Genomic DNA, 57,671 nt, shown 5'->3' on the forward strand with positions numbered 1-57,671 from the left:
CGTAAAAGGACGTTACATGGCCTTTTTGCTTTTACACAATTATATGGACTTTATCATCTTGTTATGCTTATTCATGTTTACACCTACTGTCCTATTGTTACCTTAAGTTAAAGGTGTCTGTCGTTCTACCAAAGTTATATGTACCCAGTTGTAACGCACCCCGCCTATAGTTACTGGACCCGTTAAAGTAGCACTAACATCGTAAGACCCATAATAGTCAATACCGCGGTTGCCAGGAGTGTAGGAGAATCCAGTAGAGTAGTTACTAACAGTAGGATCAAAAGCCTGACCAAAACTAGTTTCAACTCTAATAGAATGTACCATAATTATTTTATGTGGCTCACTAAGCATGCTAACGGCCGTAGGAAAAATATAAACATAGATAAGATTTCTAAAGTTCGGATTAGAAGAAAGACAAGTCCTTCAAGATTTACTGTCATATAATGGAAAAAACAGAAAATTGATAAACACTTAATAACTTCAGTTGAAATATGACTCGTTAAATGTCAAAGATTTATTTTCTGTGTCCAACGTTGTTTCTATTCCATATGGCAACAGACACCTCGGGTAAGCATGGCCAAATGGCAGATTATATAAAATTGGAAGTGTTTTGTCTTCCACAATTTCTACAAGGATAGATTTATATTCTTCATAATGCACTTCATTTTGAGGTTTACCTACCAAAATACCATTGATAACTTCAAACAGTCCGTAATTTTTCAGAACAGTTAACATCTCTCTAAATTTATCTGGTGTCGGTCGTTCTTCACTCGTTTCGATGAAAAGGAGTGTGTCTGTCCATTCGTCAAGTGATGGAAAGATAGTATAAGTCTGAATCATTTCAGCTTGTTCTTTGTAGCGCTCACCGGTCAGACATTCGACTAAACTTTCCAGACAGCCTCCAAGGAGTTTTCCAGTAACGCTACTTTTTCCCTGTAGAACTTCAGCCCCTCTTTCCTCTACATACTGAACACGCTCCGTCCCTAATGCTTCTTTTGAGAAATCAGTTCGTTCTTCGTACCACGTGTCACTTGCCGGCACTCCCTTGAGTTCATGGCCTGCAAAAAAACCTTTTATAATCGTTTTCGTATACGGGAGCAACTCACTGCCTAATTCTGCAAAGTCATTTAAGAAATTTGGCCCATAAAAAGAAGTCATGCCTAATCGATAAAACATCAGGTGGTTCACAGTGGTATCTGAGAAGCCGGTAAACAGTTTGGGAGAGGTTTGAACATTTTCAATAAATTCGTCGTCTTCCATCAGATAAGGAAGAAGACGGTACGTATCGTCTCCGCCGATTGCACAGATAATCCCTTTTATTGATGAATCTCTAAAAGCCTCCTTCAAGTCTTCTGCTCTCCATTCAGGATGTTTGTCCAATGCATCCATTCCCTTAAGTGCATGCGGCATGAATACTGGAATAAGACCCAACTCTGTCAGACGATCAGAGCCTAATTTCAACTGGTGCTCAGCAAAAGCTTCTCCCAGAATCCCACTGGACAAACTTACAACCGCGACTTTATCTCCCTTTTCTAATCCCTTAGGCTTTTTCATCTTGCCAAAACTCCTTTACACTTTAATTAAAGAAAAACCCTGCATAGACTAGCCATGCAGAGATTCTTTTATAATTTAAACTGCTGATTATACAGGCTGTAGTACGGTCCTGCATTCTCGATCAGCGATTCATGTGTCCCTTCTTCAACAATCCGTCCATTTTCCAAAACGATGATGCGCTGTGCGTTCTTAATCGTAGACAATCTGTGCGCAATGACCAATGTGGTCCGTCCTTTTGCTAGCGTCTCCATTGATTCCTTGACGATATACTCACTTTCGTTATCAAGAGAACTCGTGGCTTCATCCAGAATAAGAATCGGCGGATTTTTAAGAAAGACTCGGGCGATGCTAATTCGCTGCTTCTGACCCCCGGAGAGTCTGACCCCGCGTTGGCCGACTTCTGAATCGTACCCGCTTGGCAAAGCTAGAATAAAGTTGTGTGCATTAGCTTTTCTGGCTGCTTCAATCACTTCTTCTTCCGTTGCCTCAGGTTTTCCGTAGCGGATGTTGTCTTTGATTGAGCCTGAAAATAAATAGACATCTTGCTGGACGATACCAATCTGTTCTCTTACAAATGGCAGAGACAGATGTCTAACGTCATGCTCATCCAGTGTTACACTGCCTTGAGTCACATCGTAAAAGCGAGGAATCAGCTTGCTGATGGTGGACTTGCCAGCACCCGAAGCGCCAACTAAAGCAACATATTCTCCAGGTCGTATGTCCAAAGTCAATTCTTTAAATACAGACTGATCGGAGTGCGGATAAGTAAAGCCTACTTGTTTGAAGGATATGCTTCCTTCCAAAGCTTTCAACTCTACATGCTTATTCGGACTCTTAATATCAGACTGCGTATGCATGAGTTCGCTGAAGCGCTGAAATCCTGTGAACGCATCCTGCATCATCGCACTGAATACAAGCATTCGTCTAATTGGCGCAACTAGAAAATCGATGTAAAGCATGAAAGCCAGTAGATCAGCCAAGTTCAGCGTTTCACCGATGATTAATGTCGCACCGTACAGCACGACAGCGATTGTAATAAAGCGGATAAAACCTTCCACACCATTATAGAGAGCCGTTTCGACTTTATATGTCTCTTTTCGGCTGTTTAAAAAGTGTTCGTTCTGCCTGCGAAATTTATTAACTTCAAGTGCTTCATTATTAAATGACTGAACTTCTCGTACACCGGACAAGCTGTCTTCTACTTGGGTATGAATCTCTGCCATTTTTTTCTTGTTATCCATGAATGTCTTGTTCATCTGCTTGTTGCAAAAATAAGTGAAGACAGCCATGAATGGCAGAAAAGCGACAATAACGAGTGTCAGTCTGGCATTGATGACCAGCAGAACAGTCACTGCCCCAATGAATCTGAGCCCGAACAGAATTAGGTCCTCAATTCCGTGATGGTACACTTCGGAAATGGAATAAAGGTCATTACCGATGCGACTCATCAGCTCTCCTGTTTTGACTTTATCAAAGTAGCTGAAAGACAGGCGCTGAACGTGTTCGAAAAGATCGTTTCTCAAGTCTCGTTCCATTCGCGCTCCCAGCATGTGGCCTTTGTAATCGAGCAGAAACGAAAAAATCTGCTGAAGAACAGCTAGACCAATCATCAAGAGACCGACCTGCAGGACCTGATCTTGAGCGTCCGTAAGATCTCCAGAAAGTACATCTCCAGTCACGTGTCGCACAAGCAATGGAAAAATAAGTGCCAGTGCTGTGGACATAAAGGCATACATCAGCACAAAGCTGAGCTGTTTGAGGTACGGTCTGTAATAAGAAACAAAATGTTTGATTGGAAAATGCATAAATGTGTCAATCCCTTTCAGTATGTGGTTTATTGTTCACATACGAAGGGCGATGAGCCGTCTAGTTAAAACGTAGAAAGGTCCTCCCCTTCGTATCCTGCGGCGTTCACCTGAGTGTTTTGCATTGTAATCAATCCTTTCTTATGTATTGTTCTAATCATATCCTAATAATTAATGTTGTGCAATAAAGAATAGGTAGTTGAATCATCTTTTAAAAAAGCTCGATTCCAGTGTCTTTAGTCCCCCATTTTTTACCTCGTTCTATTTTGCCCCTTTTCATCCTTACTCATTTTTGCACAGATTATTCTGTTCTCCTTTTCGGATGCTTAAATATGAGTCTATCCTCTTAGTCTTACGATACAGTTTAACCGCCTCACCTAGTTACTTTTACATTTCTGATAGTGAACCTTCTTTCACCCTAAAAGGACACTACATGGCTTGTTTACTTTTAAACCAGTATATGGACTTATCCCAATATTAGTCCTATAATAGCATATAAGAAAGGAGGGCAAACTAATGAATGACATTAGCAGCAACGGTTTGAAAGATAATGATCAAAAAAAGCTTCAACAGGGTAAAGCATCTTCTTGGTTCGGTGTATTTATCGTATTGACGACGGTCACTTTGCTTATGGCTTTAATCTTTGCCGGTTTCCTACTGCTGAATTTCATCAACACTCCCTAAATTATTTTTTAGACATATAGTCATCACTTACAGCTTCACCTCATATGGATTTTTTCCATTGCCTTTATTTTAGTCTACGGTATGACATGAAGCTGGCTATGCTGCATCAACAAACAAAGGAAATACTGTTTGAACTATGTTCTACCCCTGTCCTTTTCTATCATGCGTGCGTAGAGGACCAAGCTTGTATTATGTCCACCTAAAAAGACATATAAACAGATCTGATACCCAAGTAAACCTTAAAGGAGTTAATTATGAAAAGGTCACAAATATTCCTGGCTCTTGTCGTAGGCCTGCTGGCAGTCGGAACAATTACAGGTATGCTCATGAACAATGCTCTACATCATCAGCCAACACACGCTACGGAAGCCCAGCTGATTTTTGCTGATAATTACATCAGTTACGTTATAGAGGATGAAACGATGGCTTTCAACCTATTTGCTATCCAACCAGCTGACTCCCCTCACAAGGTCACTACCGACAATATAACTTCCTTAGATATAGAAAATGAAAATATAGATATTGTAGACTTCAGTGTAGACAGCGGAATCACCCACAAAGGGTATACGCTTATTAACTTTATTATCGCTGTTTCTGTCAGGGGAAACGAAATAGAAACGGCAGACGAACTAGCTTTATCATGGGATGAGCAAAGTATCGTGCACCTGAAAATAGGAGAAATGACTCTAAAAAATAAAGAAAAGACACACAGTGGTGGATTCTCGCCCGTAGGAGCTTATACGGTTGCCTAGTCCTCTCCATCCTTAGACATACATATACAAAATGATGCTTCCGAGACTGTTTTACTAGAGCGGGTGCGGGATCTTAATCATAATCTGGCCTATTCTTTTGATTCATCTATTGAGTTTTTGCCCGCTGAGAGTAAGGAGGTAACTGTTCCCACCTTTCATATCGAAGACGCATACGATTTTTATACCTTCTCTCCTATCGCTGATTATACTCTAGACGGCGTTTCAGACTATACTCACCTCCCAGGCGTAATTTTCAGAATAACAGATCCGGATGAGGAAAAAATAGAGAGAATGATCAGAAACGTGAGCTGATTTAAAAGTATATTGGAAAACACGTATACAAGCCCGAAATATAGCGCCCTCTGTTTTCCTGGATAAATAAAATGCTTAAGCCCATGCATATAAAAAGAGAGGATACCCCTGTAAACAGGGCGTATCCTCTCTTTTACCATACACTACACTTCACCGTTCATCTTTGCTAAACTAAAGCTGAGGCAGACCCTCTTGCCCGTCAACTTCAGGCTCAGTAGATAAAAAATCAGCTGAATTTTCCGGAGCGCTTCATCAGATCAGCCAGCCTGAGAAAAGCCAGCTTATAGCAGAGGAAACGCATGGTGACGTCTCCTTTTGAAGCAAAGTAGGCCTGGTAGACACGGCAGCTGACCTCCTGCATTCGGTCGCTCATATCTTTTAAAATCGATTCTTTGGTCCGGACATCATTGGTGAAACCCTGGACCCATTCCAAATAAGATACTGTCACGCCTCCCGCATTTGCCAGAACATCCGGAATGATGACTTTACCTTTTTTTGTGAGGTACTCGTCGGCTTCCCGCGTCACTGGTCCATTGGCCCCCTCGACCAGGATAGCGGCCTTGATATCTTCCTGGTTATCTTTGGTGACTTGATCTTCGATGGCACCTAAAATCAGCACATCACAGTCTAGTGTCAGCACCGCATGGGCATCCAGGACCTTCCCTTTCACACCCAGTTCTTCCAGTTCGTCGGCGTTCGGCAGGCGATTGTTTTTCTCTTTAAAAGGAACCAGACTTTTAACGTCCAGACCATCCGCATTAAACACAGTAGCTCGGCTGTCCGACACAGCAATCACGGTATGCTTCTTTTCACACTCGACTGCTTCAATCGCGGCAGCCCGGCTCAGATTACCAAAACCCTGGATAGCCACTTTGACCTCATTCTTTTCACCAATCTGCTGAATGGCATCTTTCATACCGGACAGTGCATCACTGACCGGCAGCTTACCCTTCATGACTAAATCGACCAAATAGTAGTAGCTTAAAAAGGTCCCGATTCCTGTCGACTCGGCACGTCCTCTAGCTCCCCCATTGGCAATACTTTTGCCCGTAAAGGTATTGATAAAAGGACGGTTCGGATGCAGCAGCTTGTACTCCTCTGTCATCCAGTCCATGGTTTCCTCGCCCGTGCCCACATCCGGAGCCGGAATGTCTTTGTAAGGTCCAATCTGATCCTGTAGCATACGGACAAAGGCTTTGCTGACTTCCTTCAGTTCTCTTTTAGAATGCCGGCGTACATTGATATGCACACCACCTTTGCCGCCCCCATACGGCAGATCGTGCAGGGCATTCTTCAGCGTCATCAACATCGCCAGTGTCATGACTTCGGACTGGCAGACGCCCGTACTGAAGCGAATCCCGCCCTTGTAGTAGCCGCAGGCACTGTTGTGCTGTACCCGAAAAGCCGGATATGTCCCCACTGTTCCGTCATCTTTGATGATCCGCAAGTCGCTGGAAATCACTTTGTCGGCTCCCTTTAACAGATCCCCGCTCATCTGCACCCACTGGTCGCGCTGGTCTCCCCACTCCTGGAGCACCTCTTCATCTTCATTGATCACATAATCCACGACTTCCTGAATTAGTTGTGTTGTTGCATTGTTTGTCATCCTTATCCCCCCGTCTAATATTATGTACCGTTTTCAGTATAGCATATCCACTCTTTTTCTGGCTAACGTCAGTAATCACCGCTTACTCCTCTCTTGCTTCCTGGCCACTTTAGCCTAAAAAGACCGTGCCCCTAACCTTTCCCTATCATGCTGCTGTCCACCTGCTCCCTCTTGATGTCTCCCTCTGTCAGCCTCTTTTTTCAGCTGGACAAAAAAGCTCCGCCTGCCTTGAAGACAGAGCGGAGCTTTTGATCAGGCACCACTAGAAGCTGTTCAGCCTCAGATCAGTGTGCCCTGGATTTTCAGTGTTTTTTTCAGATACCACTTGGCTGCAAATGCCAGTACCCCGATTACCAGTGTATACGATCCCGATATCAGCGGATTCAGTGATTGCGGCAGCATGGCTGTACCAAAGGCCATCAGCAGAATCCACAGCAGCATCGTTAAAGTGGTCGCCACGATATACTTGATAAAGCCGCCTTTGACACCCGGCTGAGGCGCATACTTGGTGATGACCATAACGGCCACCCCGCCCAGCAGGAAGTTCAAAATCATCGTGATCAGTCCTAGGCCCGCTTCCTGATCGCCAATAAAGTAGGAGATTCCGGTAATGACTGCGAACATCCCTCCCAGAAGCAAGGCGCCGTCCAGGTAAATCTTCCACCATTCAGAACGTTCAGCCGGCTCGGTTATGTCTCCCTGAGCCGTTTCCGTCAGGTAACGGGCCTGATCGGTGACCGTCCCGTACAGTTTACGGGCAGTAATGTGATTCGGCTGCTGAGACACGATATTCTTCAGCATTTCGTTGAACACCATGATCTTGTTGTCTTCAGCAAAGCCGGCTTCGTCCAGCTTGCGGTTCAGCTTCACCATGTATTCCTTGTTCTTGTTGGTCAACTGTTCAGACAGTGCATCATTTTCTCTTTTCTTGTCTTCCACGGTCACTTGCGGTTCCTGTTCGACCGTTTCTTTTTTCTTCGCCATCCTGCTTGCGTCCTCCCTTGCTTACACGTTAAAGCGGAAAAGGATGACATCGCCGTCCTGGACGACATATTCTTTTCCTTCAGCTCTTAATTTACCGGCTTCACGGGCTGCCTTTTCGCTCCCCAGCTGGTCGTAGTCTTCATAAGCGATTGTTTCCGCACGTATAAATCCGCGCTCAAAGTCTGTATGGATCACGCCGGCAGTCTGCGGAGCCTTCATGCCCTGCTTGAAAGTCCAGGCTCTGACTTCTTTTGGTCCAGCCGTAAAGAAAGTCGCTAGGCCAAGCAGGTCATAGGACGTGCGGATCAGCTTGTTCAGACCCGGTTCAGTGACTCCTAAGTCATCCAGAAACATGGCTTTTTCTTCATCGTCCAGTTCAGCGATTTCTTCTTCGATCGCTGCCGAAATCGCTACAACTTCCGCTCCCTCTTCCTGTGCAATCTCGCGCACCGTCTGCAAGTACTGGTTGCTTTCTGGATCGGCAATTTCCTCTTCTGCCACGTTAGCGACATATAAAACAGGCTTGCTGGTCAGAAGGAAAAGTGACTTCAGAATCGGCAGCTCTTCTGGTGTAAAGTCCAGCACACGGACAGGCTTGCCTTCTTCCAGTACCGGCTTGATTTTTTCAAGCACAGCCAGTAGGGCTACGGCTTCAGCATCCTTGGACTTGGCCTGTTTTCTGACGCGTTCGATACGTTTGTCCACCGCATCCAGATCAGCCAAAGCCAGCTCTAAGTTGATGGTTTCAATATCTTCAGCCGGATTGACAGTCCCGGACACATGAGTGATATTGTCGTCTTCGAAGCAGCGGACCACGTGACAGATGGCATCCACTTCACGGATATTGGCCAGGAACTTATTGCCCAGACCTTCTCCCTTGCTGGCACCTTTGACGATGCCGGCAATATCTGTAAACTCAAACGTAGTCGGGACCACTTTTTCCGGCGAAACCAGTTCAGCCAGACGGTCCAGACGGTCATCCGGTACTTCTACGATTCCGACATTGGGGTCGATTGTTGCAAAAGGATAGTTGGCAGCTTCTGCTCCTGCTTTAGTAATGGCGTTAAATAATGTGGACTTCCCGACGTTCGGCAAGCCGACGATTCCTGCTGTTAAAGGCATGTATGTGTTCACCTTTCTCTTCCTGTATAATCTATTGGTTTTAGTCTTTCAGTACTTTTTTCATCTTCCGATCAAATTCACGACGAGGCATCATCACCAAATGGCCACATCCCGTGCATCTGATGCGGATGTCCGCGCCCAACCGGATGATTTCCCAGCGGTTCACACCACAAGGGTGGGGTTTTTTCATCTCGACCACATCTTTAAGTTCATAGGTCTTATCCACTTGCTTTCCTCCTTTGTCAAAACGCTGACCGGCATTACTGCTTTAGAATTCAGTATAAACAGCCTGCCTGCTGCAGGCTTTCGGGCGCAACAGACCGGTCTGTGGTCTGGATCGGCTGCGCTGCTTTCAGTTCAGGTCGATATCCAGCTCTTCCAGAATACGATTCAGATCATCCGACGATACGTATTCGATTTCGATTTTCCCTTTTTTTCCTTTTTCGCGGATGACCACACTGGTCCCGAATTTGTCTGTCAGCAGTTCTTCCGACTTTCTGATATAAACAGACTTGCTGGCTGCCGCCTCTTTGTCGGCCGCTTTTTTAGGGTGCTGATTGGCTTCTGCCACCAGGTGTTCCAGCTGTCTGACCGTCAACTTTTCCTTGACCGCCCGGCGGGCCAGTTTTTTGATTTTGGCCTTGTCCTTTAGGCCCAAAAGCGTGCGGGCCTGACCGTTTGATAGCTTGCCTTCCTGGACCAGTTTCTTGACTTCTTCAGGTAAAGACAGCAGTCTGAGGTGGTTGGCGATATAAGATCGGCTTTTCCCCAGGCGTTCCGCAACCATTTCCTGGGTCATTGACAGCTTGTCCATCATCATATTGTACGCTTCCGCCTCTTCCAAAGACGTCAAGTCTTCTCTCTGGAGATTTTCCAGAATGGCAACCTGCATCATCACTTCTTCGTTCAGCTCCCGGATAATGGCGGGTACGCTGTCCTTGCCGGCCAGCTTGGACGCCCGGTAGCGGCGTTCGCCGGCAATGATTTCATAGCCTTTGACCGATGATTTTCTCAAAATAATCGGCTGCAGGACACCAGACACTTTGATTGAGGACGCCAGCTCATTCAGCGCCTCTTCATCAAAATGCCGTCTGGGCTGGTAAGGATTCGGACGAATCTCCGTCAGCTCGATTAGTTCCACTCGTTCATCATTGTTGCGGACTTCCTTTTCAAAGTCAGGGACATCAAACAGGGCATCAATTCCTCGGCCCAGTCCTTTTTTCTTGCTAGCCATTTCCCAACACTTCCTTTGCTAGTTCCTGGTAGACTTCTGCACCCTTGGATTTCAGATCATAATCAATGATTGACAAGCCATAACTCGGTGCTTCCGACAGACGGATGTTTCTTGGAATGATGGTTTGATAAACTTTTTCACGGAAATACTTCTTCACTTCATTGACGACTTCAAAGCCCAGATTGGTCCGGGCGTCCAGCATCGTCAGGAGTACGCCTTCCACTTTCAAGTCCTTGTTGAAATGCTTCTGCACCAGACGGACCGTATTGAGCAGCTGACTCAGCCCTTCCAGGGCATAATATTCGCACTGTACCGGAATCAGTACCGAATCGCTGGCTGTAAAGGCATTGATTGTCAGGTGTCCCAAAGACGGCGGGCAGTCGATCAGGACGTAATCGTACTGATCGGCAAGCGTTTCGACCGCACTTTTCAGGCGTGTCTCTCTGGCCATCAGACTGGTCAGTTCCACTTCAGCCCCGGCCAGCTGGATTGTAGCAGGCACAACGCTGAGGTTGTCCCGGCTGGTTGCCATGACGACATCTTCCAAGGGCTCTTCGTTGATCAGAACATCATAAATGTCCTTATCGACTTCACCTTTACGCACACCCAGTCCGCTAGTGGCATTGCCCTGAGCATCCATATCGATCAGCAGAACTTTTTTACCGACATAAGCCAGGGACGCGCCCAGGTTTACGGTAGTGGTTGTTTTTCCTACGCCACCTTTTTGATTTGCGACGGCTATTATCTGTGCCATACTACTCCTCCATACTTTCTATTCTCTTTCCTTTATGTTAGCGGACTCTTGTTCGGAGTCCCCGGCTTTCTCGGATACTTGTTGGGCGTTTCCTTTTTCTTGTCGATCAGAATGATATGGCGTTCTCCTGCCTCTTCCGGCAGTTCAAAGGCAATATCTTCTCTGACTTTACCGCCAAGGACCCCAATCGCCTTGCGTCCTTCATCCAGCTCTTCAGGCGCATGGGCCGCCTTCATGGCAATAAAGAGGCCGTCTTTTTTGACAAGCGGCAGGCACAGCTCCGACAGCACACTCATACGTGCCACGGCTCTGGCTGTGACAAAATCAAAGGAGGCTCTGAACTGCTTATTCTGGCCGAATGTTTCTGCCCGGTCATGATACAAAGAAACACCTTCCAGCCCCAGCTCGCTGACGATGGTTTCCAGGAAGCCGATCCTTTTTTTGAGGGAATCGACAATGGTAATTTTCAGATTCGGGTAGATAATCTTCAGGGGGATACTAGGAAACCCAGCACCTGAGCCTACGTCGCATAGACTGTGGACCCCTTTGCTAAAATCTACATAAAGTCCGGCAGTAAGTGAATCGTAAAAATGTTTCAAGTATACTTCTTCTCTTTTCGTAATGGCAGTTAAATTGATTTTTTCATTCCATTCCTGAAGCAGTTCCAAATAGCGCTCAAACTGGCGCATTTTTTCTGCTGTCACGGGAATGTCTCTTTTAGTTAATTCAGACTGAAATTCTTCTGGAGTCATTCTCGAAAATCCTTTCTATGTTCACTCGTGAAACAGTTGTTTGTTTCACAAAATCCCTTTCTCCACTTTATACCAAATGGCTTATAAATACAATGGTAGAGGGCACTTTTTATCCTAAAAAAACACCCGTTTTCAGGCCCTTGAATACTCTTGCAACCTTTTGTTTATCTCGCTTTTCTCATGCTGCTTTCAACTTCTTCTGCCTGGACTGCAGGCCGCATATCGCCCTTTTTTCTGTCAGTCTTTTCACTGAAACACCCTGCTTGTTGTTAATTGCGATTTTTAAATTAAAAAAATTAACAAATAATTAAAATAAGATTAACCCTTTTGTCAAACGGCCGATAGTAAATAATATGACTTTAGTCTATATAACGTTCAAGTTGTCTGAAGAAAAATAAGAAGGAGTGTGTTTTAATGGACCGTTTAGTAAAAGGAAAGAAGCGTGTACTACTGGTTGAGCAGATGCACAGTCTTACAGTCAGAATCATTCTTGTCGTCTCTTTTGCCTTCATTGCCAGTGCTCCCATCGCGCAGAGAGTCAATGCTCTGATCAACCAGTATAGCCTAGTCGATATTAATATTGCCGCTTATATCAATACACTCATCAACGTCATCGTCATCAATCTCATCCTATTTTTCTTTATGCACCATATGGTTATTCGCCCCTTGAAGCTGCATACCAAAAGGCTGGAAGAAATAAGCGAAGGCAATATCAGTCACCTTGCAGCGGTCAGTGGAAAAGGAGAATTTGCGCAGCTTTCTTCAGCCACCAATGCTACTGTCACTAAACTCAGCCAGCTGATTACAGAAGTCAAAGACCATTCAAATCGCACCACGCATATTGCCTCTGGCTTAACGGATGATCTGGACCGGATCCGGCTCAGCTTTCAGGAGATTACCCAAACGATTGAAGAGATTGCGGGAGGGGCGTCTGACCAGGCAAGCAGTACAGAGTCTGGAGCAGACAAAGTGAGTGATTTTGGAGAGTTGATAGAGAAGGATCAGCAGCATATGCGCGAACTAAACCAGGCATTTGAAAAGGTCATCACTCTGGTTGAATCAGGCTTAGCCGAAATGGATAAACTGAATGCGGCCAATACATCGACCAATTCTGCCATCACAGACGTCAAACAGGTCATTTTGGAAACCAACGAGAGTGTCAAACACATCGAAAGTGCCGGGGATGTGATTGCCGATATTGCTGAGCAGACGAACCTGCTTGCTCTGAATGCGGCAATAGAAGCAGCTCGGGCGGGCGAGGCAGGCAAAGGCTTTGCCGTCGTCTCTGATGAAATCCGAAAACTGGCCGAAAAATCCGGTCAGTCAACCAAACAGATCCACGAAAGAGTTCATAATCTGCAGCAGAACACGCTGACGATGGTCAAAAAAATGGATGCCGTGATGGTGACATCTGAAGAACAGTCTGCAGGGGTCACTACGAGTCGCTCACAGTTTGCTGACATCATGCATTCCATAGACAGATCAGAAAAAGTGGTGGCTCAGCTGAATGATTCCGGTGAGAACATGCACAGAATGAAAGACGATATCATAGAAACCATTCAGAATCTGTCCGCTATTGCAGAGGAAAATTCGGCGGCCACTGAAGAAACCATCGCCCAAGTGGAGGAGCAAAATGCAGCGATTGAAAAACTGCGACAAGTCGGACACGATGTCCGGGATTCCGCTTCCAACATCAATCAGTCTGTATCGGTTTTCCATACCTGAACAGCCACAGTCTCATCTGCTGTGCAGACCAAGAAGAAAACACGCAGCAGCCAAAACACCATCCTGCTCGAAAAGCCAGCAAACAGCTACTTTTCTGAATAGGATGGTGTTTTTTACTTATCCTCAAGCCACCGTGTCTTCAGACTCTCCGGTGCTGCTTTAAGACCATAATATTAAGCAAAACGAATCCCAGCGAGAAACCGAGCAGGACAGTTAGCTGCATGTAAATCTGATCAAAGCCCTGACCCCTGACCATGACGTTTCTCAGAGCGTCTGCCGCATAGTAGAGCGGTGTCAGCGGACCAATCCAGCTGACAGCGTCCGATATGGTATCCAGATTGAATAGGCCGGAGAAAAACAACTGAGGAATAATTACAATTGGAATAAACTGAATCATCTGCAGTTCATTGTGCGCAAAAGAAGACAGCAGGATCCCCAGCGTCAGCGCCGAAATGGACAGACACAAGGTGATGAGCAGGACATAGAAAAAGTTCCCTTCCATCCGCATCCCTAAAACATAGATGGAATGGGCAGAAATCACTGTCGCCTGAACCAGTGTAAACAGACCAAATCCCAGTACATAGCCCAGAACGATCTCACCCTTACGCAAGGGACTGGAAAGCAGGCGCTCCAGTGTCCCCCGGGTCCGCTCCCTCAAAAAAGATACCCCTGAAATCAGGGACACAAAGAAAAAGATGAAAAATCCGAGCATGACCGGACCAAAATAGTCAAAATGCCGCATCTCTTCTCCACCGTGAATAAAGGTGGCCGAAAACCTTTCCTCGGGCTGCTGGGTGAGCGGCTGAAAAGCATCGCCTGCCCAGCTGACTACGGCAGAGTTCACCAGCGGGTCACTGCCTTCCAGGACAAGTGCCGGCTGACTGTCACTTACGGTGATATAGGCGTCCAGTGTGCGGCTTTTTAGGACCACCTGCGCCTCTTCTTCGCTGTCATAATAATAGATTTCCGCATCTGTCAGATCCAGCTCTTCCAGGACCGGATCCAAAGAATTGACCAGGCCGATACGCGGCTCATACGTTGTATCTCCGAATACCAGGTAAAGCAACGACAGCACCATGATTGGCGCCAGAACAAGCAAAGCCATCGTCCGCTTATCCCGCTTGAACTGCTGTAGAATACGAATCACTAACGCTTTAACCCGCATGCTCCTCACCTCCATAGACCAGAAAGGCCGCTTCCAGATCATCTGTCTGCGCTTCTTTTTTGAGCTCAAACGGTGAGCCCACAGCCGTCAGCCGGCCACCTCTGATCATGCCCAGACGGTCGCACTTTCCCGCTTCATCCATCACATGCGTGGTCACCAGAATCGTGACTCCGGACTGCTTCAGCTTCTCAAAGTTCTGCCAGATACTTTTTCTGAGGATCGGATCCATGCCGACGGTCGGTTCATCCAGAATCAGCACTTGCGGCTCATGAAGCATGGCAATGGCCAGACTCAGCCGGCGCTTCATCCCGCCTGAAAACTGTGATACGATCTTGTCCATGGCTTCCGTCAGATCCACCGTCTCCATCACAGCCTGGATTCGTTCCCGGCGCTCTTTCCTGGAAAGGCTATACAAAGCAGCAAAAAATTCCAGGTTTTCCCTGGCGGACAGTTCCGTATACAAAGCATCCGACTGGGCCATGTAGCCAATCTGCTCAATCACCTCAAGAGACGGCTGCTTCTGATTCAGCACCCGCACTTCCCCTTCACTGACTGCCTCCAGGCCGACCAGCTGCTTGACCAGTGTCGTTTTCCCGGCCCCCGACGGTCCGAGCAAGCCGAATATTTCGCCTTTTTTTATATTCAGGCTGATTCCCTTGAGTACCGTCTGCTTCCCGTAAACTTTAACCCCCTCTTTGATAATGATAACGTCATCTTCAGGCATGTCTAGCCCTCCCCTATTTACCGACACTGAAGACTTTCCCTCCACCATCTTCACTAAAAAAAGGATGAAGCTGGAGGCTTATTAGCAGTGCCATTTTAATCATACAAACGCGTATTTCTTCAGTAGCTGACCTGTTCTTATCCTTACAGTCAGTATATCAAATCCAGAGCATCTTCCTCCTGCTTGAACACTTCAGACTCCAGCAGGACCCGTCGGTTAGGATTGCCCGCTTTCTTTGATGCCTTGCGTTAAATGCATGGATGGACATGGCGTATTCCCCTTCTTTGGATACTGCTATTTTCGGTTGTCCACGGCAGGACTGTTCCTGAAGTCTACTGAATACCTTAAGGATGAGTGGACAGACCCCCCCCCCAACCTTCACTGAGTGGGGCAAACCTGTAGCAGCTCTATGACTGCATATAAAAACGGTGCCCGATTCGCCCCTGCAAGCGTCCGTCACCGTTTTATCTATCATGTTATCTGTTTTATTTGTTCGTACTGCTCACCTTTCCTGCCTGGCCGGTTTCACCGACTGCATCTAGTGATTTACCGAGCAGGAGCGGGCCGATGATTTCAAAAACCACCACACCGGTCAAGACCACTCCCGTAATGGCACCGGACACTTGCGGCAGACTTCCTTCAGCGATACTGGCCAGGCCGATTGCAACCCCAGCATGCGGCAGCAGCCCCAGTCCCAGCCGGTAGCGGACAGCCTTAGTCGTTTGTGTAAAGGATGAAAACAGCAATATGCCAAAGTATTTACCGAGGAAGCGGGCCACGATATAGCCCACCCCTATCAGACCGACCTGTCCGAGAATGGCTACGTCCAGATGGGCCCCAGCCAAGGTCAGAAAGATAATGAAAATCGGCAGTTCAATCCGGTCGAGCAGTGTAGCAATCAGAATCTTCCGGGAAGTCAGATTCGAAATTGCCATTCCGGCAGCCAGATTAGTCAAAATCGGCGATAGGCCGAACATACTAGCAATGCCAGAATTGAAAAGCAGAGCAGCCAGCAGCAAAGCCAGCAGGCGCTCGTTGGCTGTATTTTTACGAATAAAATAGGCAATAAACAGACCGCTCAGGCTGCCTACCAAAACAGCTAAAGCAATATCCAGGATCACTAGGGCGACAAGGACCACGCCGGATGTTGCTTCATTGCCGAAAGACTGCACCAGAGACACCATCACCCCAAAGCTCAAAATGGTCATTAAATTATCAAAGGCCACCAGCCCCAGAAGGTTTTGCGTCATTTCTCCCATCGCCCGCTTTTCCTTTACAACCGATACCACGCCCGAAGGCGCAACGGACATGGAAAGCGGGCCCAGGATCAAGGCATACTCAATCGGCATACCAAAAAGCCAGGTCAGACCGGTCACCAGTAGCGCAGTCAGAATCGTATTACCTAGAGACAGAATAGCCAGGCTCTTACCGAAGGCTTTGAATACCCGGTAATGCAGCTCCGTCCCTACAGAAAGAGCAAGTATTCCCAGCGCCAGTTCATTGACGAATCTCAAGTCATTATAGACCTCATTGGATATCAAGTTGAATACGCTCGGACCCAAAATCAGTCCACAGATAATGTAGCCGGTGACGGTCGGGACTTTGAAGCGTTTGGCAATATAACCGGCACCCATGCCGGCTAAAAGTAAAATCGCTATATACAGTGAATGGGTCATCTGCGATCCCTTCTTCTCTTATTCTCCATCTTTTCTCAACCCTTTAGTAAAGTTCACCGGCACACTGAAGAAAATAGCCGTGTCCGGCTCTTCCAGTTTCCCGCACACACTCTCAACCACCGACAGCACTTCCTTGCGCTCGTCTTCGTCTTTGACAACCGTGAAAATCGTCTTGCTGTTGGCCTCCCGTTCCTCACCCAGCTCCGCAAACATGGAGAACATCGGGAACTGATTAGATATCAAATGCCCCATCCCGCTGCTGTCGATGACCGTTGCTCCCTGTATCTTGAACTTCATAAACTGGGAGAGCATCTCATCCAGCAGGTCGATTTTATTGAGTACAATCACTACTAATTCCATTAACGATTCCTTCTTTCAAATTGAATGATATATAACAGACTTATGTATAAATTATGCGCCTAATAGCCTATGATTACAAGGATTTTCAGAAAGAACAAAGTTTTTTTGAAATAAGATTGACCTTATAATTTAAAGATGTATACTAGGGGTGTGGATCCCGAATGACGCCGCCATGCCGGTGCTCAGCTTCGGGATATAATTGATTAGAAAAGGGGATTGACACAACTATATGTGGCAGTTTAAGCAGTTTGAAGAGTTGAGCGCAAAGGACTATCATCAGATCGTAAAAGAGCGGACTAAAGTGTTTGTTGTCGAACAAGGTTGTGCCTATCAAGAAATCGATGATACCGATTTGCATGCCGTGCATGTGATCAAGCGTCAGAAAGGCGTCATCAAAGCCTACGCCCGTATATACAAACAGAACAAAAAGATGTTCCTTGGACGTGTTCTGGTTCCTGAGGAATTCAGAAGCGAGGGTCACGGACGTGAATTACTCAAAGTCGCTTTGGAATACATTAAATGCAAGCACCCGAGAGCCGAAGTCGAAATTCAGGCTGAAGCTTACCTTAAGGACTTTTACGAATCCTTTGGCTTCCGTGCCATTTCAGACCTGTATTATGACGAAGAAATCGGACACTACGACATGGAACTGGTCCGGGAAGATTCTGTCGTGCATGCTTGATCACAGCTGGACCTGATCTACACAAAGAGAGCTGGCACTTACGGCTGCTGATACCTGACGGCTGGATATACCATCCACCGCTTTCAGGGTCAGCCTCGTTAAGTGCCGGCTCTTTTAATGTGCCCAGCTTTAAATGAGCCCAGACGGTACCTTAAACTCATTTCAACTTACAGAAAATTGGTAATCAGGTACACCAGATACAGCCCAATTAGCAGCAGGCCCTGACGGCGCCTGATAGCCTCGACCCGTTTAGACAAAATCGGAATACTGAGCAGCATAAAGACAGCAGCCAGGATTGGAAACTGGATCAGGTAGTAACTAGCCGGCACAAAGACGCCTCCCGGCAGCAAGCTTATGGTCAGGCCCATAACCAGCAGCAGGTTCATCATATTGGCTCCCAGTACATTGCCGATGGCTAGCTCTCCGTGTCCATATCTGACAGCAACCAGCGTCGTCGTTACTTCAGGTACACTGGTTCCAAAAGCAACAATAGTGGAAGAAATGACGCTGTCCGGAATACCGAGGCGGGCGGCACCCACTTCAGCCGTGGACACTAAAAGGGTCGCCCCGAGTGTGACGCCCAAAGAACTCAGCAGCATGATCAGAAGCGCCGGCAGCAGGGCTTCGCTTCCCTTCTCATCACCGGCAGCCTGAGTGTCAGCAACTAACTCCCCTTCCGCAGGGAGCGGCTTTTTTTTGACGGTATACCCTAAGTAAATCGGCAGCAGGATCAGCAAGACAATCCCACTCCAGCGAGGAAGCAGGCCCCCCTCGGCTCCAGTCCCCGCCAAGTAGCTTGTAGCCACAAAAGTCACAGACAAAGTACTGAGAAACACAAAAGTCTGCTGCATCCCCTTCCTGACTGGAATCACTCCACCCAAGGCTCCAATCCCCAGAACCAGCGAAGCATTGGTGATCATCGAGCCGACCGCGTTTCCCAGTCCGAACTCTCCGTTACCTCCAAGAGCCGCAGCCACCGACGATGCAACTTCCGGAAGCGTGGTCCCTATCGACAGAATTGTAGCGCCCACCACCACTTTGGATAGACCCATTTTTAAAGACAAGGCAACGGCTTTGTCAATCAGCTTGTCGGCAGATCGGGATAGAATAAATAGGGATAGAATAAAAATAAGACTGACGATGATCAGCGGAAACTGATCGATATAGTCCGTCACAACGTTTTCCTTCTTTCTATAGTTACGTTTTTAAGTCCAGGTATGTCCAGACTTTTTTTAACTTTCGTTTATTATAACAGAACCGGGAAAATACTATAGAAAAAATGGACAGAATGAAGAACATGGTCAGACACTTGCTTATACTGGCTTAAACTAAACAACAGCACGCTCTCTATTGGACAGGTTCATCACCTGAAAATAAGGAGCGTGCTGTTTGCTTAAGCGTTTTTAGTCAGATAAGTCGGCAGCAAGCTGTTTTAGCTGATACTGGTAATCAGCAGAAACACGAGACCTCCCAGAACAGAACCCACAAAGGGGCCGACCACAGGAATCCAGGCATAGGGCCAGTTGGAGTCTCCTTTGTTCGCTACAGGCAACAGCGCATGCGCCAGGCGCGGCCCCAAATCCCGGGCCGGGTTAATCGCGTAGCCGGTCGTGCCACCCAGAGACAGACCAATGGTTAAAATCAGCAGGCCGACGATCACAGGATTCAAGCCGTCGGTGAAATCTCCCTGTGTAAAAGCCAGCAGGGCATAAACAAGAAAGGCTGTTGCAAAGGCCTCACTGACCACATTCCACTTTTCTTTTTTGATAGCTGGTGCCGTTGAAAAAACACTAAGGATTGTATCGGCATCTTTTGTTTCTTCAAAGTGCGGATAGTAGTGGATCCAGACCAGGCTGGCGCCGATAAGCCCACCCAGAATCTGAACCAGAATGTAGGGCAGTACCAGCGCCCAGTCGAACTGACCCGCTACCGCCATGCCCAGCGTAACGGCCGGATTGAGGTGAGCCGGAGACAACCAGCCGATTGAATAGATGGCCATCGTTACAGCCAGTCCCCAGCCGAACGTGATGTGCAGCCAGCCGCTATTGAACGCTTTCGTTTTTTTAAGGACATTGCCGGCAACCACTCCGTTACCGATGTAAATAAGGATCAGTGTCCCAAAGAACTCCCCTGTGAGTTGCTGTATAACTGTCGTATCCATGATAACTCCCTTATAGCCGGTTTTTTATTTGATTGAGTCCATATAGTAATGATAATTAGTATTGCCGCCTGACAGGACGTATACCTCTTGGAAGCCCAGGTTCAGCAGCACATTTTGTGCTGTATTGCTAGTGACCCCTTTGTTGCAGTAAACGACAGTCGGCTGCTGACGATTCAAATTCGCCGCTTCCTGACGCAGGTTCGGCATCGGCATGCTGACTGCCTGGTCTACGTGGCCTTTTTCATACTGCTTAGGTGAACGTACATCAACAACTTGAATGCTTTCACCCACCTGCTGCTTTTTAGTCAAGTCCTCTGGCGTCATGACCGGAAGCTGCTTTCTTGCATTTTCCAGGACCATGCCTGTGTACATCACCGGATCTTTGGTGGTGCTGAAAGGTGGCGCATAAGCCAGATCCAGATGGAACAAATCTTCTGCATCTGCTTCAAAGGTGATGGCTGTCGCAAAGACATCGATGCGCTTGTCTACTCCCTGAGGACCTACGATCTGTGCACCGAGGAAACGTCCGGTTTCACGGTCTGCTACCCCTTTAATAATCAGGTTCTTGCCTCCCACATACTGGGCATGCGCCGGCTTGATATTATGAATCACAATTGGATCAAAGCCGGCTTTACGGGCTTCTTCCATAGACAATCCGGTATAGCCAACCGTCTGATTGAACAGTCTGAATATACCTGTTCCTAACGTTCCTTTAAAGGACAGCTTGCCTCCAGTGAGGTGATCCCCTGCAATGCGGCCCATTTTATTGGCTGTGGAGCCCAGCGGATGATAGCTTGGTTTGCCCGTTATACGGTTAAAGCTTTCGGCGACATCTCCCACGGCATAGACGTCTTTTTTGGACGTTTTCATATAGGTATCCACTTTTACCGCACCGGTTTCACCTAGTTCGATTCCCGCTTTTTCAGCCAGGACCGTATTGGGACGAACGCCGACGGCTAAAATGACCAGGTCGGTCTGGATTTCTGCCCCCTTGTCAGTATACAGCACATTGGCACGACCCAGACCTTCGATGTCAACGACTTTGTCGTTCAAGTGCAGCTCAATCCCATGTGCTTCCAGTTCTTTTTTCAAATGCACAGACATGTCCTTATCGATTTTAGGGAAGACCTGGTCAGCCAGCTCAACCAAAGAGACCTTGAACCCCTTGTGCTTCATCTGTTCCGTCATTTCCAGGCCTATAAAACCGGAACCGACTATAGTCACATGCTTGATGTCATGCTCGGCCATGTAACGGTCGATGGCTTTTGTATTATCCATAGATTTCACATGGAAAATGTTGTCATACGAATTTAAATGGAAGGGTGCCGGACTGATGGAATAAGAGCCGGTTGCTAGGACCAGCTTATCGAAAGTGTCCCTGAAGCCTTTGCCTTCTGCTGTATTGTATACTTCGATTTCCTTGATGTCCGGATGGATCTCTTTCACGTGATGGCCGGTATGGATGTCGATGTCAAATCGCTTCTTGAACCACTTGGCATCCCGCGGAATAAGCGAATCGATGCTGTCGACTTCTCCTCCCAGAAAATAAGGCATTCCGCAGACGGAATAAGAAATATCTTCTGCAGCCTCATAGACGACGATTTCCGCTGTCTCGTCATTTCGTCTGGCTTTAGCTGCCACACTGGTTCCGGCAGCAACTGAACCGATGATGACTATTTTCATTATTGATTCCTCCTTAAACTTCAGACTGTCCTTCAGCCTGCTCTACGTCCCTTTCAGTGTAGCAAGAAGAATTCGCTAAAACTATAAGCATTCCTTCAGTTTTGTGTAAAGTTTATGTAAAGCTCCTTTTTTAGGGAAGCCTTCAGAATACATTCAGCCCGTTTTCCCACATAATGTATAGCCCCAAAAGGATAAAGACCAGCGCAACAATCCAGCGTTCATAGCGTTCAATGAAGCGGTTGATTTGTTTTACTTCCGATATGCGGTAGGCAGCCACCAGCATCACAGCCGACAAGCTATAGTAGACCAGCAAGATCAGCACAAGCTGGCGCCCGCTTACCGAAGCAAAAAGAGGAATATAAACTCCCAGATTGTCTCCACCGAAAGCCAACATCAGAAAAAAGACCGTACCGAACTGACTGGGGTGCCGGGCATAAGTGGAGGTGATTTTTTCTTCTGCTTTGGTCTCGTCATCGACGGGCCTAAACAGTACCCGAACGCCCAGGAGAATGGGGATCAGTCCCAGCCATCCGAGCCAGTCCTGACGCACGAACTGCAGGCCAAAGCGAGCCAGGAGACTGATCAGAATGATCAGAGTGAAACCAGCAAAGACCCCGCCGACCACTTCCAGATCGTCCCTTTTTCTATGCTGCGTCTGACTAAACAGCAGGATTAACACAATGATATGATCAATGCTGGTCCCGATATAAGACAGCAGCGCTGTCAGCAGTGTCTCGCCCATGTTTACCCCCTCCCTTCTTACCTTTTCGTTAGTTCCATTATAGCAGTCTTTCAGTTAAGGGGGATAAATAGTGCTGGCAAAGAAACCTTTTTGAGAAAAAGAAAACCACCCTTTCTACCCTGTCATTAAAGGCAAATAGGATCCTTTGAAACATTCTGACGTTTCCTCTTTTATGTCCCCCAGCCATTCTCATCTACGCCTATACCTGAACGCGACTATGTAAAAAGTATGTAAAAAAGGCGCTGGACTGCTACTAAGACCACTGGCAGTATTGTATACTAAACAGGATAGTAAAGGAGGATACCCCTGTGCACCAACCAACTCAACCGGTTAAATGGCCGGTTTTCCTAAAAGACGTACTGACCTGTTCACTTGGAGCTTTCGGTGGTCCGGAAGCCCATTACAGTGTCTTTACAGAGCAGATGGTTACAAAAAAGAAGTATCTGACCGAGACCGATATCGTGGAACTGATGGCCCTCTGCGCTTTTCTCCCGGGACCGAGCAGCACGCAGACCATCGTCGCTATCGGGCACAAGGTTGGCGGCCCCCTGCTGGCTTTCTTGACCATGCTGGTCTGGTCTTTTCCTGCCTTGGTCATCATGACGACATTGTCTTTTCTGCCTCAATTTTTAAGCAGTCTGAATATGTCTGAAGAGGGCCTTCGCTACATCGGACCGATGGCGGTCGGCTTCATCATCTTAGCCTCCTATAAAATAGGCAAAAAAGTCGTTTTTGATCGTCTGACAGCCGCCTTATTCCTGTTTGGCTTTACAGCGACCTATTTCGTGCGGTCGGCCTGGATTTTCCCGCTAGTTCTCATACTGGGCGGCCTGGCTTCGCTGGCCCTTACCCGTGAAAAAAATCTCTGGCAGCGAGTCAGGCTGAACCCACCTTATGCCTACCTGGCCCTGTTTCTCTTTTTCACTCTAGGCAGCCTACTCGCTTCAGTTGCCTTTCAGAATCAGCTAATCGATATTTTTGAACGCTTTTACCGCTATGGCTATCTGGTCTTTGGTGGCGGTCAAGTGGTGATCCCGGTAATGTATACGGAACTGGTCGAAGTCCAGTCCTTTATGACTAGCCAGGAATTCCTGACAGGCTACGGCCTGGTCCAGGGCATGCCCGGACCCATGTTTAGCTTCAGTGCTTACGCAGGAGGCATGGCTGTCCAGAATCCTACTGTCCTGACTCAGATCCTGGGGGCTGCAGCGGCCGGGATTGGTATTTTTCTCCCCGGCGTCCTGCTTATTTACTTTGTCTATCCGATGTGGGAAAAACTTAAGCTGGTGAAAGGCTTCCGCGTTGCCCTCAAGGGAGTGTCCGCTGTAGCTGGTGGGCTGATTGCCGTGGCTGCCGTTATCTTAACCCAGCAGAGCGGGTACGCCTGGGACAATCTGATAATTACAGTCGTGACGGTTGCTTTACTGTATACGAAAAAAGTCCCGGTCCCCTTGCTGGTATTGGCTGTCCTGGCTCTGGGTTTTCTTGTCTGATTCAGTGCTGTAACCGATCTGATCCTGTATTGCTTGTAACCCTGAAGATAGAGGGCAGCCCGACTTAAGGCTGCCTATTCTGTTTATTTACACCTTTTAATATAAAGTGATCGTTTTTGCCAATATAATCCAAGTTTCCATCCCTGTACACCTGCTTATTATCAGTTTAACAATAGACCCTCTCATTTTTATCTGCATTCATTTCTGCTGCAACTGATCTCTCATAAAAAAGGTAGAAAGGCTTTAAAATTTGAACTCCCTATGTCATTTTCAAAGGACTTCTCAAGAGAAATGCCGTAAACCGGTGCATTATTTGAAAAAGTAAGTATAATGAAACGTAATGGGCACTACGTCCAAATGAATACTTTAAGAATCGAGGCCTATATTTATATGATTACAGTAACAGATGTAAGCTTGCGTTTTTCAGACAAAAAGCTGTTTGAAGACGTCAATATGAAATTTACCAATGACAACTGCTATGGCGTGATTGGCGCAAACGGCGCCGGCAAGTCCACTTTTTTAAAAATTCTCTCGGGAGAAGTCTCTCCATCGAGCGGAGACGTTTCCATGCCGAACGACCAGCGTATGGCCGTTCTGAAGCAGAACCACTTCGACTATGAAGAGCACACGGTCATCGATACCGTGATCATGGGTCACCAGCGTCTCTATGCCATTATCCAGGAAAAAAATGAAGTCTACATGAAGCCAGATTTCTCTGACGAAGACGGCATCCGCGTGGCTGAACTGGAAGGCGAGTTCGCTGAACTGAACGGCTGGGAAGCTGAACCGGAAGCGACGACCCTGCTTCAAGGTCTAGGCATTCCAGAAAACCTACACAGTCAGAAAATGAGCGAACTGACCGGTGGACAGAAGGTGAAAGTCCTCTTGGCCCAGGCTCTGTTCGGTCAGCCTGATGTTTTGCTTTTAGACGAGCCGACTAACGGACTGGACACTCAGTCCATCAAATGGCTGGAAGAATTCCTGATTAACTTCGAAAATACCGTTATCGTCGTCTCGCACGACCGTCACTTCCTGAACAAAGTCTGCACGCACATGGTCGATGTTGACTTCGGTAAAATCAAACTTTTTGTCGGAAACTATGATTTCTGGCTGGAGTCCAGTCAGCTCGCTTCCAAACTGGCGGCTGACCAGAACAGCAAAAAAGAAGAAAAAATCAAAGAGCTGGAAGCTTTTATCGCACGATTCAGTGCCAATGCTTCCAAATCCAAACAGGCAACTTCCCGTAAAAAAATGCTGGACAAAATCACACTGGACGATATTCAGCCGTCCAGCCGCCGCTATCCCTTCGTGGGCTTCAGTCCCGAACGTGAAATTGGAAATGATCTGCTGCGCGTCGAGAATCTCTCTAAAACTATTGATGGCAAAAAAATCCTGAGCAACATTTCCTTTAACCTCGGAAGAGATGACAAAGTTGCCTTTGTCAGCCAAAACGACGTCGCCATTACGACCCTGTTCAAGATTATTATGGGCGAAATAGAACCGGACACCGGCAGCTTCCAGTGGGGAGTGACCACTTCACAGGCTTACCTGCCAAAAGACACGTCCAGTGAATTTGAAGGCAGCTCCATGACGATCCTTGATTGGCTGCGTCAATACGCTTCAAAAGAAGAAAACGACAACACTTTCCTTAGAAGCTTCCTTGGACGCATGCTCTTCTCCGGTGAAGAAGTATTGAAAGAAGTCAACGTCTTGTCCGGTGGAGAAAAGGTCCGCTGCATGCTGTCCAAACTAATGCTCAGCAAGGCCAACGTACTGGTACTGGATGATCCGACCAACCACCTGGATCTGGAATCGATCACTTCTCTGAACAACGGACTGATTGACTTTAAAGGTTCCATCCTGTTTGGTTCACATGACCACCAGTTTATCCAGACTGTGGCCAACCGCATTATCGAGCTGACACCCAATGGTGTTGTCGACCGTGCAGAAACCACTTATGATGAATTTCTTGAAAATAAGGATGTTCAAAAACAGATTGCTGCTCTGTACGAAGGATAATGGCTCAAAAGCCACTCTCTTGCCATACAAGCCGACCGTCTGTGTCAAACTGATAGGTGCAAAACAGCAGGCCACTGGGTCTGCTGTTTTTTTGTACTCTCATGCACTTAGATTGAGTATACACAGGCAGCTACTGCCGCCGTAGTTTTTTCATTCTTTATATAGATGGTTGTCTATATTTATCCTTGACTTTATATAGACGTTCATCTATATTCAGAATGTGAGAAAAATCATAAAGGAGTGAATGGTAGTGGACTACCTTGCCGTCTCAAAAGTAATGAAAGCCATCAGCGATCCTAACCGGATGAAAATCATTGATATCCTGTCCTGCGGCAGTCAGTGCGCCTGTGATATTCTGGAGCACTTCGACATTACTCAGCCCTCGCTTTCTCATCACATGAAGGTCCTCGAGAAAGCCGAAATCATAGCCGTCACAAAAAAAGGACAGTGGCATCATTATGAACTGAAAGAGGCCTTCGTGGCTTCATTCATGGAGTCGATGCTGACACTTTTCTCGGCTAATGAAGCCGACTGCATCTGTACAACACAAAAATGCACCTGCAAAGGAGAAAACAATCATGACAAAACTGGAATTATTTGAACCGGCAATGTGCTGCTCGACCGGAGTCTGCGGTCCTTCAGTGGACGAGGAACTACTGATGATCACCTCAGCTTTTGAAGCTCTGACTCAAAGCGAAGCCATCGATGCCTCGCGTCATAACTTGACAAGTGATCCCGATGCGTTTGTTAAAAACGAAAAAGTCCTGACGATCATGAAAGAAAAAGGCAAAGACAGTCTCCCTGTCACTTTAGTTGATGGAGAAATCAAAAAAATGGGGGCTTACCCTTCACTGAAAGAAATCTCAAACTATACCGGAGTCATCTTTATGAACGCAGAGTCTGCTTCAGATTGCTGCGGCGGATCCGGATGCTGCTAGGAGGCTAAAAATGAAAATCTATGACCCAAGTCAAATGAAGCTGACACCTTATTTATTTTTTACAGGTAAAGGTGGCGTCGGTAAAACTACCACTGCCTGTGCAACGGCCACTCAACTGGCAGATGCCGGCTATTCTGTCCTACTGGTCAGTACCGATCCGGCTTCCAACTTGCAGGACGTTTTTGAAACCACACTGTCCAACAAACCTGTAGCTATAGACGCTGTCCAAAATCTAAAAGTGGCCAATTTTGACCCTGTCACAGCAGCTGAAGACTACCGCAAGAGCGTGATCGAACCCTATAGAGGCCTTTTACCCGATTCAGCTCTGGAAAATATGGAAGAGCAACTGTCCGGTTCCTGTACGGTGGAAATTGCTGCTTTCAATGAATTTGCCCATGTCCTGACTGATAAAACGATTGAAGAAACGTATGATTACATTCTGTTTGACACAGCACCGACGGGTCATACCTTGCGCATGCTGGAACTCCCGTCTGCCTGGAGCAGCTACTTGGATGAAAACACCACTGGCGTTTCTTGCTTAGGCCAGCTCTCCGGCTTAGGTGATAAAAAAGACATGTATGCTCATGCAGTCAACACCTTAAGCGATGCCAGCCGGACAACACTGATGCTCGTATCCAGACCTCAGGAAGCCTCATTTCTTGAAGCCGACAGAGCCAGTGCAGAATTAAGTCAGATTGGCATAAGCAATCAGAAACTCATCGTCAACGGCCTACTGGAAGAAGCGGACGACAGCCTGTCTACTGCTATTCAGGCTCAGCAAAAAGCAGACCTAAACAATGTGTCATCTCAGCTGAATCATTTTGAACAGTACCGTATTCCCCTGCGTCCCTATACGGTAACCGGAGTAGACAAGCTGCGTGCCTTTCTAACGGAAGATACCCTAAATGAAACGGCGGATACCCAGTCAGCTCAGCCGGCAGCCACTCTTGAAGAACTCACTGCCAATCTAATCGATAGTAACAAGAAAATCATCTTCACCATGGGCAAAGGCGGCGTCGGTAAGACAACTGTTGCTGTGCAGATCGCTCAGTTAATGGCCAAAACCGGTAAAAAGGTGCATCTGGATACAACTGATCCGGCCGACCATCTCAATCTTTATTTAAAGGCGTCAAGCCAGCTGACCGTGAGCCACATCGACGAAGACAAGGAACTGGCAGCTTATACGGAAGAAGTACTCGGAAAGGCCAGAAAAACCATGAATCAAGAAGATCTGGCTTATATAGAAGAAGACCTCCGTTCGCCCTGCACCCAGGAAATTGCTCTTTTCAGAGCCTTTGCAGAAATTGTAGACCGTGCAGACAATGAGATTGTCGTGATTGATACTGCCCCGACTGGACACACCCTCCTGCTTCTCGAATCCACTCAAAGCTATGCCAGAGAGCTAGAGAGAAGTGCAGGAGAAGTACCGGAATCGATTCAAAAATTATTGCCCCGACTACAGAATCCGGAAGAAACAGAAGTCGTCATGGTCACGCTCCCGGAAACCACTCCAGTATACGAGTCCATGCGCCTGGATGAAGATCTTCAGCGTGCTCAAATCGCTCACAGCTGGTGGCTGGTTAATCAGAGTATGTATGCAGCGGAACCGACAAACCGTATACTCAAAGCTAGAGCTCAGAACGAAGTCCAATGGATCAACAAAGTAGCGGCCCTCTCCAAGGGTCAATTTGCTGTCGTTGAATTCGCCCCTGAATGTGATGCTGCGCTTATACAGTAAACTTATTATTTAAAGGAAAGAGGCCGAAAACCGGCCTCTTTTTTCTATCACCCGCCGACAGCCTTGTCTTCCTTGTTTGACGGGCTAAAAATTGACAACGGTTACCTGTTGTGCTAGATTTTGGTTAATATAAAACAAGTAAAGGAGAGGATACATATGGGTAGAGGAGGCGGTCGCGGAGGCGGCGGTGGCGGCGGTGGCGGCGGTGGCGGCGGTGGCGGCGGTGGCGGCGGTGGCGGCGGTGGTGGATTCAGCGGCGGTGGCCGTGGCGGGGGCTTTGGCGGTGGCCGCGGTGGGGGTGGCCGCAGTGGCGGCAGCTTCGGCAGTGGCCGTGGCGGGGGCGGCTTCGGCAGTGGTCGCGGCGGTGGAAACTATGGTGGCGGTTTTGGCGGGGGCGGTTATAACCGGCGGCCACGACACTACGGCCCACGAGTCGGCCCCATCTGGTTTGGCGGTTTTGGTAGACGCCGCTACCCTTATGGAGGGGGTGGAGGCTGTGGTTTTATGGGGTGCAGCAGCCTTTTGTACATCATGCTCTTTTTATTCATCATGTTCACACTTTTTTCAACCACAAGCGATTTCAATACTGGGGGTGGAGGCTCGCGAAATATTACCTCTTCTACCATTGAAAGAGAACCGCTTCCGGCAGGTTCAGCAGAAGAAACAGACTTTTATACCGACAATGTAGGCTGGATCGGTAATCACACCCAGATGATTGACGGTCTGCGTTATTTCTACAACGAAACGGGTGTCCGTCCACATGTCTACATTACAGACAATATAGACGGTAATGCTTCACCGACAAGGGATGAAATGGAGAGCTTCTCCAATGCTCTTTACGACGAGCTCTTCAATGATGAAGCTCATTTGCTTCTGGTTTTCTTTGAACCGACTCCAAATGACTATATGACTTATTACGTTGTGGGTTCCCAGGCCCGAAGCGTCATTGATACTGAAGCCGGAGACATTTTGCTGGATTATCTTGACCGAAACTACTTTGACGATAGCTTGTCTGACGATGAAGAATATTTCAGTCAGTCCTTCCGGCAGGCAGCTGATCGTATAATGGAGGTGACCACATCTCCTTGGATCCCTGTCCTGATCCTGTTCGGCCTTGGTGCTCTGGTATTTATTCTGTTTAGATGGTGGCAAGCCAAGCAGAAAAACAAGGAAAAAGAAGCCAAGCGTACAGACGAGATGCTCAACCGCCCAATCGATACATTTGGAAAATCTGAAGCAGAAGAACTGTCCAAAAAGTACGACGGTGATGATGACTGGGACAACTACTGACTCTGATTTATGCCCTTAACTCTTTAAACTACTAAACACGCAGGAGGAATCGTAGATGGCTATTTTAGACCGCTTTACCGATATCATCAGTGCCAATGTCAATGCCGTCATGGACCGTATGGAAAACCCTGAGAAAATGATTGACCAGTACCTTCGCAAGATGATGGACGACCTCGCAGAAGTTAAAAAGAACACAGCCAGTGTGATGGCGGATGAAGCCCGATCCAAGCGTCTGGTTGATGAGAATGAAGCGGAAGTCTCCAAATACACCAATTATGCCAAAAAAGCTCTTGAAGCTGGTAATGACGGTGATGCACGCGTTTTTCTCTCTAAAAAACAGGAGCTGGAAGATGTGGGCACTGGCTTGGCAAACGCCTATGCCAAGGCTCATGAGAATGCATCAAAAATGCGTCAGATGCACGATAAGCTGGCTTCAGATATCGAAAAGCTCAGACAGCGCCGGTCTATGATCAAAGCCCAACTGTCTGTTGCCGATACACAGGACAAGCTTAACAAAGCCAGCAATTCAATGGGTAAATCTAAAGGGGCAATGGGGTCTTTCCAGCGAATGGAAGAAAAAGCTTCGCGCAGAATGGATGAAGCGGATGCCATGGCTGAGCTGAACAAGGAACCGAAAGACGAAGCACAAAAACTGGAAGATAAATATGCACAAGACACTGGGTCTGCGGCAGTGGAAGATGAACTCGAACGCATGAAAAGAGAAATGGGTCTTGGCTCTTTTGATTCAGATGAGGCGTAGCATTCTTTTTTAATCTGAAGGCATACAAAAAGGCCGTCACAGTTCAGGGACTGAAAAGTCCCAACTGATGACGGCCTTTTTGTATCTAACTATTGATTAGCAGGAGCACTTCAGGCCTGCTCTTCGATTGAAAAGACAGGGGTAGACAAGTAGCGCTCTCCAGTATCGCAGGCAATCGTGACCACTTTTTTTCCAGATCCCAGCTTTTCAGCTACTCGGGTGGCCGCCAGTATATTGGCTCCGGCAGAGATTCCGACCAGCAGGCCTTCTTCTCTAGCCAGGCGCTTAGTCATCTCAATCGCCTCTTCGCTTGTGACTGTCAAAACCTCATCATAAATATCGCGATCTAGAATGTCCGGAATAAAACCGGCTCCCATCCCTTGAATTTTATGCTTGCCTTTTTCGCGACCACTCAAAACTGCCGATTCCTCTGGTTCAACAGCAATGATTTGAGTTGACGGGTCCTGAAGCTTAAGGGCTTTTCCGACACCCGTGATGGTTCCCCCTGTTCCCACTCCCGCCACAAAGGCGTCCGGTGTCTCGCCGTTGAGTGCTTCAATGATTTCCGGTCCAGTTTTGCTTATATGAACAGCCGGATTAGCCGGATTGGTAAACTGAGACGGCATGAAGTAATGATTCTGCTCAGCCAGTTCTCTCGCCCGACTCATTGCTCCCGGCATTCCTTCGTCCCCCGGTGTCAGTTCCAGCTCTGCGCCATAAGCTTTCATTAATGCGCGTCTTTCCTTACTCAGCGTATCCGGCATGATAAAGTGGGTCTTGTATCCCTTAGCTGCAGAAACCATCGCCAGGCCGACACCCGTGTTCCCACTGGTCGCTTCTACAATCGTATCGCCTTCTTTCAATTTGCCCTCTTTTTCAGCTGCTTCGATCATATTCAAAGCAATGCGGTCCTTGACACTGCCACCAACGTTCGACAGTTCCATTTTAGCATAAACTTCGGCTGCGCCTTCGGGCACAACCCGGTTCAGTTTCAAAAGAGGCGTTTCTCCTATCAGTTCTGTTACATTGTTGACTACTTTCATTCAAACACGTCCTTCATTCTTTAGGATAATGGCAGATTTTGAACATCTGCCTTAACTTACTTGTACAGTTTACCAAAAAATAAAGGCAGCAGCATATATTTACTCTTGCTGCTGCCCTGCCCTTTATTCGATATCGATTTTCGTTGATTTGGTCGGAGTCGGATGGATCTTCGGCAAGTTTATTTCAAGAATACCATTGTCAAACTTGGCTTTGATAGCGTCTTCATCAATGTCTTGAATAATAAACTGACGGCTGAATGAACGGGAAGACCGTTCACGTCTGACATATTTTCGCTCCTCGTCCTGTTCATTCTTTTCAGTTTCCTGACGGCCCCTGATGGTCAGAATATTGTCGTGGTAATCCAGTTCAATATCATCCTTGGACATACCCGGCAGTTCAGCTTCAACGATGTAGGCATCCTCTTTTTCGATGATGTCTGTCTTGAAGCTGGTCAAATTGGCCATGTTTTCGCCTAGCGCATCGTCAAAGAAACGACGGCCCAAGTCCCAGAATTCACGTTTGGACGGAAACAGATCATTCATCACCTTTCCTCCTTTCCTGTGACTCTATTGTTTCAGGCTGTCACACCTGCTCATCTCCTTTTTCACCTATAGTGTATGCTTTTTATGTGAAAAAATAAACTAAAACGAACAGTGCTTGCTGATGTCAAAAAACTGCATTCTATAACGGCCAGCGATCGTCTGCATCAGGGAGGGGACGAGGAAAAGGCGCAAAGACGGCCAATTGACTCTCTCAAGATTAGCCTCTTTGGCTGCTGACATATACTATAAAAATAGACAGATGCCTTGAAAAATCAGCACCTGTCTATAATATGCTTGGTTTACACTCTTTTTAGTCTCCCCCCAGCGCGGCGCACGACACACTTGCTTTGTCTCACTCAGCTTCACTGTCCTGCAAGTGGCCGGCTTCAAGATTCCTGAGGTAACTCTTGTCAAACAAAGGTTTGATAGACTGCTTACCCTGGATACGTTTGATGGCATCAGCCAGGATTGGAGCGACACTGACGACTTCAATACGCAGACAGGAGGCTTTGTCTCCGATGTCGATGGTATTGGCCACAATCGCCTTTTCAATTCCTGACTGGTCGATTCGTTCGACCGCCTTACCGGAAAGGACCGGGTGAGTGGCACAGACGTAGACTTTTTGTGCTCCTGCCTCTTTCAGCATCGCAGAGGCTCGTGCTACGGTTTTGGCTGTATCCATTATGTCATCAAACAGGATACAGTTGCAGCCTTCAACCTCACCTACGACCCGGACATCTTCCCCTAGTGTTTCTTCTGTAGTCCGCTTGTCAATAATGGCAAGGGGACAGTCGAGCAGCTCGGCCATCTCTCTAGCCCGGCTTACCCCCGCATGATCCGGAGAAACAACAACCGTCTCTCCTGCTGTATATCCCCGATCAATTAGGTGATTGGCCATCAGGGCCGTTGCCGACAGGTGGTCCACGGGAATATCGAAGAACCCTTGAATCTGAGGCGAGTGCAGCTCCATGGCAACAACCCGGTCAGCTCCGGCCAGCGTCAGCATATTAGCCAGGACTTTAGCCGTGATTGCCTGCCGAGGCCCCGGCTTGCGGTCCTGTCTAGCATAACCATAGTAAGGGATGATTGCATTGATTGTACGGGCGCTAGCTCTTTTAATGGCATCAATCATGATTAGCAGTTCCATTATATTATCATTTCCCGGATCATTGGTCGACTGAATCAGATAAACATCTTTCCCCCGAATACTTTCCTCAACGTTAATCCGGATTTCTCCGTCCTGAAAGCGGGTGATGTCCGCTGCTCCGAGCTCCAAGCCCATCTCACCCGTTACCTCTTCGGCAAGCGGCCGATTCGAATTCAAAGCAAATATTTTCAGATTTTCCTGGCTAGCCTGGTTCATTTTCATCCCCATCATACCCTCCACTTAATGACCGTTCTATTTTATAGATTAAATTTAAGTAAAAATGCATCCAATTGCAAGCACTAGGTCATTTCAAGTTTCTGATCTGTTGGTTTTAAAAGCAACTGAACTTTTTGAATGTCGCTATGCAAGCTTAAATAACTGTTCTCATCTTCCGGCTTCAAAATAACCGGCATGCGGTCATGAATCGGCTTCATCTGTTCATTGGCTTCAGTTGACTGTCATTTTATCCTTAGCTGTTTTGAACCCGTTAGTATCTAGACGAGTGGTGGTGATCAGGATTTTATTTTGTCAGCTTTTCGGGCAGCTACAGTGTTCTGCCGGATCTGTCCAGCTTAATGGCCTTTTGGACTAAGAACGGACAGCAACAAACTGTAGCACCTGTTCTGACAGTCTTTTCTAATTGCTCTACATACGATAGCTAGCAATCTCTTATCTAAAATTATACACTTAATGTACGATAAAGGAGAGGATTAAGATATGGACCTTGGTAAAAAACTGAAAGATAAAAGACTGGAGGCGGAGTTCACCCAGCAGGAACTGGCTGATAGGCTGCACGTGTCCCGGCAGACGATTTCCAGCTGGGAAGTGGGACGGACTTTTCCTGATCTGACGACACTGGTTTCACTCAGCGACTTGTATGAGATCCCGCTGGATGATTTAGTGAAAGAAGACTTTCGCCTGGTCGATGACATTACCCGAAAAGTCACACGCAGCGAACGGCGAAAAGTGACCAATATTGTTCTGACCCTCCTGCTGATAGCCGCAAGTGCTGCGCTGGTTTTCCTTGCCTACCAGAACCACCTGAATAATCAAAGTAATCCGTACGGCCTGCACCCGAACGATATCTACGATTCGCACTGGGAAGTGCATTATGATCCAGAACGCCGGCATAACCAGGGCTTTCTCTCTTTTGACAGAAACAGTGCCGTGCTCGTAAATCAGTATGACCGGTGGCCTTCAGAGGGCAGTTTACAAGCTGTAGAAGAAAGGGCTGACGAAAATCTCTCCAGCGGCATGGAGGCCGGCCTGCATGAATTTGATGATCTGTCCATTGAGGTCTACGGCCAGCATTATATTGTGACCGCAGACGGTCTGCTCATGGAATTTACCCGCTTAAGTGATACCATCATCAGAAGGGCTGATGGAATCGAGTACAGAAAAGTGCTGGATGAACATGCCCATGACAGCATGCACTGGATAGGCGAGCAGATGTATGAGTAACCTTTCTTCCAGTAACATTCTGGTATATTAAAAAATCAATCTTTTCAGCTGCTTCTAACCGCAGTGAAAAGATTGATTTTATTTTATAGTCTTATTGCATAACCCAGTGGTTGGGCTTGATTTCAGTAAAGGTTTCTCCGATATGGATGACTTCAGGTTCTGCGTCCATATCCACTTTTTCCACTGTTGCTTCATAGTGCGGATCGGGAACAGGGATCGCCGACAGCAGCCTCTTGGTGTAGCTGTGAACCGGATTTTCAAACAGTTCTTCAGAATCCGTCAGCTCCACGATATTGCCTTTGTACATCACGGCTACACGGTCAGAGAGTTTCTTCACAGTAGCCAGATCGTGGGCAATAAAGAGGTAAGTCAGATTCAGCTTCTTCTGCAGCTCTTCCAGCAAGACAACGATTGAAGCCTGAACGGATGCATCAAGAGCTGACAGCGGTTCATCCAGAACAATGAATTCCGGCTCAACTGCTAGAGCACGGGCAATCCCGATACGCTGACGCTGTCCGCCTGAGAATTCGTGCGGAAAACGCTGGCTGAAGGATTTTTCCAGTCCAACCAGTTCCAACAGTTCTTCCACACGCTCTCTGCGCTGTTTTTTACCTTTGGAAAGTTTATGAATATCCAAAGCTTCCCCGATGATATCCTCAACTTTTTTACGCGGGTTCAAAGAAGAATACGGATCCTGGAAAACAAACTGCACGCGTTTACGCATTTCTTTCATCTGATTTTTCTTGTAGGTATTCAAGTCTGAGCCTTCATAGACCGTTTCTCCACTGGTTGCTTCATGCAGTCTCAGCAGAGTCCGTCCAGTCGTTGACTTGCCTGACCCGGATTCCCCTACCAGCCCCAGCGTCTCACCTTTATAGATATCAAAGGACACGCTATTTACAGCTTTCAGGATATCTTTTCGTCCAAGCGGAAAATGCTTAGCCAATTCCTTAACCTCGATCAGTTTTTCGCGCTTGCCGGAATAAATTTCTTTTAGCTTGACCTTGGACTCTTCACTCTTTTCTTCGTGAAGGTTCGGGATAGCGGCCAGCAGTTTTTTTGTATAGTCGTCTTTAGGTGCACTGAAGATTTCTTTTGTGGTTCCATGCTCCACGACGCGCCCTTTGTTCATAACGACAATTTTTTCACACATATTTGCCACAACACCAAAATCATGTGTAATTAGAAGAATCGATGTCCCGGTTTTAGCCTGGATATCTTTCAGCAGATCAAGAATTTGAGCCTGAATCGTTACATCCAAAGCTGTGGTCGGTTCATCCGCAATCAATAGTTTAGGCTTACATGCCAAAGCGATGGCGATGATAATCCGCTGTCTCATCCCTCCGGAAAACTCAAAAGGATACTGACTGTAACGTGTTTCTACATCAGGGATTCCAACAAGATGCATGATTTCTTTCGCTTGTTCGGCTGCTTCTTTTTTGGACACATTCTGGTGAATCAGGATTGTTTCAGAAATTTGTTTCCCGATTTTCATTGTTGGATTCAAAGAAGTCATGGGATCCTGGAAAATCATTCCGATATCTTTTCCTCTTATCTGCTGCATTTCTCTTTCGGATTTCTTTAGTATTTCCTGTCCGTCAAATAAAATATTACTGTTCGGGTCGATCACTGCGTTTTTATCCAGCAGTCTCATAATCGAACGGGCTGATACACTCTTCCCACTCCCTGATTCACCGACAATACCGAGGGTTTTACCTTCTTCGATATCGAAGGAAACATCAGATACGACCTCCAAAAGGTCATCTCCAGTGGAAAAAGAGATCTTCAGATTTTCAACTTGAAGTAATTTCTCCGCCAATGTCATTCATTCCTTTCAACTCTGTTTCTGTTCGTAAGCGGCTTGTCCGCTCAGGCAAGTTGTGTAAATCTGATTAATTTAAATCGATTCGCTTGTTCAGCAGGCGATACAGAACATCTACCAGAATGTTTACAAAGACAAACATAAAGGCAAAGACCAGTACGCCTCCCTGAACAATCGGGAAGTCTCTTGCACGGATGGCATTAATAATCAGTCGGCCCAAACCGTTGATTGCAAAGACGGTCTCTGTCAAAACAGCCCCTCCTAAAAGGGAACCGAACTGCAGGCCGACAACCGTGACGACTGGGACCATAGCATTTTTTAAAGCATGGCGATAAATAACGACACGTTCGCTGACCCCTTTGGCTCTGGCAGTCTGGATATAGTCCATATCAATGACTTCAAGCATACTGGAGCGGGTCATTCGGGCAATAATTGCCGACCCTGCCGTCCCTAAAGTTACCACTGGTAAAAACATCTGTTGGGGCGATCCCCAGCCAGAAGCCTGGAACCAGCCCTGTCCAATCACGAGCCACTGGATCAGCATCAAGCCCAGCCAGAAGTTCGGCATCGACAGGCCGAACAAGGCTCCAAACATGATGACCGAGTCGGTCAGCGAATATCTCTTGACTGCCGAAATGACCCCTGCAATCAGGCCAAGAAAAACGGCAAGGAGGGTACTGTAAAAAGCCAGCTCAATGGTGGGTGCCAGTCTTCCAAACACTTCAGTTGAAACCGCTCGTCCACTTCTAACTGAATTTCCCATGTCTCCGCGGAGAAGACCCGTCACATAATCCCAATACTGTACGGGAATCGGATTATTCAATCCCAAACGTTCTCTCACCAGTTCCAGTTGAGCCGGAGAGGCAGCTTCTCCAGCAATGATCTGTGCCGGGTCGCCCGGGATAAGCAGAATCATGCTGAAGGTCAGAACGGTTACACCAATCAATACAGGAATCGTCTGAATTAAACGTTTCATTAAAAATTTAAGCAATGTTCTTCCCTCTTTCCTAATTTTTGGTTTTAGGATCTAATGCGTCCCGTAAACCGTCTCCGAATATATTGAATGCCAATACAACAACGACAATAGCTAAACCTGGAATCGTCGCTACGTGAGGCGCATCCCACATGTAGTTTCGACCATCACTCAGCATCGCTCCCCATTCAGGTGTAGGCGGCTGCGCCCCCATTCCTAAAAAGGACAATCCGCTGGCTGTCAGCACAGAGGTGGCAATATTCAGTGTCGCTTGAACGATGATGGGTGACAGGATATTCGGCAGCACATGAAGGCTGATGATGCGGAGATCACTAGCCCCTAGAGCTTTGACCGCTTCTATATATTCAAGCTGACGCACTTCCAGTGTTGAGCCTCTTGAAATACGGGCAAAAACAGGAATCGAGAAAACAGCAACGGAAATAATCACGTTGTTCAGGCTTCCCCCCAGCACGCTGACTACAGCGAGTGCCAGCAAAATTCCTGGGAAAGCCAGCAGGATATCCATGAAGCGCATAATAATTGTATCTACCCATTTGCCATAGTAACCGGATATAACTCCAAGGGTTACCCCTACTGACATCCCGATTAAAACGGAGAAAAATCCAACACGGAGCGTGATGCTCATGCCGTGTACGATACGGGTAAAAATATCCCGTCCTAAGTGATCCGTACCAAACCAATTGTCAGCATTGGGTGTCGCCAGACGGTTAGTCAGGTCCTGAGCATTCGGGCTGACATCAGTCAGCATCGGACCAATGATAGCAATCATAAACAAAATGAGAATCATGATTGCTCCAATGAGCGCTGACTTGTTTCTAAGAAACTTCTTCATAAATTCTTTGAACCTGACAACATTTGGATTGATTGGTTCCTGACCCGAAATGCCTCCGGTATTCATATTCACTTCTTCTTGCATAGTCATTTATCCTTTCTATTTGAAGTCGCCACAGCCTTCGTTATGCACAAAAAGCATAAACCGGTAATATAGAGCACACAGTTAGGCAGTATAGATTCTTTTTTATATTCTTACATATTAATTAGAGTTTTGCAATGATAAAATCAGTTATATATGCTTCGATTAATATTAAAATCGTTGATTTGAAAGCACTTTCAAAAGCGGTGGTTATATATATAACAAGGTTCTCACATTATAGACTAGAATATAATTGATTATTTTATTTTTTTCACTTAAGGCTCATTATTCCGCCATATTATATGAAACACCGTCTTGAACTCTTACAAAAAAGGCATTGAAATGATAAATTTATTAAATTTGGATTAAAATAACACTTGACTTTTTTTCTCACTTGGATATAGTATTAATTATATTTAACATAACCAAATCACCAAAGCATACGAAGGAGTGTATTAATAATGACAAAAATGAATAAAAAGCTACTTTGGCTTTCCTCATTCACAGCCGCAACTTTATTGTTGGCCGCTTGTGGAACAGATGACAGCGATCCGGTAGACGACTCAGCCGGCGAAGGCGAAGATACAGAACAGGTAGCAGGCGGAGACCTTGTTATCGCCCAACTGTCAGACGCAGTATCTCTTGACCCTCACGGTTCCAACGATACTCCATCAAGTAACGTAGCCTTCAACATTTATGAAGCGCTACTTGTACAGGATGAAGACATGGAACTTCAGCCCGGACTGGCTACTGACTGGGAAATGGTGGACGACCTGACTTGGCAGTTTACCCTTCGTGAAGGCGTAACCTTCCACGATGGATCAGACTTTAACGCTGAAGTCGTTCAGGCCAACTTTGACCGTGTCTTGGATGACGCTGTAGCTTCACCACGTGCCTTCCTTTTCGAAATGGTTGAAGAAGTCAATGTTATTGACGATTATACTGTTGAATTCGTTACTGAATTCCCATTCTCTCCACTACCTGCACATATTGCGCACAACGGTGGCGGAATCATTTCAGGCGAATTGATTGAAGAAGATTATGCAGCAATGGAAGAAGGATCTGACCCAGGAAGTGTCATTAACGAAAACCCTGTCGGTACTGGACCATTTGCTTTTGAAAGCTGGAATCCAGGTGAAGAAGTTGTCCTGGTCCGTAATGAAGAGTACTGGGATGGTGCACCTGCACTGGACTCCATCACTTTCCGCGTCGTACCTGAAGGGTCTACCCGTCTGGCTGATCTAGAAACAGGATCTGTCCACATCTCTGACCCAATCAGCCCATCTGACATTGGACGTGTAGAAGGAACAGACGGTATTTTCGTTAACCAACAGCCATCTGTCTCTCTTTCTTACATCGGATTCAACGCTGAGAAAGAGCCATTCAATGATCCATTGGTTCGTCGTGCGATTTCAATGGCCGTTGACCAGGAAGCGATTATCGAAGGTATTTACGACGGTATCGGAATCCCTGCCATCAGCCCAATCGCTCCGGACGTCTTTGGTTTCGACGAGAATGTTTCTGGACTGGAACACGACCTGGATGCAGCAAGAGAGCTGCTTGCAGAAGCTGGATTTGAAGATGGATTCTCTACTACTCTATGGACAAACGACAACCAGGACCGTATCGACACAGCAACAGTTGTACAGTCTCAACTGGAAGAAATTGGAATCGACGTTGAAGTTGAAATCGTTGAGTGGGGTGCTTACCTGGCAGATACTGCAGCCGGTGAACACGACATGTTCATCCTTGGCTGGAGCACTGTAACAGGTGATGCAGACTACGGAATGTTCCCACTGTTCCACTCAAGCAACTTTGGTGAAGCCGGTAACCGTACGTTCTTCGCAACAGATGAACTGGATGCCCTGCTTGAAGAGGCACGTCAGAGCTCTGACGAAGATGAGCGTCTGGAACTTTACAGCCAGGCTCAGGAAATCCTAGTTGAAGAAGCACCAATGATCTACATTCACCACCAGGAATTCCTGTTGGCCGTCAGCGAAAATGTTGAAGGTCTATGGCAGCACCCAACAGGTATCCTGCAGCTTAGAGACGTTACTCTAAACCAGTAAGCCTGAAAAATAGAAGCTTCCCGCCCCATCATCAGATGGTGTGCGGGAAGCTTTTTTTACTCTATGTAACCTCCTCAATTGACTGAAGGTTCTATCTCTTCTCCACTAAATACCTTTACTCAAAAATGTCCTTCTACAATACATGTAAACGTTTTCTTTTTATTTGTCTTCAGAGTATTATAGATAATGACAGGTACTTTAAATTTATATAAGACAAAAAGGAGGAGAAATATGTGACTAAAGGTAAACAACTGGTCATCCTTGCAGCATCCGCTTTACTTCTTGCTGCCTGTGACATAGAGGATAATGACAGTACCAGCAGAGGCACTGCAAGAGAGGAGGCACAAGAGAGTACACTGGAAGAGGAAGATACGGTTGCAGCTGACGAAATAGTTGAAGAAGAGATAGAAGAACTTTCAGAGAACACGGATTTTGTCGAAGAGAAAGCAGAAGAGTCTATATCTGACGAAAGTGAAGCTGGGGAAGAGCTAGCTGAAGCACAAGCCACTGATGAAGAAAACGAAACCAACGACGATGAACAGGTACAAGCAGCAGCCGAGACAGAACCAGAAGCAGAGCCAGAGACCGAAGAAGTAGCTTTACCCGCCGAGCACCAGGCTGCCTTGAATAAAGCACAGACATACTCTGATATGATGAATATGTCCAAGGCTGGTCTCTATGATCAGCTCACATCTGAATATGGCGAACAGTTCTCTGCCGAAGCCGGGCAGTATGCCGTCGACCATGTAGATGCAGACTGGAAGGAAAATGCCCTGAAATCTGCGGAAAACTACAATGATCTAATGCACATGTCCAAAGCAGGCCTGTACGATCAACTGTCTTCTGAATACGGCGAACAGTTCACCGCAGAGGAAGCACAATATGCCATAGACCATATTCAAGCAGACTGGAAAGAAAACGCTTTGAAAACTGCCCGAAACTATCGGGATATGATGGATATGTCCCCCGCCGCCATCAAAGACCAGCTAATTTCAGTCTATGGTGAACAGTTCACCCAGGAAGAGGCACAATATGCGATAGATAATCTGGATTAGGCTGGTTAAAATTGCCTTTTAACTAGATGATGCTTTACGCCATTGTCTGCTTCTCTAGTGTTCGGGTGGCTGATTAGAAATCAGGCTGCATAAGTGCTTGCTTTACTTACTATTTGTACATTTTATGATAACGCTTTATTTTATTTCAAACTGCCAAGCTCAAAGGGTTGAAACGCTTACAAAAAAGGAGTATACTTCCTCTCATGAAAGATTAAGGGAGTGAGTGGACGTTGACTGAAGAGCAAAAGCAGGCATTGGAAAACATTCTCAGACAGAAGCAGGAAAACGGCGAAACAATCGGCATCAAAGATGTGACGCACATTCTCTATCCCCCAAACCAGCCTCCCGAACCGGGGACTCTTCCCCAGACACCTTAAACTAAGCATCTACACGGGACATCTTCCTGTGACCTAAAAAATAAGCCGCACGACGATGAGATTTACTCACTGACGTGCGGCTTATTTGTGTTCTGAATGGTCCCTACTGGACACAATCGGTACTATTCAACACGTTTCAATTATGCTCAAAAACCTTATAACCATAAGGAAAACTAGCATTTTAAGCTCAATACCAATTAACCAATATTATCATCATATACTACACTTTACTGCAACAGTTTTGCACCAATAGGCTGGGGGGATGGCTACTCTTACGAGTGGCCTTTTTATTAGGCTTTTACTATCTTAAGTAATTTTTTATCATTGTTTTGCTTATTCTGCTCCTTTTGAAAACTAATCCTCGTAAACCTCTTCTTGTAAATAGTAAATCAATTCTGGGACATTTACTACATCATAGGATCCGCATAATTTATTATCATCGGATAGTAATTGAAAGTCATAATACATTTTGCAATAATTTTTTATTTTATAGTAAGCTCGCACTTCAATATTGTAGGATTCGTTCACTAATTGAATCAATTCATCAATCATCGAATCACCTCGTTCTTCTAATTTTTGATTATTTTAAATTTATGACTTATTTTTAGTGTTACCTGTTACATCTTATACCGCTCTCATTATTCTCTTAAAGACATTTGAGGCTCTCACTGCACGAAGAAACCGTCATATCCGGTATTCATCTTGCTAACAATAGTGCAGTTAGTTAAGATTAAAGAAAGCATAAATCCCCCATAAAGAGGCTGAGACAAAAGTAAAATTCAAATGAAATTTCAACTATTAGCTAGTAATATATTAAAATAACTTGAAGCGCGCTTCCCACTTTTACAGGTTAATCACCTAAAAATTGGGAGCGTGCTTTTTACTAGAGACCTTTGTCCCTATCTCTTTGTGCTTTTTTAACTTCAACCTTGACATTTAAGTTTTGTATATTTGTAAAAGCATTAGTGCAAAAAGTAATCACAAAAATTAATTAATTTTAAAGCAAATATTTAATAATTGTTCTATTTTCTCTTCTATAACTTCCGTTTCTGTATCATTCTCAGTAATTAATTGTTTAGCTAGACTAATAACTTCTTTTGCTTCTTCAGTTTCAATATCTGGAAGTAAATACTTATTTACATATTGAGTAATGTATCGCTTTCTACCAGAATACAAGACGTTTTGAAATTCTATACTATGGTACTTACTCATAATTCTTGAATTTGCAACTGCAGCTGCAAGATACAAATAATCCTCACTATTGCCGTCTTTTAAAGTTAACCAATAGCAATTCCCATCAACCATTGAACCATCTTCATCTACCATAAATTTGGGGCTCTGGCTAATATCCGGAAACACAACTTTCTTTCTTTTCATCGCTTCCGGATCCTGAGGAACCCATATCTCATACCATTTCCTATTCGCTTTAATAACATATTTTCTTGAAGAAAGTATTTCTTTATTCTCGTCAAGATATTTTTTTGCTCTTGGGTATTTTTCAAAGTCTATGACTTTTCTTTTACCTTCTACAACTTCATGAGTATATAATATTTTTGAAGTGTAACCGTGATCTAAACTCCATTTTCCAATATTACGAGAAGAAATCAGGTTGTGAAGTACCTCTGGTTCCGGAGTAATATTTGATGGCAAATCACTCCAATTATTACGAATGAAAACTTTATCTGCAGTAGTTTTTATACCAACTCTCACTTTAAATATATCAGAGAATTTTTTATTAGAATTAGATCTAAGGGTCTTCGCCCACTCTATGTTTTCTGGGGAAGCCATAATCCACAAATCACTAGGATCCTCTGGAATTTTTAAATAGCCCTTTAGTAATTCATATTTTTTTGCTCCGACAAAGTATTTGCCACTTTCACTTTGAAGCAAGTTAAATATTGAAGCAGATTCTTTAATTTCATCGTGTTTATCGGTAGTCTCGTAGATTTTAGTAAATGGTATTGCATTAATGTTCTTATTAGGCTGACTTTTTTTCTTACCAATAAATATTGCTGGGAGGACAGCGGCTTCAAAAAGTTTAGTGTCGCCTAAATCTAAGACTTCAAGAATTTCATAATTTTCACTTAGCATTTTACGTGTTGTTTTTCCTGATTCTGTAGTCAAGTAACGGTTAGATGTAATAACACAAATGATACCGTTCTCCTTTAAATTATTAGTCATTGCAGCAATGAAAATTTGATATAAATCTACTTTTCCTTTTAAACCGTAATTTTTAACTAAGGTTTCTGAGGTGCTTTTATTAAGAAGTTGGGTTCTAACATAGGGAGGATTAGCAATTATCAAATCTACTTTATCAGGAATTACTTTATGATTATTTTCATAGCTATTAAATAAATCAATTTCTTTCTCAGGTATCTGCTCAAGGTAGTCACACGTAGTAATCGTTGTATTTTCTTTATTCAAATTATTGCGGGCGACTTCAGCAGCTTCTTCGTTTATATCTACACCAATAAGTTTATGGGGTATTTCAGAAAATTCTTTTTCCACTGCTTTTAACAAATGTCCTTCTCCACATGAAGGATCTAATAAATTTAACATATCACTGTTATTAGTATACGTATTGTCTTTTGTATAATGTTTTTTTAGCAGTTTAGCCATAAAAATTGACAATTCGTTTGAAGTATAATGTGAACCTGTTTGTTTAATGATATCTGTATTCATTTTAGCACCTCTTTAAAAGATTAAATGTCACTTATAAACTATAAAATGTCACTTATAAACTATTTTTTAAAACTGTTATTTATATAATAATAAGATTATGAATAATTTAACAAATAATATTAGCGTGGGTATAACAATCAAACGGCTCCGGAAACAGAAGGGGTGGACACAAAAAGAATTAGCAGAAAGAACCCAGCTTCAAAGGACATATATTAGTTCAATTGAAACTGGTGAAAAAAATATAACCATCAGTACTCTTGAAAAAATTCTCAAAGCATTTAATATATCTTTTCAATCTTATTTCTTGTTAGCAGATAAAGAAAAAAATAATTTTGAAGGAGAAAGTTATCTTTATCTGGAGCCTTTTAATTTAGACGATAGCACATATTGGCTAGGCAAAAAAATTAAATTTTATCGTTTAAATCTTAATATAAGTCAAGAAGAACTAGCCTACGAAGCGGGAATAGCTACTTCATATGCTAGCAAAATAGAAAACGGATCTGCTAATCTTACGGTTAATTTACTATATAGTATTTCTTCTATACTAAATATTCATATTTCTAAATTATTTAATCACTAATACGGAGGAGATCAACTTGGATCAAATATTAACTGACGCCTTAATTATCAAGAATAACATATCTAATTCTGTACCTAGGTTATCTATCTATGATGAATTGACACCTATTGATTCAGATTACTGGATTAAAACAGAAGAGCTAGAAGCCCTTCTAAATTATTCTTTAAAAGGTAAGAGTTATGAAGGATTAGCAGCGAGAACTAGATCAAAAAGAATAAATGAGGATATTTGTTTATCAATGGGATATCCTGTGCCTAAATCGTTTAAAAAAGTGAAACCAAGATTTCCAAGTCAAAACTTTGATAAATACGCTCAAAAAAGTAGAAATTTACAAATTTGGAACGATAAAATAACCCCAACCAGAAGATACGTAATACTTATTTTATCTGAAGATTATACCGTAGTTCGAGTGAAAATTTTATCTGGAGATCAACTCCAAAAATTTGATACTACTGGTACTCTAACTTCAAAATATCAAGCAAGTTATAGACAAGTAGTTAAAAACGAGGCTGTTTTGCTTTCACCTACGGACAGTATCGGTTTGAATCCTTATACTAATGATATCATACCTTCACTATACGGTATATCACCTGCTGCAAATCCTCTTGCAGATACCTTATTGAATATAGAAAAAGTATTCGAAAAATTATCAACTATTGTTAATAAGAGAATTCCTTTTGAAACAGGTAATGAGCGAATTAATGGACAAGGATTGCATGAACTAGTCTGTAAAGCATTAGGGTATTCTGTTTTTGAAGAAGATGGCAGTTTGCCAGATATAAAAAATCAACTACTTGAAGTTAAACTTCAAACTTCACCAACTATTGATTTAGGTCTATTCTTGCCTAACCAAGATGATCTTCTAGAAATATTACCATTAAACTCAAGATACGCTCCTAAAATAAAAGACATTAGGTATGCTATTTTTTATGCTGAGCCAACCGCAGACGGAAAAGAAGCTATCATTAGAAGTCTCTTATTAGTCTCAGGAGAAGAGTTTTTCACTTATTTTAGACAATTTGAAGGTAAGGGAATTAACAAAAAATTACAACTTCCTATTTCAAAGGTGCTTTGGTCTAAAGATGATGAAGAAGTTAAAGAATATTTCGTTGATAAATCTTCAATTTGAGTCTGATATAAATCATTCACCATCTTAATTATTTTAATTGATGCTTACATTAATTACTACTGTATTTATCTTGAAGTTATAGTGGTCACTAAACTAATAGGCCTTTCGGGTTTTATAAAATAGACTAACGAGTCAAAGACCCGAATCTGCCCCCCCTTAACATAGAATCATGCTTGGAAGTCAAAGCTTTGCTGTCTTGCTATATCTCCTTTGAAAAATAAGCTTCTAACCTTTAGAGCTCATTTATTTGCCGTATTTTTGCAAGATGGCCACTTGCCTCAAACTTCTTCAATTCTCAATTCTTCAAGTTTATTTTCTAGAGGGAAATCACCATCAAGTTTTATATCATTCTTTAAATCCACTAAAGTATTATGTCCATCTTGTTTACTTAACCAGTCGAGATATGTCATTGCTTCCTCCTTTTAATAGGCCAATACAGTTAAAGATAACTGCATGGCTATAGATAACTACATAGCTAAACGTTGTCATATCAATCCTGAAGAAGCCAATACAGTTATGCAGTTAACTTTTGCCATATTTGTTTCAATATACATAACACATATATAGTATTCTTTTTTTATTTTCTTTCTTTATTTTCTAAAAAGATAACTGTATAACTGCATAGGATATGAAGAATCGCTCTATAATAAGGCTAAACCTATGCAGTTATCTCATGCAGTTATGTTTTTAGTTAACTGTATAACTGCATGAAGTCATCTCTGTACTGCTTCATTTCTTTAAGCTTTTTGTTGTGAGAATCGAGATCCAACATCTTCATGTTTCCTCTTCCGTTCTCAATGGCCTCTGAATTTTCTTCCAACTTGTGTATCTCCATATCAATGGCCTTGAGTTCTATCTCATGTTCTCGCTTCTTGTTCACATAGCATGATTTCCGTTTTCGTCTATAACTCTCTTGAATGTAGGTCAATTCATCAAGGAATGGCCTATCATCTACAAGGTTATCTTCTTCAAGGAAGTAGTCCAGCACTTGTAATGCAGTCTGGCCTGTATGTTCCCACTCATCACTATCAGCAACGAATTCATTCAATCGTGATACAAACATTCGTTGAGATACCTTTGATGGCTTGCCTACAGTACCAGCCCACCTTACAAAGTAGTTGTAAACGAAATCCACTCTCAATCTCGCACTTTGGAACTGTTTGAATACATTCTCATAGAAATTAGCAACTACATCATTTTCAAGTGTGAACTCATGGAGAATCTTCTTACTAATTTCAGGCTGGATGAACAAAGTGAAATCTTCCAACTGCAACGCCTCATATAAAATGTACTGAAGAATCTCCTCATCATGTGCATACTCATTTTTGATTTTCGGATTCCCTTTGCTTCCTTTATAACTTCGGATGAATGGCACAATCAACATTCTTCTTTTAAAAGCGTTACTCATATCTGAAGTTTTTAAATGTCCATTGATGGATTGGATGATTAACGGTGTACCTTGAAAGGAATAGCGTTTCATCTTTTTAGGATTGATATTGATTGGATCACCAGTAGCAAGCGACTTAATCACACGTGGTTCATCTAAGAACGCTTTAGCATCATTATCATCTCCTATAATGACTTGTGCTTTTTCAATACCCTCTGTTTGATGGTCTTTCGTCAGTTCTTTCATTGTAAGAGGGAGTACGTTACTCTTTCCCACCAGTGACGATATAAACTCTTGAGCTGTTCCTTTTCCTGTTCGTCCTGTTCCACTATCTCGAAATAACACGAACTGTTCTCTGTTCTTCAATTGCACGCTGGCTCTAATAATCTGCCATAAGACTGTTTCAAGCTCTTTGTCACCATTCGCCCACTCTTTCAACATGGCACTGAATGTCCAGCCCTTTCTTGATGGTTCAGTGTCGAATTCTCTATATTCCGTTGCTATCTTTGAAGTAAAGACAACATCTGGCCTATATGGTTCTAATGTCTTAGTGGTGAAGTTGAATAGGCCATTTCCCACACAAGCATATCCATCACCTGTATAGCGTTTCTTTATTGGAGCTTCATTCTTCAGATGGAAGATAACTGTTCTTGCTTGAGATTCGCTCAATGTGTTCTCTACACAAGATATGAACTTGAAGAAGTACGCTTCTTCATCTGTATAGATTCCCTGATCTAAAAGGAATAGATTCACTGGATTGGCAATATCATTTATAACCACAAATGATATATACTCTTTTAATATACTGGCAACTTCCAACGGTGTTAAACGTGGCTTTTTCACCTTGATATTATCGCCTTTGCCTGTAGTATATTCTTTCTTTTCACGCTCTTTAAAACCTCTATTGCGTAGTATGGATTCAAGTTCTTTCAGGTTCGTTGGTTCAGGCTCTTGACTGGCCTCTTCAACAACGTGACTAAACTCTTCTATGTCTTTTGAAATATCATCTGGAATACTTTTTTTAGGCAAGTAATCAACCTCCTTTCTCTAGTTTGTTTTGTTCAGCTTTTAGAATGCTACGAAATATTGTATTTACTTCATCTTCTCTTAGTGCTGGAGTGACAAAGTTATCATTGATAAGGTGAATCCACTCATACGTTGCTTCAGCATTCATTCCCAGCGAAAACAACTTACCGACAAGAGAAGTCATTTTTACATTGCGTTCACCTGATTCAATCGGTTCAAGGAGCTGTTCCATCAAACTGGCGGTATAGGTTTTCTTCCTCGATACCTGAAATTGAAATGGTTTCTGTTTCCGTTTAACCGCTTGAGGGTTCTCTTTCTCATAGGCTTCTTGAAGTTGAATCGCTTCATCAATATCAAATGGCTCACCTTGATTGAAATAGCAATCTTCTTCATATGCTTCCTTAGTACCGAACGTGACTTTTAAACTTTGCAACTGGCTAAAGGTATCAGCTGATTCATCATAACCCTCAAGGCCGATTATACGGTTCACATAGGCCATAATAGTGCTGTTCTCCTTGATATTGAACGCTCTGGACGGTTCTATTACTACTCTGTACCGTAAACCCTCTATACCGTTACGGATGGAGGGGAACGTATAGAATCGGCTTCCTCCAATGGTCTGTTGGAGGTGTTCAATGAAGCCATCACGTGAGATGTCCATATCATCAAAATCAAGCGTTATAAGCGTTTTATGCTTGAGGTTCATATTGTTCCGTACCAACTCTTTAAACTCACCAGCAACGAAATAATGAACGGTGGTTCTCTTGTAATGATGGAGCTTCTCCACATCTGATAAAACTTGAATCTTTGATTGTCGGATAGCCTCAAAATCACTCAATTCAGTTGGAACGGCTTGAATCTTATTCCCTGTGTACCCTCTAGCAATGTAGATCAACGAATACTCCACCACCTAACATTATTCAACATAATAAAAAAACGCCCTTTCAGTGTGTAGTAAATCCACTAGTAAGGTACGCTTGAATATGGTAAAATAGTAGTGTCTAGGTACTATCTCACGTTTCAAACGTATTCCTTTTAGCTCTTCAGTTTCCGCTGGAGAGTCTTTTTTTTAGCTTCTTTTTTGTTTTCATCTCATGGCGAATAATTCTAAAATACTCACTGGCCATGATTCCGATAATGAAATACATAACCGCTACTATCATCACTACATACATTCAATTCACTCCTTTCAATTTTCTGCTGAAGTTTCTGAATCTCGTTAATCAAGTTTCTGTACTGGTATTCATATTCTTCCTTATCAAATACCATCCAATCATTTGTAAACTCTCGCTTAGTTGCTTCAAGATATGAGAGTGACACCAGCAGTGAAGATAATTCATGTTGGATCTCATTCTTTGCCATCTGGTTCTTTGCTTCATGGATTCGCTTCAATCCTATCAGCTGTTCTTTTATCAATTGCATACCTCCAGTTCCCCAAAAATAGTCATATGTCTAACTTTACCTAGCACCACACATATGGTACAGAATCCCTTTAAATCAATACTTACTATTCTATTTCATTAAAAATTAGCAATTTTGTTGCAGTTATACCCTTAAAAACACGCTTTGCCCAGCGGTGTCTATTTTATTTTTCGTGGTCTTGCATGAATGTAATGAGTGATTCTTTTGAGATAAATTTCTTCCCAGCTATTCGCACAACTGGTAAATCATAATCTGAAATCCACATCCCCAACGTGTTATAACTGATTCCTAGCCATTGAGTGGCTTCAGTTAAGTTAAAGTATGATTTTGAGTTCAGTTCTTGCTTACTCATCTCATTAAAGACTTCACGTGCTGAACGCTTAAAGAGGATTTTTAATTCTTCCTCTAAATCGCTTGATAGATCTAAACTTAGTTTTGCCATCTATTTCACCTCCTTATTTTCAACTTTAGGCACTTTTTCATTAAAAAAAAGTTCTTCATATGTCACTTCAGGAAAATGAGGTAGCAACAGATTTTTAATCATTACTTTTTCTTTATCATTGAAAGCATTTACTCCTCTTTCTTTCCTAGAGTATGCCTGAAGTGATATACCAAACATATTTGCCATATCTGTTTGAGTGTAGTTCAGAAACTTTCTATACTTTGATATGTTATTTTTCATGCTATCCCTCCTTTCTGCCGAACAACATTCGGCACTTCTTAATTTAATTATACATGATGATTAAAATATTGCAAGCTTTTTGTTCAACTTTAGGCACTTTTGTGATATAGTATATTCAAGGAGGTGTACTTATTGGAAGTAAATAAAAAACAACTTGGAAAAAGAATCAAGGATATAAGAGTTAATAGTTGCAACTCAACTATGGAAGAGTTTGGTAATCTGGTTGGTGCTGGAAAAAGTAACGTATCTCGTTGGGAACGTGGAGAAAACATTCCGAATGATCTAACCCTAAAGAAAATAGCCGAGTTGGGAAATATATCAGTCGAGTATTTGCTCTACGGTGATGTTAGAGAATACTTCTATAATGTAATTTACGAAAATAGCAAAGAATTTACTGCTAAACTGGGAGAAAAATCTCCATTAAAACTATTCAATGCTTTTTATGACACGATTGGCAAGGCTCTAGAATCTGGCTCACCTTATTATCCTGAACCTGATGATGTTCTTCAGATGTTCCACACTTTCATTGATAGTCAGCAAAAAGGTTTTGATAAATTAATGCTAGCTTATCACCTCAATAAAGCCAAGAGGTCTGCGAATACAACTATTGAACTAATGGAAGATAGTGAAGCAAAAACTAATCTGGAAGAATCATTAAAAGAAATAAATGAGGCTGTTGCTTCATATGAAAGCTACTTCAACACAAGTATTGATGATCAAATTCTTTACCTAATTGATATATTGGAAAAAAAAGAATAACCCTTACATACCCCAGCCCAGCGGTGTGCTAAAGGGAGAGAATATCAATGTTAAAAATTAAAAGTTATCAAAAGAAAGATGGCAACACGTATTATAAATTTCAAACGTATCTAGGTGTAGACAAGGCTGGCAAGCCAATACGAGTTGGAAGAAGTGGATTTACTTCTAAAAGTGAAGCTCGTAAAGAGGCCATGAGATTGAAAGCTCTACATGAAGAATCTGGCTATCAAAAGCCGACTTATGAAACCTTTGAAGAGATTTATGAGTTATGGTTCAACGTGATCTATAAAGAGGACGTTCGAGAAAGTACCGCTGTTAAAACTAGAGAGCTATTCGATAACCACATTCTCAAAGACTTAGGCCATTTAAGAATTCAAGCCATCACGCCTACACATTGTCAGGAAGCTGTTTTCAAGTGGTCTGAACGTATCTCAAAAGCTAAAGTCATGAAGAACCACTGTAAGCGAATCTTTGACTATGCTATCACCTTAGATAAAATCAGAACCAATCCTATGGAACGTGTTCATGTTCCAAAGACAAAAAATGAGAATAAACGTGAAATTAAGTTCTATTCAAAAGATGAATTGAAAAGATTCCTCGAATGTGTCAAAGAAGATAATAACCCTCGCTGGTTTCCATTCTTTCGCTTGCTGGCGTTCTCTGGTATGCGTAAAGGTGAAGCACTGGCTCTCACATGGCAAGACTTCAACTTTGAGGCCAATACCGTCACCATAAATAAAACACTGGCTAGAGGCAAGGACAACACGCTGATTGTTCAAAGTACAAAAACAACTGCTGGAGAGCGTACCATTTCTTTAGATCCAATCACCATTGATACAATAAAAGACTGGCGAAAAACTCAACGCTTAGACTATTTAAAGCTAGGGATGAACACGAATACACCATCTCAAGTTGTGTTCACTACCTTTGATAATGAGTTCATTCAGCACTCCAGCGTTGGTTCATTCATGAATAAGATTATCGAGAAACACTCTTTGAAGCGAATCACTCCACACGAATTAAGACACACACATTGTTCTATACTGTTTGAAGCTGGAGCTGGTATCAAAGATGTTCAAGAGCGTTTAGGCCATTCTTCTTATGAGGTCACTATGAACATTTATACACACGTGACTGAAGAAGCTAAAGAGAAAACCGCTGATATATTCGCTCAACACGTTGGCTTCTAGCTATAATCATCCATGTATCACTCTGGAATCGCCTCTGAATCGCCCTCACACCACAGGATGGAGGCACAAAAAAAGAGAGTATCAATGAACGACACTCTCAAGGTTATGTATGCAAAAGATGAAGCTGAAAGTTTAGTTTTTTTTACGAGAACACTTGTTTGTATGCAACAGTACCATGCAACAATTAAAAAAAGAAGCTTCCATACGCTTGATGAATACCGTCATACCAGCGTTTTGGAGGCTTCAATTATAAAATGTATGGTCCCTACTGGGCTCGAACCAGTGACCCCTACCTTGTCGAGGTAGTGCTCTCCCAACTGAGCTAAGGAACCGTAATGGGTCATTCCTATATGAGTATACTAAATCCATTGTAACTTGTAAACCTTTTTCTGCTTTTTAATGGTCCTTCCTTTTCTTTTTATGTGAAATCGGTCATAATGGATACGACAGCATCAGGAAGGAAACGATTAAATGGATACTAGTAAACTAAGTAAATTTTACCGAAAAACCCTGCACGAAAAGATTGAATCTCTCTATAAAGCCGGTGTGATTACCGAAGCAGAACAGACTCTCCTGCTGGAAGGTCGGCTGGATTTACCGGCTGACACTGGGGACAATATGATCGAGAACTATCTCGGCAATTTCTCTCTCCCTTTTGGAGCAGCTATGAACTTTGTCATAAACGGTCAGGAAAAAGTTATCCCGATGGCGATTGAAGAACCGTCTGTTGTAGCAGCGGCCAGTTTCGCTGCAAAACTGGCTGGTTCAGCGGGTGGCTTTGAAACAACGGTCACCAAGCGTGATATGATCGGACAGGTCACCTTAAAAGGAATTATCGACTACGACGGTGCCGAGCGGGCCATCATGAACTCCAAGCAAGCCATTTTAGACCGGGCTAATGAGGCTCATCCCTCCATTGTCAAGAGAGGGGGCGGGGCGAGAGACCTGGAAGTGCGGCAGCTTCATGATGAAAGCCAGGTAAACCTCCCCTCCTTTCTTTCTGTTCATGTGCACGTGGATACACAGGAAGCCATGGGTGCCAATATTATCAATACCATGATGGAAGGCATTGCTCCTTATATCGAAGAACTGACCGGCGGGACGGCTCTTTTGCGTATTTTATCAAACTATGCGACAGAAAGCCTCGCCACCGCCCGCTGTACGATACCCGCACACACATTGAAAACTGGACACTTTTCCGGCGAAGACGTCCGCGACCGGATTATTGAAGCCACTCAAGTTGCCACAATTGATCCTTATCGGGCCGTGACACACAATAAGGGCATCATGAACGGTGTCGATGCCGTCGTCACCGCCACCGGAAACGACTGGCGGGCAGTAGAGGCCAGTGTTCATGCGTTCGCTTCCCGTTCAGGCCAGTACCGCTCGCTCACTCAGTGGGAAAAAAATGACGCTGGTGATCTTGTCGGCCGACTGACTCTTCCCTTGCCTATCGGTACAGTCGGCGGAGCCATCTCAATTCACCCGGCAGCCAAGCTGGCGCATCAGATGCTTGGTCATCCCAACGCCATGGAACTGTCCGGTATTCTCGCTACTGTCGGTCTCGCCCAGAATCTGGCCGCTGTCCGGGCTCTGGTCACAGATGGCATTCAAAAAGGCCACATGGGGCTCCATGCCCGCTCTTTGGCTATCAGTGCCGGTGCCAAAGGCCCTGAAGTCCAGCACGTCGCTGACCAGTTGAAGAAAGCTCCTCATATGAATCTGGAAGCAGCCCGGACGATTCTGAACAGTCTGAATTGAATCAGTTCCTGATCAAAGTAAAAGAACTGACTTACCGAAAAGCTGCTTGCTCTTCAGTCGTCAGTTCTTCTTTATCTTATTCTCATCCATCTGGGACGGCGGATTTTTAACCGCCCTGGCTTCCCTTTTCTGATTCGTTTGTTTGGATCAATGACTATCGCAATAATCAATAAGATCAAAGCTTCAGTCAGCACATATGAGAGCCAGACACCGTTCATTCCGAGCAACCGACTCAAAATCAGAGCCAGTGGAATGATAATCAGACCCCCTCTCAGTAAGGAAAAGGCCAGAGCCCGATTCGGCTGATCTGTTGCTCCAAAATAACTGGTCAGAATCGTGTTCATGCCGGCAAAGACAAAACCAATAAAGTAAAGAAGCAGACCATTGGTTGCCATACCGGCGATATGACTACTGCCTTCACTGTTGAAGGCTGCGATGATTGGGTCCCGAAACAGGGCTGTGCCCCCATAAACAAGCAGGCTCAGCACTAGCGTAGTGATCAGGGACAGTGTCAGAACCTGCTTCATCTGTTTCAGATTCTGAAGGCCGTAACTTTCGCTGATCAGCGGCTGTGCCCCTTGGGCCACACCAGCAAAGAGGGCCATGACGACAAAAGCGATATTAGCAATAATACCGTAAGCAGCCAAGCCGTTATTGCCTTCCAAACTGAATATAATCAGATTAAAGGCAAACAGGACCACCGAAGCAGACAGTTCATTGATAAAGGCCGAGGCCCCCAGGTGTGTCACATCCCGAATGATCCAGCCTTCGATTTTCTGGACCTTCAGTTTCAGCTGATTAACTGGCTTAAAGAAATGAATCGCCAGAATAAGCAAACTGATGATTGGAGAGACACTGGTCGCTAGGGAAGCTCCGAACATCCCGAGCTGCATTGGAAAGATAAAGATATAATCCAGGATTACATTAATTATACTGCCGATCACCATACCATACATAGCCAGTGACGGATCGCCGTCATTGCGCACGAAAGACAGCAACATATTATTGACCACAAAAAAAGGCGCAAAAGTCAGAATCGTCCGCAGGTAAACCGTGGTCATTTCCATTGTTTCTGCATCTGCTCCCATGATCTGGGCGATTATTTCGGCTCCAAAGCGACCCACAACCATAAACAGCAGACCCATGATTACAGCAAACAAAAAAGTCTGAGAGTAGACCCGATTGGCTTGCTCCGTCTTGTGCCGCGACAATAGTATCTTGTAGCGTGTCGCTCCCCCCAGCCCTAGCATCAGTCCGAAACCGTGAATAATGCCGAATGCCGGAATACTCAGGTTTAAAGAAGCAATCCCAACCGGACCGAGTGCCTGAGCAATGAATAAGGTGTCCGCCAGAATATAGAAAGAGATGCCGAGCATCCCAAGCATATTCAGGCTGACGTATTTAAAAAACAGCTTCATACTGCGCTGCATAATATCCCTCCAGCCTTGAAAAGTAAACCTTAGACTAGCTTACTCATTCACCCCCCTGAAGTCAACCGTCTCTTACAATAAGTAAACTAGAGCAGTCTAATTTAGTATTCCAGTACTTCAAATAAATAAGCTCGTTTTTTCACATAGTTATTTTCTCATCAACCGGCCTTTCTCAAACGGACCGGTATCCTGTCAGCTTCACCTCACTGTTGGTTTGACGCTTTTTAAATGCATCCTGAACAGAAAGGAGGAAGAACAATGGAGATGCGTGTGTGTCCGTACCTGATGCTGGATGGAACAGCACAGGAAGCGGCGGCCTTTTATGCTAATGTTTTCAAAACAAAAGTGGAAAGCCTGGAATTTTCCAAAGACTGGCCTCAGGAATTCGACAACAACATACCGGAAGGCTACGAAGAACGAGTAGTTCACGCTCACCTGCACATAGGAAGTACCTGCCTTATGCTGGCAGATACTTTCCCCGACACCAGCCATACCGCCGGCAATACGATTACACTGATGCTTTCAATGGACAGCGGAGAGGAAGCACGCCGGATCTATGAGCAGCTGGCTGCTGAGGGAGAAGTCATCCTCTGCATGACCGAAACGAGCTTCAGCCCTGCTTATGCCTGTGTGCGTGACAAATTTGGAATCGAATGGCAGATCATAACCCCTACAGACAGCTGAACTAATTTAGCGCCCACCTTTTATAATAGCGGCCCTGACTTGATCACACAATCCCCCTGAAGCAGGTGCTTATAGAGCAGCCCGCTTTAGGGGAAGTGTGTATGCTGAAACATCCCTATTCAGATAAAACGGATAAACGGCCCTTCCATGTCGGCTCGTAAAAACTAGCAGTCTGCTCTGGATCCAGCCAGTCATTTGGCCAGAAGGTGTGCATTTTCTTTTCCGTGACCACCCTGTAGCCTAACCTATGCGCAAGCTTGACCGTTGCATCGATGCAGTACAGGGTTTCGGCTCAGGTTATCTCAAGCGTTTCTGTGACCAACCAATCCAGCAGCTCTTACCGTTTTGTGTGGTAGAAGGCATGAGGACGCAAAGAACCCCAATCCGTCGTTAACTTGACGAGATTGGGGTTCTTTATTTATAGTCTGCCTGCCAGGCAGGCTGGACAGCCTTATTTTATCCGTTTACCAAACGTTCACGCAGTTTGTTTGAGAAAATCTCAACAGCGAGGATCAGAACAACCAGCCCGATCAGGATCGAACCGACTTCGCTCCAGCGATAAGAACGCATAGCAAAGATTAATGGCGCTCCGATTCCCCCGGCCCCTACCAGCCCAAGAATTGTCGCATCACGCAGGTTCATGTCGTAACGGTAGATGGTTACCGACAGGAAGCTGGAGAACAGCTGGGGCAGGATGCCGTAGCGGACTTTCTGATAAGTCGTGCAGCCCATGGACGTCATGGCTTCTAGGACACCTCGGTCCAGGTTCTCGATGACATCCACATACAGACGGGAAATCA

53 protein-coding genes, 1 tRNA gene and 2 pseudogenes (1 of these 56 cut by a window edge) are annotated in these 57,671 nt (G+C 44.6%); 21 read left to right on the forward strand and 35 right to left on the reverse strand.

The features are described 5' to 3' along the window. Positions 1-480: 480 nt before the first annotated feature. A complete protein-coding gene (locus ADIAL_RS00585) occupies positions 481-1,554 on the reverse strand; it encodes a S66 family peptidase (RefSeq protein ID WP_034298644.1) in 1,074 nt (357 codons plus the stop codon). A gap of 68 nt (positions 1,555-1,622) precedes the next feature. After that, positions 1,623-3,359 (reverse strand): ABC transporter ATP-binding protein, encoded by a 1,737-nt coding sequence (locus ADIAL_RS00590; protein ID WP_034298647.1) that lies wholly within the window; start codon positions 3,357-3,359, stop codon positions 1,623-1,625. A 516-nt stretch (positions 3,360-3,875) separates the two neighbouring features. Between ADIAL_RS00590 and ADIAL_RS11305 the strand changes: the two genes are divergently transcribed. Then, positions 3,876-4,043: a hypothetical protein gene (locus ADIAL_RS11305; protein WP_155849141.1), complete on the forward strand. Its 168-nt coding sequence runs from the start codon at positions 3,876-3,878 to the stop codon at positions 4,041-4,043. Between the two features lie 254 nt (positions 4,044-4,297). Continuing rightward, complete coding sequence (locus ADIAL_RS10980; protein ID WP_051503622.1) at positions 4,298-4,795, forward strand: hypothetical protein; 498 nt, start codon at positions 4,298-4,300, stop codon at positions 4,793-4,795. A gap of 538 nt (positions 4,796-5,333) precedes the next feature. Here ADIAL_RS10980 and ADIAL_RS00600 read toward each other — a convergent pair. The 7 genes from ADIAL_RS00600 to rsmG form a co-directional block, all read right to left on the reverse strand. Further along, the gene (locus ADIAL_RS00600; protein WP_034298649.1) at positions 5,334-6,713 is read right to left on the reverse strand and encodes a Glu/Leu/Phe/Val family dehydrogenase; all 1,380 of its coding nucleotides are present in this window, start codon (positions 6,711-6,713) and stop codon (positions 5,334-5,336) included. A 279-nt stretch (positions 6,714-6,992) separates the two neighbouring features. Then, positions 6,993-7,697 (reverse strand): DUF1129 domain-containing protein, encoded by a 705-nt coding sequence (locus ADIAL_RS00605; RefSeq protein WP_034298651.1) that lies wholly within the window; start codon positions 7,695-7,697, stop codon positions 6,993-6,995. Between the two features lie 21 nt (positions 7,698-7,718). Continuing rightward, positions 7,719-8,819, reverse strand: a complete 1,101-nt coding sequence (gene ychF, locus ADIAL_RS00610) for a redox-regulated ATPase YchF (RefSeq protein WP_034298654.1) — start codon at positions 8,817-8,819, stop codon at positions 7,719-7,721. Between the two features lie 40 nt (positions 8,820-8,859). After that, positions 8,860-9,045 (reverse strand): DUF951 domain-containing protein, encoded by a 186-nt coding sequence (locus ADIAL_RS00615; protein WP_034298656.1) that lies wholly within the window; start codon positions 9,043-9,045, stop codon positions 8,860-8,862. Positions 9,046-9,171: 126 nt separating this feature from the next. After that, complete coding sequence (locus ADIAL_RS00620) at positions 9,172-10,053, reverse strand: ParB/RepB/Spo0J family partition protein (RefSeq protein ID WP_034298658.1); 882 nt, start codon at positions 10,051-10,053, stop codon at positions 9,172-9,174. Further along, entirely contained in the window at positions 10,046-10,807 is a 762-nt protein-coding gene (locus ADIAL_RS00625) for a ParA family protein (protein ID WP_034298660.1), read from the reverse strand. The genes ADIAL_RS00620 and ADIAL_RS00625 overlap by 8 nt, the downstream gene beginning before the upstream one ends. A gap of 32 nt (positions 10,808-10,839) precedes the next feature. Then, complete coding sequence (rsmG, locus tag ADIAL_RS00630; protein WP_034298663.1) at positions 10,840-11,559, reverse strand: 16S rRNA (guanine(527)-N(7))-methyltransferase RsmG; 720 nt, start codon at positions 11,557-11,559, stop codon at positions 10,840-10,842. 414 nt (positions 11,560-11,973) lie between these two features. On the opposite strand from rsmG, the gene ADIAL_RS00635 reads away from it, so the two are divergent. Beyond that, complete coding sequence (locus ADIAL_RS00635; protein ID WP_051503623.1) at positions 11,974-13,284, forward strand: methyl-accepting chemotaxis protein; 1,311 nt, start codon at positions 11,974-11,976, stop codon at positions 13,282-13,284. A gap of 139 nt (positions 13,285-13,423) precedes the next feature. Here the strand turns inward: ADIAL_RS00635 and ADIAL_RS00640 are convergent, their stop codons facing one another. The 4 genes from ADIAL_RS00640 to ADIAL_RS00655 all read right to left on the reverse strand — a co-directional run bounded on the left by ADIAL_RS00640 (position 13,424) and on the right by ADIAL_RS00655 (position 17,209). Then, positions 13,424-14,449 (reverse strand): ABC transporter permease, encoded by a 1,026-nt coding sequence (locus ADIAL_RS00640; protein WP_034298665.1) that lies wholly within the window; start codon positions 14,447-14,449, stop codon positions 13,424-13,426. Beyond that, positions 14,439-15,173, reverse strand: a complete 735-nt coding sequence (locus ADIAL_RS00645) for an ABC transporter ATP-binding protein (protein ID WP_034298667.1) — start codon at positions 15,171-15,173, stop codon at positions 14,439-14,441. Before ADIAL_RS00645 ends, ADIAL_RS00640 begins: the two co-directional genes overlap by 11 nt. A gap of 485 nt (positions 15,174-15,658) precedes the next feature. After that, the gene (locus ADIAL_RS00650; RefSeq protein WP_034298669.1) at positions 15,659-16,849 is read right to left on the reverse strand and encodes a cation:proton antiporter; all 1,191 of its coding nucleotides are present in this window, start codon (positions 16,847-16,849) and stop codon (positions 15,659-15,661) included. An 18-nt stretch (positions 16,850-16,867) separates the two neighbouring features. Further along, on the reverse strand, positions 16,868-17,209 hold the full coding sequence (locus ADIAL_RS00655) for a hypothetical protein (RefSeq protein ID WP_034298672.1): 342 nt from the start codon (positions 17,207-17,209) through the stop codon (positions 16,868-16,870). A 229-nt stretch (positions 17,210-17,438) separates the two neighbouring features. Between ADIAL_RS00655 and ADIAL_RS00660 the strand changes: the two genes are divergently transcribed. Further along, positions 17,439-17,891, forward strand: a complete 453-nt coding sequence (locus ADIAL_RS00660; RefSeq protein ID WP_034298674.1) for a GNAT family N-acetyltransferase — start codon at positions 17,439-17,441, stop codon at positions 17,889-17,891. Between the two features lie 167 nt (positions 17,892-18,058). On the opposite strand, the gene ADIAL_RS00665 is transcribed toward ADIAL_RS00660, so the two are convergent. From ADIAL_RS00665 to ADIAL_RS00680, 4 genes are all read right to left on the reverse strand, one after another. Then, a complete protein-coding gene (locus tag ADIAL_RS00665; RefSeq protein ID WP_051503624.1) occupies positions 18,059-19,066 on the reverse strand; it encodes a sodium:calcium antiporter in 1,008 nt (335 codons plus the stop codon). Between the two features lie 257 nt (positions 19,067-19,323). Next, complete coding sequence (locus ADIAL_RS00670) at positions 19,324-20,052, reverse strand: MIP/aquaporin family protein (RefSeq protein ID WP_034298676.1); 729 nt, start codon at positions 20,050-20,052, stop codon at positions 19,324-19,326. 24 nt (positions 20,053-20,076) lie between these two features. Beyond that, positions 20,077-21,735, reverse strand: coding sequence for an FAD-dependent oxidoreductase (locus ADIAL_RS00675; protein ID WP_034298679.1), 1,659 nt, complete (start codon positions 21,733-21,735; stop codon positions 20,077-20,079). Between the two features lie 142 nt (positions 21,736-21,877). Next, positions 21,878-22,477, reverse strand: a complete 600-nt coding sequence (locus ADIAL_RS00680) for a cadmium resistance transporter (RefSeq protein ID WP_034298681.1) — start codon at positions 22,475-22,477, stop codon at positions 21,878-21,880. Between the two features lie 308 nt (positions 22,478-22,785). On the opposite strand from ADIAL_RS00680, the gene chrA reads away from it, so the two are divergent. The 7 genes from chrA (at position 22,786) to ADIAL_RS00720 (ending at position 30,715) form a co-directional block, all read left to right on the forward strand. Further along, on the forward strand, positions 22,786-23,970 hold the full coding sequence (gene chrA, locus ADIAL_RS00685; protein ID WP_034298683.1) for a chromate efflux transporter: 1,185 nt from the start codon (positions 22,786-22,788) through the stop codon (positions 23,968-23,970). Between the two features lie 390 nt (positions 23,971-24,360). Continuing rightward, positions 24,361-25,989, forward strand: a complete 1,629-nt coding sequence (locus tag ADIAL_RS00690; protein WP_034298796.1) for an ABC-F family ATP-binding cassette domain-containing protein — start codon at positions 24,361-24,363, stop codon at positions 25,987-25,989. Positions 25,990-26,239: 250 nt separating this feature from the next. After that, on the forward strand, positions 26,240-26,590 hold the full coding sequence (locus ADIAL_RS00695) for an ArsR/SmtB family transcription factor (protein ID WP_034298685.1): 351 nt from the start codon (positions 26,240-26,242) through the stop codon (positions 26,588-26,590). After that, on the forward strand, positions 26,568-26,927 hold the full coding sequence (gene arsD, locus ADIAL_RS00700; RefSeq protein WP_034298687.1) for an arsenite efflux transporter metallochaperone ArsD: 360 nt from the start codon (positions 26,568-26,570) through the stop codon (positions 26,925-26,927). Before ADIAL_RS00695 ends, arsD begins: the two co-directional genes overlap by 23 nt. Before the next feature lie 10 nt (positions 26,928-26,937). Then, on the forward strand, positions 26,938-28,665 hold the full coding sequence (arsA, locus tag ADIAL_RS00705; RefSeq protein WP_034298690.1) for an arsenical pump-driving ATPase: 1,728 nt from the start codon (positions 26,938-26,940) through the stop codon (positions 28,663-28,665). 156 nt (positions 28,666-28,821) lie between these two features. Then, the gene (locus ADIAL_RS00715) at positions 28,822-29,955 is read left to right on the forward strand and encodes a hypothetical protein (protein ID WP_197017730.1); all 1,134 of its coding nucleotides are present in this window, start codon (positions 28,822-28,824) and stop codon (positions 29,953-29,955) included. Between the two features lie 55 nt (positions 29,956-30,010). Then, on the forward strand, positions 30,011-30,715 hold the full coding sequence (locus tag ADIAL_RS00720; RefSeq protein ID WP_034298693.1) for a PspA/IM30 family protein: 705 nt from the start codon (positions 30,011-30,013) through the stop codon (positions 30,713-30,715). Positions 30,716-30,825: 110 nt separating this feature from the next. On the opposite strand, the gene cysK is transcribed toward ADIAL_RS00720, so the two are convergent. The 4 genes and pseudogenes from cysK to ADIAL_RS11180 all read right to left on the reverse strand — a co-directional run. Further along, positions 30,826-31,758 carry a cysteine synthase A gene (gene cysK / locus ADIAL_RS00725; protein ID WP_034298694.1) on the reverse strand — a complete coding sequence of 311 codons (933 nt, stop codon included), beginning with the start codon at positions 31,756-31,758 and terminating at the stop codon, positions 30,826-30,828. Between the two features lie 123 nt (positions 31,759-31,881). Then, on the reverse strand, positions 31,882-32,301 hold the full coding sequence (locus ADIAL_RS00730; RefSeq protein ID WP_034298697.1) for an Hsp20/alpha crystallin family protein: 420 nt from the start codon (positions 32,299-32,301) through the stop codon (positions 31,882-31,884). 352 nt (positions 32,302-32,653) lie between these two features. Next, entirely contained in the window at positions 32,654-33,670 is a 1,017-nt protein-coding gene (locus tag ADIAL_RS00735) for a ribose-phosphate diphosphokinase (RefSeq protein WP_231492030.1), read from the reverse strand. A 77-nt stretch (positions 33,671-33,747) separates the two neighbouring features. Continuing rightward, a pseudogene (locus ADIAL_RS11180) lies at positions 33,748-33,888 on the reverse strand (SOS response-associated peptidase family protein); the annotation flags it as partial. A 277-nt stretch (positions 33,889-34,165) separates the two neighbouring features. Here ADIAL_RS11180 and ADIAL_RS10985 point away from each other — a divergent pair. Then, positions 34,166-34,909: a helix-turn-helix transcriptional regulator gene (locus ADIAL_RS10985; RefSeq protein ID WP_051503625.1), complete on the forward strand. Its 744-nt coding sequence runs from the start codon at positions 34,166-34,168 to the stop codon at positions 34,907-34,909. A gap of 91 nt (positions 34,910-35,000) precedes the next feature. Here the strand turns inward: ADIAL_RS10985 and ADIAL_RS11655 are convergent, their stop codons facing one another. From ADIAL_RS11655 to ADIAL_RS00755, 4 genes and pseudogenes are all read right to left on the reverse strand, one after another. After that, positions 35,001-35,897, reverse strand: coding sequence for an ABC transporter ATP-binding protein (locus tag ADIAL_RS11655; RefSeq protein ID WP_442853018.1), 897 nt, complete (start codon positions 35,895-35,897; stop codon positions 35,001-35,003). A gap of 15 nt (positions 35,898-35,912) precedes the next feature. Beyond that, positions 35,913-36,734: pseudogene (locus ADIAL_RS11660) on the reverse strand (ABC transporter ATP-binding protein); the annotation flags it as partial. Between the two features lie 67 nt (positions 36,735-36,801). Then, positions 36,802-37,722, reverse strand: a complete 921-nt coding sequence (locus tag ADIAL_RS00750) for an ABC transporter permease (protein WP_034298701.1) — start codon at positions 37,720-37,722, stop codon at positions 36,802-36,804. A 16-nt stretch (positions 37,723-37,738) separates the two neighbouring features. Beyond that, positions 37,739-38,641 carry an ABC transporter permease gene (locus tag ADIAL_RS00755; protein ID WP_051503626.1) on the reverse strand — a complete coding sequence of 301 codons (903 nt, stop codon included), beginning with the start codon at positions 38,639-38,641 and terminating at the stop codon, positions 37,739-37,741. A gap of 458 nt (positions 38,642-39,099) precedes the next feature. Here ADIAL_RS00755 and ADIAL_RS00760 point away from each other — a divergent pair, with 458 nt between their 5' ends. From ADIAL_RS00760 to ADIAL_RS11315, 3 genes are all read left to right on the forward strand, one after another. Beyond that, the gene (locus ADIAL_RS00760) at positions 39,100-40,707 is read left to right on the forward strand and encodes a glutathione ABC transporter substrate-binding protein (RefSeq protein ID WP_034298703.1); all 1,608 of its coding nucleotides are present in this window, start codon (positions 39,100-39,102) and stop codon (positions 40,705-40,707) included. 233 nt (positions 40,708-40,940) lie between these two features. Beyond that, positions 40,941-41,762 carry an Ltp family lipoprotein gene (locus ADIAL_RS11495; protein WP_051503627.1) on the forward strand — a complete coding sequence of 274 codons (822 nt, stop codon included), beginning with the start codon at positions 40,941-40,943 and terminating at the stop codon, positions 41,760-41,762. A 230-nt stretch (positions 41,763-41,992) separates the two neighbouring features. Next, positions 41,993-42,139, forward strand: coding sequence for a hypothetical protein (locus ADIAL_RS11315; protein ID WP_155849142.1), 147 nt, complete (start codon positions 41,993-41,995; stop codon positions 42,137-42,139). A gap of 987 nt (positions 42,140-43,126) precedes the next feature. Here ADIAL_RS11315 and ADIAL_RS00775 read toward each other — a convergent pair. Further along, positions 43,127-44,821 (reverse strand): Eco57I restriction-modification methylase domain-containing protein, encoded by a 1,695-nt coding sequence (locus tag ADIAL_RS00775; protein WP_034298709.1) that lies wholly within the window; start codon positions 44,819-44,821, stop codon positions 43,127-43,129. Between the two features lie 97 nt (positions 44,822-44,918). Between ADIAL_RS00775 and ADIAL_RS11185 the strand changes: the two genes are divergently transcribed. Together ADIAL_RS11185 and ADIAL_RS00785 are read left to right on the forward strand one after the other, a co-directional pair. Beyond that, positions 44,919-45,401: a helix-turn-helix domain-containing protein gene (locus tag ADIAL_RS11185; protein WP_081757589.1), complete on the forward strand. Its 483-nt coding sequence runs from the start codon at positions 44,919-44,921 to the stop codon at positions 45,399-45,401. 16 nt (positions 45,402-45,417) lie between these two features. After that, the gene (locus tag ADIAL_RS00785; protein ID WP_051503628.1) at positions 45,418-46,530 is read left to right on the forward strand and encodes a hypothetical protein; all 1,113 of its coding nucleotides are present in this window, start codon (positions 45,418-45,420) and stop codon (positions 46,528-46,530) included. A 278-nt stretch (positions 46,531-46,808) separates the two neighbouring features. Here ADIAL_RS00785 and ADIAL_RS11590 read toward each other — a convergent pair whose 3' ends face one another. The 6 genes from ADIAL_RS11590 to ADIAL_RS00810 all read right to left on the reverse strand — a co-directional run bounded on the left by ADIAL_RS11590 (position 46,809) and on the right by ADIAL_RS00810 (position 51,047). Next, positions 46,809-46,940 carry a hypothetical protein gene (locus tag ADIAL_RS11590; RefSeq protein ID WP_269317476.1) on the reverse strand — a complete coding sequence of 44 codons (132 nt, stop codon included), beginning with the start codon at positions 46,938-46,940 and terminating at the stop codon, positions 46,809-46,811. Positions 46,941-47,221: 281 nt separating this feature from the next. Next, positions 47,222-48,946, reverse strand: a complete 1,725-nt coding sequence (locus tag ADIAL_RS00790) for a DNA primase family protein (RefSeq protein ID WP_034298711.1) — start codon at positions 48,944-48,946, stop codon at positions 47,222-47,224. Positions 48,947-48,950: 4 nt separating this feature from the next. Continuing rightward, positions 48,951-49,838: a primase alpha helix C-terminal domain-containing protein gene (locus ADIAL_RS00795; protein ID WP_034298713.1), complete on the reverse strand. Its 888-nt coding sequence runs from the start codon at positions 49,836-49,838 to the stop codon at positions 48,951-48,953. 221 nt (positions 49,839-50,059) lie between these two features. Next, positions 50,060-50,359, reverse strand: a complete 300-nt coding sequence (locus ADIAL_RS00800) for a hypothetical protein (RefSeq protein ID WP_034298715.1) — start codon at positions 50,357-50,359, stop codon at positions 50,060-50,062. Between the two features lie 169 nt (positions 50,360-50,528). Continuing rightward, positions 50,529-50,807, reverse strand: a complete 279-nt coding sequence (locus ADIAL_RS00805; protein WP_034298717.1) for a helix-turn-helix domain-containing protein — start codon at positions 50,805-50,807, stop codon at positions 50,529-50,531. Continuing rightward, the gene (locus ADIAL_RS00810) at positions 50,808-51,047 is read right to left on the reverse strand and encodes a helix-turn-helix transcriptional regulator (RefSeq protein WP_034298718.1); all 240 of its coding nucleotides are present in this window, start codon (positions 51,045-51,047) and stop codon (positions 50,808-50,810) included. Between the two features lie 132 nt (positions 51,048-51,179). Here ADIAL_RS00810 and ADIAL_RS10990 point away from each other — a divergent pair, with 132 nt between their 5' ends. Both ADIAL_RS10990 and ADIAL_RS00820 read left to right on the forward strand, forming a co-directional pair. Then, positions 51,180-51,806, forward strand: coding sequence for a helix-turn-helix domain-containing protein (locus tag ADIAL_RS10990; RefSeq protein WP_051503629.1), 627 nt, complete (start codon positions 51,180-51,182; stop codon positions 51,804-51,806). 47 nt (positions 51,807-51,853) lie between these two features. Next, positions 51,854-52,996 carry a tyrosine-type recombinase/integrase gene (locus ADIAL_RS00820; protein ID WP_034298721.1) on the forward strand — a complete coding sequence of 381 codons (1,143 nt, stop codon included), beginning with the start codon at positions 51,854-51,856 and terminating at the stop codon, positions 52,994-52,996. 259 nt (positions 52,997-53,255) lie between these two features. Here ADIAL_RS00820 and ADIAL_RS00825 read toward each other — a convergent pair. Continuing rightward, positions 53,256-53,328: transfer RNA gene (locus tag ADIAL_RS00825), tRNA-Val, on the reverse strand. A gap of 139 nt (positions 53,329-53,467) precedes the next feature. On the opposite strand from ADIAL_RS00825, the gene ADIAL_RS00830 reads away from it, so the two are divergent. Continuing rightward, positions 53,468-54,757 (forward strand): hydroxymethylglutaryl-CoA reductase, degradative, encoded by a 1,290-nt coding sequence (locus ADIAL_RS00830; protein ID WP_034298722.1) that lies wholly within the window; start codon positions 53,468-53,470, stop codon positions 54,755-54,757. Between the two features lie 71 nt (positions 54,758-54,828). On the opposite strand, the gene ADIAL_RS00835 is transcribed toward ADIAL_RS00830, so the two are convergent. Then, positions 54,829-56,187, reverse strand: coding sequence for an MATE family efflux transporter (locus ADIAL_RS00835; RefSeq protein ID WP_051503630.1), 1,359 nt, complete (start codon positions 56,185-56,187; stop codon positions 54,829-54,831). A 258-nt stretch (positions 56,188-56,445) separates the two neighbouring features. Between ADIAL_RS00835 and ADIAL_RS00840 the strand changes: the two genes are divergently transcribed. Next, on the forward strand, positions 56,446-56,871 hold the full coding sequence (locus tag ADIAL_RS00840) for a VOC family protein (protein ID WP_034298725.1): 426 nt from the start codon (positions 56,446-56,448) through the stop codon (positions 56,869-56,871). Between the two features lie 456 nt (positions 56,872-57,327). On the opposite strand, the gene phnE is transcribed toward ADIAL_RS00840, so the two are convergent. After that, positions 57,328-57,671, reverse strand: partial view of a phosphonate ABC transporter, permease protein PhnE gene (phnE, locus tag ADIAL_RS00845; RefSeq protein ID WP_034298727.1) — the 3' portion only. The gene runs 469 nt beyond the window's last position; only the last 344 of its 813 coding nucleotides appear in the window; the start codon falls outside the window, past its right edge — the gene reads right to left on this strand; the stop codon is at positions 57,328-57,330.

The organism is Alkalibacterium sp. AK22 (assembly GCF_000585255.1).
In the GTDB taxonomy this organism is placed as follows: Bacteria; Bacillota; Bacilli; order Lactobacillales; family Carnobacteriaceae_A; genus Alkalibacterium.

Bases quoted from the DNA above. Each gene is read 5' to 3' on its own strand.
- cysK (WP_034298694.1), bottom strand. From the start codon at position 31,758: ATGAAAGTAGTCAACAATGTAACAGAACTGATAGGAGAAACGCCTCTT.
- ADIAL_RS11590 (WP_269317476.1), bottom strand. From the start codon at position 46,940: ATGACATATCTCGACTGGTTAAGTAAACAAGATGGACATAATACTTTA.
- ADIAL_RS00645 (WP_034298667.1), bottom strand. From the start codon at position 15,173: ATGCCTGAAGATGACGTTATCATTATCAAAGAGGGGGTTAAAGTTTAC.
- ADIAL_RS00730 (WP_034298697.1), bottom strand. From the start codon at position 32,301: ATGAATGATCTGTTTCCGTCCAAACGTGAATTCTGGGACTTGGGCCGT.
- ADIAL_RS00835 (WP_051503630.1), bottom strand. From the start codon at position 56,187: ATGCAGCGCAGTATGAAGCTGTTTTTTAAATACGTCAGCCTGAATATG.
- ADIAL_RS00715 (WP_197017730.1), top strand. From the start codon at position 28,822: ATGGGTAGAGGAGGCGGTCGCGGAGGCGGCGGTGGCGGCGGTGGCGGC.
- rsmG (WP_034298663.1), bottom strand. From the start codon at position 11,559: ATGACTCCAGAAGAATTTCAGTCTGAATTAACTAAAAGAGACATTCCC.
- ADIAL_RS00820 (WP_034298721.1), top strand. From the start codon at position 51,854: ATGTTAAAAATTAAAAGTTATCAAAAGAAAGATGGCAACACGTATTAT.
- ADIAL_RS00675 (WP_034298679.1), bottom strand. From the start codon at position 21,735: ATGAAAATAGTCATCATCGGTTCAGTTGCTGCCGGAACCAGTGTGGCA.
- ADIAL_RS11305 (WP_155849141.1), top strand. From the start codon at position 3,876: ATGAATGACATTAGCAGCAACGGTTTGAAAGATAATGATCAAAAAAAG.
- ADIAL_RS10985 (WP_051503625.1), top strand. From the start codon at position 34,166: ATGGACCTTGGTAAAAAACTGAAAGATAAAAGACTGGAGGCGGAGTTC.
- ADIAL_RS00775 (WP_034298709.1), bottom strand. From the start codon at position 44,821: ATGAATACAGATATCATTAAACAAACAGGTTCACATTATACTTCAAAC.
- ADIAL_RS00680 (WP_034298681.1), bottom strand. From the start codon at position 22,477: ATGGGCGAGACACTGCTGACAGCGCTGCTGTCTTATATCGGGACCAGC.
- ADIAL_RS11185 (WP_081757589.1), top strand. From the start codon at position 44,919: ATGAATAATTTAACAAATAATATTAGCGTGGGTATAACAATCAAACGG.
- ADIAL_RS00840 (WP_034298725.1), top strand. From the start codon at position 56,446: ATGGAGATGCGTGTGTGTCCGTACCTGATGCTGGATGGAACAGCACAG.
- ychF (WP_034298654.1), bottom strand. From the start codon at position 8,819: ATGCCTTTAACAGCAGGAATCGTCGGCTTGCCGAACGTCGGGAAGTCC.
- ADIAL_RS00650 (WP_034298669.1), bottom strand. From the start codon at position 16,849: ATGACCCATTCACTGTATATAGCGATTTTACTTTTAGCCGGCATGGGT.
- ADIAL_RS00640 (WP_034298665.1), bottom strand. From the start codon at position 14,449: ATGCGGGTTAAAGCGTTAGTGATTCGTATTCTACAGCAGTTCAAGCGG.
- ADIAL_RS00760 (WP_034298703.1), top strand. From the start codon at position 39,100: ATGACAAAAATGAATAAAAAGCTACTTTGGCTTTCCTCATTCACAGCC.
- ADIAL_RS00590 (WP_034298647.1), bottom strand. From the start codon at position 3,359: ATGCATTTTCCAATCAAACATTTTGTTTCTTATTACAGACCGTACCTC.
- ADIAL_RS00620 (WP_034298658.1), bottom strand. From the start codon at position 10,053: ATGGCTAGCAAGAAAAAAGGACTGGGCCGAGGAATTGATGCCCTGTTT.
- ADIAL_RS00690 (WP_034298796.1), top strand. From the start codon at position 24,361: ATGATTACAGTAACAGATGTAAGCTTGCGTTTTTCAGACAAAAAGCTG.
- ADIAL_RS10980 (WP_051503622.1), top strand. From the start codon at position 4,298: ATGAAAAGGTCACAAATATTCCTGGCTCTTGTCGTAGGCCTGCTGGCA.
- ADIAL_RS00625 (WP_034298660.1), bottom strand. From the start codon at position 10,807: ATGGCACAGATAATAGCCGTCGCAAATCAAAAAGGTGGCGTAGGAAAA.
- ADIAL_RS00605 (WP_034298651.1), bottom strand. From the start codon at position 7,697: ATGGCGAAGAAAAAAGAAACGGTCGAACAGGAACCGCAAGTGACCGTG.
- ADIAL_RS00635 (WP_051503623.1), top strand. From the start codon at position 11,974: ATGGACCGTTTAGTAAAAGGAAAGAAGCGTGTACTACTGGTTGAGCAG.
- ADIAL_RS00830 (WP_034298722.1), top strand. From the start codon at position 53,468: ATGGATACTAGTAAACTAAGTAAATTTTACCGAAAAACCCTGCACGAA.
- ADIAL_RS00655 (WP_034298672.1), bottom strand. From the start codon at position 17,209: ATGGAATTAGTAGTGATTGTACTCAATAAAATCGACCTGCTGGATGAG.
- ADIAL_RS00755 (WP_051503626.1), bottom strand. From the start codon at position 38,641: ATGCAAGAAGAAGTGAATATGAATACCGGAGGCATTTCGGGTCAGGAA.
- ADIAL_RS00720 (WP_034298693.1), top strand. From the start codon at position 30,011: ATGGCTATTTTAGACCGCTTTACCGATATCATCAGTGCCAATGTCAAT.
- ADIAL_RS00660 (WP_034298674.1), top strand. From the start codon at position 17,439: ATGTGGCAGTTTAAGCAGTTTGAAGAGTTGAGCGCAAAGGACTATCAT.
- ADIAL_RS00805 (WP_034298717.1), bottom strand. From the start codon at position 50,807: ATGGCAAAACTAAGTTTAGATCTATCAAGCGATTTAGAGGAAGAATTA.
- ADIAL_RS00585 (WP_034298644.1), bottom strand. From the start codon at position 1,554: ATGAAAAAGCCTAAGGGATTAGAAAAGGGAGATAAAGTCGCGGTTGTA.
- arsD (WP_034298687.1), top strand. From the start codon at position 26,568: ATGACAAAACTGGAATTATTTGAACCGGCAATGTGCTGCTCGACCGGA.
- ADIAL_RS00810 (WP_034298718.1), bottom strand. From the start codon at position 51,047: ATGAAAAATAACATATCAAAGTATAGAAAGTTTCTGAACTACACTCAA.
- ADIAL_RS00735 (WP_231492030.1), bottom strand. From the start codon at position 33,670: ATGAAAATGAACCAGGCTAGCCAGGAAAATCTGAAAATATTTGCTTTG.
- arsA (WP_034298690.1), top strand. From the start codon at position 26,938: ATGAAAATCTATGACCCAAGTCAAATGAAGCTGACACCTTATTTATTT.
- ADIAL_RS00670 (WP_034298676.1), bottom strand. From the start codon at position 20,052: ATGGATACGACAGTTATACAGCAACTCACAGGGGAGTTCTTTGGGACA.
- ADIAL_RS00600 (WP_034298649.1), bottom strand. From the start codon at position 6,713: ATGACAAACAATGCAACAACACAACTAATTCAGGAAGTCGTGGATTAT.